We start from the raw sequence: 55,360 nt of genomic DNA, 5'->3' as shown, positions 1-55,360 counted from the left end.
AGGCGCCCGCACCGGCAAGCTGCTGCCCAGCGGCCACGCCCGGGAAACCATCGATGGCGTGCCGGTCAGCCTGGTGGACTGCGCCATGCCGATGATGCTGGTGCATGCCGAGGACCTGGGCGTGCGCGGTGATGCATCGCCCGCCGAACTGAACGCGGATGCCGCGCTCATGCGCCGGCTGGAAGCGCTGCGCATCGAGGCGGGCGCCCGCATGGGCATCGCCGACGCCGGCAACAAGGTCATTCCCAAGCCGGTGCTGCTGTCGGCGCCGCAACACGGCGGCGATCTGCAGGTGCGTTACTTCATGCCGCACCAATGCCACACCGCACTGGCCATTACCGGCGCGGTCGGCCTGGCTACCGCCGCCGTCACGCCGGGCACGCTGGCCCACACTTTGGTCGGGTGCCTGTCCGTTCCCGGCAGCATTACCCTCGAACATCCGAGCGGGGACCTGCAGGTGGGCCTCAGTCGCAGCTCGGATGACGCACCGGTGATTGCCAGCGTGGTCCGCACCGCACGCCGATTGTTCGAAGGTCGCGTGTTTGCGACAACGCCAGTGCCTGCCATGGCCAGTTCCACCCAAGCCCGCCAATGGACGTCAGCGGCATGATCTGAACCCGGCAGGGCCGGCGCAGACGCGCATGCCAGCCATTACAACGTAGATGCTTCACTCCTGGGAGGGATGATGTACAAGCAGTTCTTCATGGCCGCGCTGTGCGCGGCCGGTCTGGCCGCGGCCGGTTGCAGCAACAGCGGGCGCCCCGATGGCGCATCCACCGGCACCGGTGACGATGCACCCGTGCGCATCAGCGTCGGCTCCTACAACCTCAACAACCTTCCGTTCTTCATTGCCGATGCCAAGGGCTACTTCAAGGACGTCGGCCTGGACGTAAGAACCGAGAACTTCGCCCAGGGTGGCTCGAAGGTGCTGCAGGCCCTGGTGGCGAATTCCACCGACGTGGCGGTCGGTTTCTACGACCACACCATCCAGATGCAGGCCAAGGGCAAGGACGTGGTGGCCTTCGTGCTGCTCTCGCGCAATTCCGGCCTGGTGATGGCGGGGCGCGAAGACGCCACGTTTGATCCTGCGCGACCGGAGTCCATCAAGGGCCAGAAGGTCGGCATCACCGCACCGGGCTCCTCGTCCGACTTCTTCGTCCGCCACTTTCTGGCGCAGCACGATATTCCGGCCGACAGCATTTCGCTGATCGGCGTCGGCTCCGGCGCTGCTGCAGTCGCCGCGCTCGAGCAGGGCAAGATCGACCTGCTGGTCAACTACGATCCGGCTGCAACCCTGATCACCGAGCGCAAGGTCGGGAAGATCATCCTTGACGCGCGCAGCGACGAAGGCGCCCGCCAGGTCTATGGCGGGTTGTACCCGACCTCGGTGATGTATGCCAACCAGAGCTTCCTGGACAAGCGCCCCGAAGCGGCCGAGAAGATCGCCCGTGCCGAGCAGATGGCGTTGAAGTTCATCGCCGACAACAGTGCCGAGGAGATCGTTGCCGCGCTGCCGGACAGCTACGTCTCCGGCGACCGCGCCACCTATGCCCGCGCGGTGGAGAACGCGCGCGCGATATTCACCCGCGATGGACGCTTCACGCCGGCCGACCTGGAGACGCCGTTGAAGGTGCTGCGTGAGTTCAATACGGATGTGGCCAAGGCCAACATCGATCTGTCCAAGACCTACACCAATGCCTTCGTCGAGCGTGCCAACGCTGCGGCGCCGGCTGCCCAACCGTAAGCGGAGGTAACCCCATGGCCCTTAATGCCACCGTGCGCCAACTCAACGGCGCACCGCAGCTGGAGCCTGCACAGACCATGGTCGCCATCAACAAGGTGACCATGTCCTTCGGCGAGTTCACCGCCGTTCGCGATGTCGACATCCAGGTAGGTGACGGCGAGTTCCTCGCCATCGTTGGGCCCACCGGCTGCGGCAAGAGCACCATCCTCAATTCCGTAGCTGGCCTGCTGAGGCCATCCTCGGGCGACGTGGCCATCGATGGCCGCACGGTCAGCGGCGTGCAGGAGTCGGTCGGCTACCTGTTCCAGCAGGACGCCCTGCTGCCGTGGAAGACAGCTTTCCAGAACGTCGAGCTGGGCCTGCGCTTCCGCGGCGTGCCCGAAGCCGAACGCAAGGCCAAGGCCAACGCGTGGCTGGCCAAGGTCGGCCTGGCCGGTTTCGAGCATCGCTATCCGCACCAGTTGTCCGGTGGCCAGCGCAAGCGTGTGCAGATGGCGCAGGCGCTGATCGTCGAGCCGAAGGTGATCCTGATGGACGAGCCGTTCTCGGCGCTGGACATCCACACCCGCCACCTGATGCAGAACGAGCTGCTGCGCCTGTGGCAGGAGGATCGCCGCTCGGTGATCCTGATTACCCATGACCTGGAAGAAGCAATCGCGCTGGGTGACCGCGTGGTGGTGCTGTCCTCCGGCCCGGCGAGCCGCGTGGTGCGCAGTTTCGACGTGGATCTGGAACGGCCGCGCAACGTGGCCGAGATCAAGCTGGATGACCGTTTCACCGACCTGTACCGCGACATCTGGGCCTGCCTGCGCGGCGAAGTGGAGAAGAGCTATGCACGCCAAGACTGACAAGTTCATCCAGCTCGCGCTGGTGGTCGCCGTGTTCGGTGGCTGGGAAGGTGGCATCGCGCTGGGAGTGATCGATCCGTTCTTCTTCCCCTCGCCAACGGTCATCGTGCAGCAGGCCTGGACCTGGCTGTCCGATACCTCCTTCTACCAACATGTGTACATCACGCTGACCGAAACCGCACTGGGCTACATCATCGGCACCGGCCTGGGCGTGGCCGGCGGTGTCTGGCTGGGCCTGAGCCGGCGCTCGGCGCGCATCCTGGATCCCTTCATCAAAGGCTTCAACGCGATTCCGCGTGTAGTGCTGGCGCCGATTTTCGTGTTGTGGCTGGGGCTGGGCCTGTGGTCGAAGGTGGCGCTGGCGGTCACGCTGGTGTTCTTCACTACGTTCTTCAATGCCATGCAGGGCGTGCGCGAGGTGAACCCGGTGGTGCTGGCCAACGCCCGCATCCTGGGGGCGAGCCGCAGTGACCTGCTGCGCCATGTCTACTTCCCCGCAGCGGCGAGCTGGATCCTGTCTTCGCTGCGTACTTCGGTCGGCTTTGCAGTGGTCGGTGCGATCATTGGTGAGTACCTCGGCGCTTCGGCGGGCCTGGGCTACCTGATCGCGCAGGCCGAGGGCAACTTCAATGCCGTGGGTGTGTTCGCCGGCATCATCATCCTGGCCGCCTTCGTGCTGGTCATCGACGCCCTGCTGGACGTGGTCGAGAACAAGCTGATCACCTGGCGTCCCAACGCCCAGGCACAGGCCACCAGCTGACCGGGCCGGGTTGAGCCCGCCTGCCGCGCCGCCGGTCCGATCCGGCGGCGCGAGCTTCCTCCCCCGATCTTCCCCCGCACCACCGCAACAGGCCAGCGCCGGGCCAGGGGGCCGGCTGGCCGGAGAGAGAGTCCATGAACCCTTCCACCGTGCTGCCGCTGGCAGCGCTGCCGGTCGCGCTCGGCCTGCTGTTGGCCAGTGGCCACGCCGACGCCCAGTCCACTCCTTCGCCGCCCGCGCCGTTGAGCCAGGCCGAGCTGTCACGCCTGGTGCAGCAGCAGGCGCTGCAGATCCAGCAATTGGAAGCGCGCCTCCGCGCCGTCGAGGGCGGGCAGGGCACTGCGGCCGCACTATCCGCGCCGCCCGCGCCCGCGCTGGAAACGCGGGTGGCCGCACTGGAATCCGGCCAGTCCAGGCAGCCCAATGTCTCTTGGGCCAAGGGCGCACCCGAGTTCAGCAGCGCCGACGGCACTACGGTGTTCCGTCCCCGCGGCCGCCTGTTCGTCGATGCCTCCAGTACGGACGGTTCGGCGGTCGGTGATCGCAACGTTTCGGGCACCGAGGTCCGTTCGGTGCGCCTGGGGGCCGAGGGACGCTACGGCACACTGGGCTGGGTGGTGGAGGGTGACTTCGCCGACAACGCGGTGGCCTGGAAGTCGGTCTACGCCACGCTGGACCACACCCTGTTCGGCCTGCCGGCCGATCTCACGATGGGCAACCGCTTGAACGATCGCGGTATCGATGGCTCCAGCAGCACCTCCAACACGCCGTTCCAGGAACGCAACGTGGTCGGCACGCTGATGCTGCCGCAGCGCGGCCTGTTCGGTGTCGGGCTGACCGAGCGCGTGTATGGAAAGGGCTGGCACGCCAGCCTGTCGGTGGCCGGCAACGATCTCAACAACGCCGGAACCGACAACGACAGCCAGACCTGGACCACGCGCGTGCACTGGAATCCGCTGGACACCGCTGCTGCCACGTTGCATCTGGGCGCATGGGCGTTCCACGAGAAGATTCCCGCCGGGGCCAGCGGCGTGGTGCGCAGTTCGGCCATCGCGGGACATTTCAACGATCTGGTCAGGATCACACCGGGCACGCTGCTGGGCGCCGAGCGCAGCACCGCCTACGGTGCCGAACTGGCCGGCTTCTTCGGCCCGGCGTGGGCAACGGGCGAGTGGGGTACGCGAACCCTGCGCGGGGCCGATGCCGGCGGTCGCTACGATCGCGACCACGCGGCGTGGGCGATTTCTGCCGGCTGGTTCCTGGCGGGCGCGCTGCCGTCGTACTCGGGCAAGGCCGGTACCTGGGGGAAGGTGAAGGTCGCCGATCCGGTGACGCGCGGCGGCGGCGGTGCCTGGGAGCTGAAGGGCCGCTATGAAGACGTGGACTATGCCGAGCTGCCCAGTGGCGGTACCGGTAACGCGTGGACCCTGGGCGCGAACTGGTACCTCAACGATTTCAGTCGCGTGATGTTCGAAGCCGTCCGTTGGCAGACCCGTCACCGCAGCGGCAGTGCAATGGGCAGGGATGAAGGCACCACCTTCAATACCCGCCTGCAGCTGGTCTTCTAGGGCAGGGGCGCCGCCTGCACTCTGGTCACAGCAGCAACAACGCTGCGATGAGTGCAGGTGGCATCACCAGCGCGCCGACGCGCAGGAAGTCGAGCGCGCTGACATGCTCGCCTTCGCGACGCAACGCCATCAGCCACAGCATCGTGGCCAACGAGCCGGTCACCGACAGGTTCGGGCCCAGATCCACGCCGACCAGCAATGCGGCACGGGTCTGCGCCGGCAGGTCCGCCATCTGCCCCAACGAACCAGCCGCCAGGCCGACCGGCAGATTGTTGGCCACGTTGCTCAGCAGTGCAGCGGCGCCGCCGGCCAGCCAGCTGGCCTGGTGCGGCGACGTATTCGCCAGCGCCTGCAGCGCGCTGGCCGAACTCTGGATGACACCGGTCTGCGCTACCGCTTCCACCAGCACGAACAGCCCCGCCACCAGCGGCAGCACCCCCCAGGATACGTGGCGCAGCAGCGGCAGCGGGCTGCGTCGCTGGCGGATCGCCACTGCCACCACGCTCAGCGTGCCCGCGCAGAACGTGGTCAGGCCCAACGGCCCGTTCAAGGCGGACGTAACCAGCAGCACCGTGCCGGTGAACAGCACGCCCAGTTCGCTCAGTCGGCCGCCGTCGGTCAACGGGCGATGCGCCGGCGCGGCCACCAGCGGCTGTGCGATTTCGCGACGGTGCACCCAGCGCAGCACAAGATAGGTCGCACCGATCGCCGCCAGCGAGGGCAGTGCGAACTGCGCCAGCCACTGCAGCAGCGGCGGCATGTGCTGGCCGTACACCACGAGATTGGCCGGGTTGGAGATGGGCAACACGAAGCTGGCCGCGTTGGCGATGAAGGCACAGACGAACAGGTACGGCAGGGGATTGGCCCGGGCCGCCTTGCAGGCCGCGTAGACCGCCGGCGTCAGCACCACGGCTGTCGCATCATTGGAAAGAAACACCGTTACCAGCGTGCCGACCAGGAACACCAGGTCGAACAGGCGTCGCCCGGATCCGCCCGCGTGCCGCACCGCGTACAACGCCAGCCAGTCGAACAGCCCTTCGCGGCGTGCGAGCTCGGCCAGCACCATCATGCCGACCAGGAACAGGTAGACATCGCGGCCTTCGGCGACTGCGTGCCAGGTAGTACCGAACGACACAATGCCGCTGAGCGGAAGCAGCGCGGCCGCACCGAGCGCCCACACGTACTCCGGGATGCGGAACGGACGGAACAGCAGGCCGACAGTGGCAACGGCCACCGCCATCCAGATGATGAGGGAAGAATGGGAAGCAAGCATGGAGTAGGGGCGTGCGCGGCGCCGCCCATCGACCGCGTCGCCGGTTCTCCGGCGCATGTGATCGGCGTGCAGGCGCCCGCTGCGATCAGTGCAAGTGCCGGGGTGGCAGCATCATACCGTGCCGGCTGCCCAGCGAATGCCCTGGCGCGGCACGTTACGTGACGGCCGCACCAGGGCATTCAACACCGCGCCTACTGCGTCGCACACTCCACCTTGCGATCGAACTCGGTGCCCAGTACGACCGAGGTGATCGCAAGCGTTGTGCCCTTTCCGGCGCGCAGCGCAAACGGCACGTTCAAGCGGCTCATGTCCGCCCCGGCCTTGGCCAGGCACTTGAGGGGAACGCCCAGCCTGACCCACTCATTGCGCGGCGCCACCGACAGCGCAGGGCCCAGCGCAACCTCGGCAGCACAGGCCGCCCCGCAGGCGGTACCGAGTGTCACTGCGGCTTCTGCCGGGAGCTGTTCGACACGCACGGTTGCTACCACGGACAGCTCGCCGTTGGTCTCGCGCGACCAGTCCAGCGGAGTATTGGCCTGCAACGCCACCGTGGCCGGCGCCCGGAAACTGAACCGGCGTGCGCCCTCCTGCACATCGGTGTTGATTGCGACCATCGCCAGTGACTGGTCGGCAGTCGTTGCATTGGGGTGCACGACATCGGTCGATTCGCCATTGGCGGCAGTCAGGCGAAGCATCAGCCCAGTGCCGGCCACACCACGATCGAACAGGGTACCGCTACCGGCGGCGTCCGGATCAATGCCCGGGTCCTCGGAAAGCGCAGGCAGATTTCCCTTGTCGGCATAGGTAAGGCCGTATCCGAAGGCGAACTGCGGGTCGTAGTCCTTCTGCCCCACGTTGTTCTGGTACTGGTTGGCGCGGCGTGGCCAGGAGTAGCTCAGCTTTCCGCGGAAGTCGTGTTGCACGCGCCCATCGGCCCCACGCAGCAGCACATCGGCCACGCCCCCACCTTCCGATCCCGGCAGCCACGCGGCCACGAAGGCATCGGCGGCGTTGATTTCGCGGTTCAGCCACAACGGGCGCCCGCTCAGGAACACCCCCACGACCGGAATGCCGTCTGCCTTCAGGCGTCGCATCAGCTCCAGGTCTCCGGACTTGCCGTTCTTGAACATCAGGTTGGGCAGGTCGCCCTGGAATTCGGCATACGGATCTTCGCCGAACACCACGATGGCCACATCCGGCCGGTTGCGGTAGCGGCCATCGACCGCCAGTTCGGCCTGGCCGCCGCCCGACCTGACCTGTGCCTCCAGACCTTCCCAGATCGTTTCAGCATTCGGGAAGTCCTCCCGACGCGTGCCATCGCCCTGCCAGCTGAGCGTCCAGCCGCCCGCCTGACGGCTCATGTCGTTCGCGGCATCGCCCGCAACCAGCACCCGTTGTTTCGGCGGGAGTGGCAGCAGCTGGTTCTGGTTCTTGAGCAGCACCAGCGATTCACGCACGGCCTGCCGCGCCACCTGGCGATGCGCCGGCGACCCGAGCAGCTCGAATCTGCCGCCCAATGCGCGCTCGGACGGCTTGGGTTTGTCGAACAGGCCCATGCGCATCTTCGCCCGCAGAATGCGGCGAACGGCATCGTCCAGCCGCGCCTCCGGCAGGCTGCCGTCCTTCACGTGGGCCAGCGTGCTTTCGTACATGCCTTTCCAGCTGTCCGGCGCCATCGCCATGTCCAGGCCGGCAACATAGGTCTTCGCGCAATCGGTGTTGCTGCAGCCCTTGATCTGGCCATGGCCGTTCCAGTCACCGACCACGAAGCCGCCGAAGCCCATCCGACCCTTCAGCACATCGGTCAACAACGGCTTGTGCCCATGCATCTTCTCGCCATGGAAGCTGTTGAAGGACGCCATCACCGACTGCGCGCCCGCATTGATCGCCGGCAGGTATCCGGCGGCATGGATGTCGCGCAGTTCTGCCTCGCTGACCGTGGTGTTGCCCTGGTCCTTGCCATTGCCCGTGCCGCCATCGCCGAGAAAATGCTTGACCGTGGTCATCACGTGGTGGTCGTCGAGGAAGTCGGCCGCGCCGGCCTTGCCCTGCAGGCCTTCGACGAATGCGCCTGCATAGCTGGCCACCAATGCCGGATCTTCCGAGTAGCCTTCGTACGTGCGCCCCCAGCGGTCGTCCTGCGGAACGGCCACGGTCGGCGCGAAGGTCCATTCCATGCCGGTCACACGGGTTTCGGCAGCGGTGATCCTTGCGATCTCGCGCAGCAGTTCCGGGTTGCGCGCTGCGCCCAGGCCGATGTTGTGCGGGAACAGAGTGGCACCCACCACATTGCTCTGGCCATGCATCGCATCAATGCCCCAGACGATGGGAATGGCCTTGCCACCGTTGCGCGTGTCCATCGAGGCTTCCCAGAACGCGTCGGCCAGCGCAAGCCATTCGGCGGGTTTTGCGTTGTAGCGGCCACCTGGGTCGGATGCGCCGCCCGCCAGTATTGAACCCAATCGATATCTGCGCACGTCGTCGGGCGTGATGCTGGCGATATCGCCCTGTACGATCTGGCCGACCTTTTCTTCCAGCGTCATTGATGCGATCAGCGCGTCGATGCGTCGTTCCATGGCCGGATCGTTGGCCAGCGGCCAGGTTGCCTTGGGCCAGTGCGCGGGAGTGATGGTACCTGAGTCGTTCACCGGGGCAGGGGCCGCACCGGTCGCAGGCACCAGCGCCATGGCAAGCGATGCAGCCAGCATCAGGCGGTGTGGACGTAGAACGGGGTTGCGCTTCGCACGATCGGAATGACGGACGTTCATCGGAACAATCATCTCGGAAGGGTGGCTTGGGTGGGCTCGGCGACCAGAAAGCAACCTGACAGCGTTGTCAGTCGGAAACCGAGCATACCCAGCCGGTGGAACGAATGCTTGCTGCACAGCGGCATGGGTTTTGAGGATAAAGTTGCATCTGCATCCACATCCCGTGGTGCAGGATTTCGGTAGAGATGGTGAGGCTATGACGGGCAGAGGGCGGGGGATGCCGGGACCTGAGCAGGTGCTCGCAGGCAGGCCGGGACGCGTGCGGATCGAGGATGTCGCGGCAACGGCCGGGGTCTCGATGAAGACCGTCTCGCGGGTGCTCAACAACGAGCCGAACGTCTCCAAGAGCACCCGGGCCCGGGTGGACGCGGCAGTGGAAAAGCTGCGCTACCGCCCCTTGCCCTCGGCACGGGTCCTCGCCGGCCGGCGTTCCTACCTCATCGCGATGCTCTTCGATAATCCGTCCTCGAACTATCTGATGGAGATCGAGATGGGGGTGCTGGACGCATGCATGGAACAGCACTACAACCTGATGCTCGCTCCGCTGATCTACGACGCGGCCGATATCGTGGAAAAGGTCGAGTCATTGATCATGCAGTCGCAGCTCGACGGCGTGGTGCTGACGCCGCCCCTGACCGACGACACGGCCCTGCTGGAGCGCCTGGTCGATCTGGGCATTCCGTACTCCAGCATTTCGGCGAAGGAACAGAACCGGAACGTGGGCGTCGTCGTGGATGAAATCGGCGCGGTGGTGGCGCTGATCGCACACCTGGCCTCGCTGGGCCATACCCGCATCGCCCATATCAAGGGACACGCCGCGCATGGCGCAAGCATGTGGCGCCTGGCAGGCTATCGCGAAGGCCTGCGCAGGGCAGGCCTGCGCTACGACCCCAGCCTGGTGCTGGAAGGTGAGTTCTCGTACGAATCCGGCTACATCGGCGCCAACGCACTGCTTGATCGGCCTGATCGGCCGACCGCCATCTTCGCTGCCAACGACGATATGGCGGCCGGGGTCATCTGCGCGGTGTTCGAGCACGGCCTTTCGGTGCCGGGCGACATCTCGGTCTGTGGTTTCGATGACACGCCGATCGCCCGCCAGATCTATCCGGCGTTGACCACGGTCTGCCAGCCCACCCGTGAGATGGGCCGGCGCGCGGCCATGGAGCTGATCAAGGAAGTGCGCGAGCTCGGCAGCGGTGGCGTGGTCGATATTGACTACGCCCTGCAGGTCCGGCGATCCACGGGACCGGTCCGTCACGATTGAACGCGCTTCAGCGGCCTGCCGGCGCGATCGGCAGGCCGCGCTGGCAGGGCAGGGGCGCGGCTCAGTGGCCCGCTTCGGTCGCCAATCGCTCCAGATCAACACCCTGGCGACGAAGTGTACGGCCAGCCGCCCAGGCGTAGAACGCCAGATAGCAGAAACACAGCACGCCAATGATGAAGCTGTAGTGCACGCCGACCTTGTCGGCAAGCGCACCCTGCGCCCAACTGACGATGCCGCCGCCCATGATCATCATGATCAGCAGGCTGCTTGCCTGGTTGGTATGGCGGCCCAGGCCGCTGATGGCCAGGGTAAAGATGCAGGGCCACATCGTGCTGCAGAACAGCCCGACACTGATGAAGGCGATCACACTGGTCATGCCGGTGGTGAACATGCCGACCAGATGCGCCGCAATGCCACACACGGCAAAGTACAGCAGCATGCGCGATGGACTGCCCTTGCTGGCCAGGGTGGCGATGATCATCAGGACGATCACCGGCGCGTAGTGCAGGAACTGTGCGGGTTCGTGGCCAGAGATCGCGTTGACGGCAAGGTAGATGGCGAACGCGACGAACGGCAACGCCAGCATCAACAGCTTCCGGGTGCCTGCGCGCACATCGAACGCGCCTGCGGCACCACCCCAGCGGCCGATCATCAGGCTGGCCCAGTACAACGACACGAACGGGGCGATCACCGAGGTTTCCAGCCCCAGTCCACCCTTGCTCAAGGGCTGCTCAAGGTAGGCTGGAAGATTGTCGATGGTCGATACCTCCACGCCGACGTAAAGGAAGATCGCGATCATGCCCATGACCAGCTGCGGGTAAGCGAGCGCAGATCTGCGGTCTGTCTGGTGATCTGCCCCGGTTGCACCTGCGGGGACCGTCGCGGACAGCTCTACATGATTGGGCACGCTCGAGAACCGCAGCAGCACGGCTACCAGTACGAAGGCGGCGCCCAGCACCAGGTATGGGATCTTTACGCTCTCGATGCTCGCCTCTGTGTTGCCCGCTGACACGCTGCCAAAGATGGCAATGCTCACCAGCAGTGGACCTACCGTCGAGCCCAGGTTGTTGACACCGCCGGCCATGGTCAATCGCTGCGATCCGGTGGCCGGGCCACCCATGATCACCGCCAGCGTATTGGCCGCGATCTGCTGGAGCGAGAAGCCCAGGCCCACGATGAACAGGCCGGACAGCATCAGTGCAAACGAGCCGGTGTTGGCTGCTGGATAGAAGAGCAGGGCGCCCAGTGCCGAGACCAGCAGGCCGATGCAGATGCCGTTGCGATAGCCCACCCGATGCAGCAGGTCGGTGCCGATGGCGCGGGACACGGCGATGTAGATCAGCGAACCGGCGGTGTAGGCAACGTAGAAAGCCATCGCCACGTACATGCTCTGCGCCTGGCTGAGATGGAACGCCTTCTTGAACACCGGAATGAGGATGCCGTTGCTTGCGGCAACGAAGCCCCAGAAGAAGAAGACGGTGATGAGTACACCGAACTGCGACCAGCGGGTTGTGTGTTTCATGATTCTCGTGTCATCGCGGGCAGGGCGACGCCCCGTGCGTTGTCGCACAGGGCGGGACGTGGTGATTGCGCACGGAGGGCCGGCGAAACCGGCCCTCCTTCAAGGCTGCGTTGCTCAGAACTGGTAACGCAGGCGCAGGCCGTAGCTGCGCGGATCGTTCAGGAAGCGGACGTTGATGCCGGAACCCACCAGGGCCTTCTGCGAGACGTCGTTGCCCAGCAGATTGTTGCCCCAGGCTTCCACCCGCCAGTTGCCGCTCAGTGAGGTGAAGCCAATGCCCGCGTTCAAGGTGGTCTCGCCCTTCTGGCGGTCAGGGAAGCCGGCCTCAGCGGCACTTTCGGTACGGTCATGGACCAGCTCACCAGTGGCCGGATCCTGTCGGATGAACTCTACGTCCCGGTTGTTGTACTGGGTGAGATAGAAGGCCGAGCGGTACGAGGCCAGCAACTGCCAGTCGAAGGTGCCAAAGCGCAGCTCGGTCGTATGCTGCAGGCGCACGTTGAAGGTGAGCTTCGAGGCCAGCGGCAGTTCATTGCCGGACAGGTCGATCAACGAAGTGGCGCCACCGGCGTCGTAGTTCTGGCTGCGGACATCGGCGACGGTGCCGCGCTTGATCTCACTGTCCATCCAGAGTGCATTGATGTTGACCATGAAGTTGTGCGGGAGTCGCAAGGTGCTTTCCGCCTCCAGGCCGTACACAGCGGACTTGCCGACGTTGCGGTTGACCAGCGCATAGCCGGTGGCTTCACCGGTGGTCGGGTTGGTGGCGATCACCGCCAGGTCCTGGAACACCTGGTCGCTGTAGTCGTAATAGAACCCGCTGACGTTGAAGGTCGAGGTGCGACCCAGCATCTGGAAGGAGTTCTTGCTGCCGATTTCGTAGGCAATGATCGATTCGGGCTTGAAGGTCTCGGGAATCTCCTTCGGATCAAACGTGTCGTTGAAGCCGCCCGCCTTGTGGCCGGTCGACACCAGGCCGTACAGCAGGCTGTCGTCGCTCACGTCGTACTCGAAACCCGCGCGCCAGTCGGTAAAGCTGAACTTGCTCTTGCCGAACTGCTGGGCCGGAATCGCGCTGACCTGGGCCCAGCTCTGGTACGGGCAATCGACGGTATCGCCACCGATGTCGGGACGGTCCACGCAGCCGAATGGGCCGCCATCGGGCACCGCGCCGATCTGCTGCAGCAAGGTGTCGTTGCGACCGTGTCGCAGCACGCCCTGCAGCAGGAAGCGGGCCATCTCCGCCTGCGAGGTGATGTTGCTGACATCAAAGTTCGGACGGCTCATGAACGCGGGCTCGAAGCCGGGCGTGCCGAGGCGCGTGGCAAAGTCCCCGCCCTGGCCAGGCAGGCCCAGCGACCAGTTGCCGCCGATGCCGTAACGCGACTTCTTCTCCTCGGAGTAGCGCAGGCCGCCCTTCAGGCGCAGGCGATCGTTGACGTCGAACGTGCCATCGGCGAAAACGGCGGAAGACTTGCCATTGACCTTCGGCATGGTGAATTCAGTGCCCGAATACCAGCGCCCTTTGTCCACCAGCGAAAGGTAGCCCACCCGCTGGTCCTCGTTGAAGTGGAACAAGCCGGTGGTCCAGCGCAGCCGCTCGTCCTGGTCGGACGTGAACCGCAGCTCATGTACCTGCGACTCCGACTCGGTCAACCAGTACTGGGTGGAGTAGTTGTCGTAATCGATGCCACCGGGGTTGCTGGGCGATACCGGATCGATGTTGCGGCCCGGCCAGAGGATGCCTTCGCTCTGCGCATTGGTCTGGCGGTAGTCCACGTTGCGGTAGCTGCCGTTGTACTCCACCGCCACCTTGCCGAAGTCGTAGGAAATGCTGGTCTGCGCCCCCCAGTTGGTGCTGTCGAGCTTGCCCTGCGCGCCACGGTAGATGATCTTCCGCAGGTCGACATCGTCCGGCAGGTAGCCGGCCCTGGCGGCGGTGTAGACGTTGGCGCCGGGATAGCCCGTGCCGCCTTCCTTGCCGATGTCGGCCATGGCGAAGATCGACAGCTTGTCATCCGGCTGGTAGAGGAACGACAGTCGAGCGCCCCGGTCGTCCTGCACGCCAGCCGGTTCCAGGTCCTGCGCGCGCCCCGCATTCTTGAACGGAGAGTCCTTCTCCACCTTGTAGCCAGCCACGCGGAAGGCCGCGCCACCACCGATCGGGAGATTCAGGGCGAACTCGCCACCGCGATGGTCACGATTGCCGGCCTCGGCCTGAACATACCCGCCGAACGCTTCCAGGTCGGGGCGCTTGGTGATGATGTTCAGCGTGCCGGCCAGCGCATTGCGGCCGCGCAGCGTGCCCTGCGGGCCCTTGTTGATTTCCACCCGCTCGACATCGTAGAACATGCCGCCCAGACCGCGCGGTCGTGCAATGTAGGCCCCGTTGATGTGAGGCGCGGCGCCCGGATCACCCAGTTCGGTGTTGTTCGAAGAGCCCACGCCGCGGATGAAGATCTCCAGGTTGCCTTCCTGGTTGGCCATGCTCATGCCCGGCACCAGGGCCTGGATGTTGCGCAGCTCATTGTTGATGCCCAGCGCACGCGTATCGTCCGCGGAAATTGCCTGGGCGGTACCTGCATATTTCTGCAGGTCCTGTTCCCGGCGTTCGACAGTGACGATGACGGCGTCCAGCGTTGAGGCCTCCCGTGCCTCGCTGGTGGCGGTCGAGCTGCTTTCCTTGACTGATTGCGCTGCGACCGGCAGCGCTGCAGTGGCGGTGACGATGGTGGCAAGTACTGCCTGTGCGAGTGTGCTCTTCCTGAAATGGCCGGTCATAGGGTCCCTCTCTCCCCATAAGTGATGTCTGGACGTTCCCGCGCCACGCGCCGGACGTGGGCTCTTGTAAGCGCGACCTGACAACGCTGTCAATCAGAATGAACGATGGATGACCAGAAGCTCGGGAAATCAGACAGTTGAGCGATCAGCAGTGCTGCCTGGCACGCCGCATTTGCTGCAATGCGAAACGAAATCGAGCGGCGTTGCGCCCTGCCTGCGACTGCAACGGCTGGATTGGAACCATCAGAAAGCGGGGCGGCAGCAAGGGCCATCGGCTTCGCGTATCTGCTGGCGGACTACGGGGCCATGCAGGGGGCGTGGTGCTGATGCTGTCATGTGGCCGGGCATGACTTCAGGCACTCGGTCGCGACTACAGCTGTAGGCAATGTGGACAGGCATTCACCGGAAGAGATGCCCATGAAAACTGCACGATGGTTGTCCAGCTTCGCGGCCTTGATGCTGGCCCTCCCTGCACTGGCCAGCACGACCACCACGGCCGACGCCGTCGCGACGATCGAACGCAACGCCCGTGCCGCGCATTCCGACGCGGTGCTTGTCTGGAAGGATGGAAAAACACTGCTGGAGCCACAGCCAGAGACCGGCGAGGAGCCGGTTCACCTCATGTCGGCCACCAAGTCGGTGGTGGCGCTGGCCATCATGCTGCTGCTGGACGACGGAAAACTGGCCTCGGTCGACGAGCCGGTAAGCAACATCTTCGCGGAGTGGAAGCAGGGGCGGAAAAGGGACATCACGGTACGCATGCTGCTGGACCATACCTCTGGCCTGCAGAACGTGGCCAACGCGGGGGAAGAGCTGGAAGCTGCGCCGGACCTGGTCAAGCTCGCACTGGCTGCAGAGCTGAGCAGCGATCCAGGTACCACGTTCTCGTACAACAACAAGGCTACCAATCTGCTGCCCGGCATTGTCGAGCGTCTGGCAGGGGAACCGATGGATGCCTACCTTGAGAAGCGCCTGTTCAGACCGCTGGGCATTGCCCGATATACCTGGTTGAAGGACGGTGCGGGCACCCCCTTGGGCATGGCCGGATTGTCGCTGAGTGCCCGCGATCTGGCGAAGATCGGGCAGCTGCTGCTTGATGGCGGCGTGACCCCGGCGGGTACGCGTATGCTGAGCGAGCGATCGGTGGCACTGCTGACTGGAGCAAGTGCCCGCTCCCCGGATGTTGGTCTTCTGTGGTGGCGCATTCCAGCATGGGAGCGTTATGAGCTGAAAGGCCAGATGGCCGGCTTCCTGGCGCAGCATGGGGTCAGCGCTCCGGTCCAGCAGGCATTGCTGGCCACCGGGGGCAGGGTATTCGACAGCAAGAGTGCATTGATTGCGTACGTGGGCGAGCGACTTGGGGCGGACTGGCCGCAGCACTATGGCAGCGAGATCACCGGTCGTGGACTCAAGCTGTCCGACATGTTCGACATCCAACGCGGCCCCACCGTTGCCTACGCCGCCAACGGTTACCTGGGCCAGCACCTGGTCATCGTTCCGCAGCAGCGCGTGGTTGCCGTGCGCCTCATCCACCGACGCGACAGCCATCGCGCGCCACTGGATGACTACGCGACATTCCCGGCGGATGTACTCAAGCTGGCCCAGGCGCTTCAGTGAACGGAGGAGCCGGGCCTGCGCCCGGATCCTCGTCCACTGCTTCATGCTGCTGGCCGGAGTGGCAGGGTCTGGCAGGGCGCGCCACTACTTCGGCATCAGCACGGTATCGACAACGTGGATGACGCCGTTGGATTGGTTGACGTCGGCGATGCTGATGCCTGCTTTGCCACCCTTGGCGTCGATCACCCACAGCTTGCCGTCGTGGAGCGCCACGGTAAGCGGCTCGCCTTGCACTGTCTTCAGCGTGGCTTTTCCACCGTGCTTCCTGGCATCGGCCAGGAGCTGGGCGGAACTGAACCGTCCTGGGACCACGTGGTAGGTGAGGATCCGGGTGAGCTGCGCCTTGTTTTCAGGCTTCACCAGTGTATCGACCGTGCCTGCTGGAAGCTTGTTGAAGGCCGCATTGGTGGGCGCAAAGACGGTAAAGGGACCGGCGCCATTGAGGGTCTCGACCAGGCCTGCGGCCTTGACCGCTGCCACCAGCGTGGTGTGATCCCTGGAGTTCACGGCGTTTTCAACGATGGTCCTGGTCGCGTACATCTCGGCCCCGCCAACCATTACCGGATCTGCGGCGAAGCTGGCGGAAGCGGCTGAGACGAGTACGGCGAAGCTGACTGCGGCGGCGATGCGCTGAAGAGCGTTCACGGTGCGTTCCTCGATAGGATGCCCGCACAGCGCGGGCATCCTACATACGGCTGGCGGGAGCGCCTGGATGCACCGGATGCAGGCCGGGTCAGTCAGGGGGAGGGCCGTGATGCGTGTCGAAATTCTCCCTGCAGCGGCGGAATTCCTCGGCGTGTCCCACTACCCAGGTCCACATCGGGATCATAAGAACCAGCAGCTCCCTGCCCAGCGGAGTGATGGTGTACTCCACGCGCGGCGGAACCTCACGGAAATCCTGCCTATGGATCAGTCCGTCCCTTTCAAGCTGACGCAGGGTACGCGTCAGCATACGCTGCGTGACTCCTTTCATCCGCCGCGCCACATCGGCGTGACGCAGTGTTCCGTAGACCCCCAGGGCGTGAATGATGCCCAGCGACCAGCGGCTGCCGGCATGCGCGAGCACCTCGCGGCGCAGACCGTCGTCGTCCGCGCTCATGCCGTCGCATATCGATTGTGAATGTCGCAGAAGCTCATCGGTGCTCATGAACGGTGCGGTCGGTATCATCGGTGTGCCTTCTTACGTGGCAACTAGGGAGGGGCGCAGAATCGCCGCCATCGTACACACAGATGGTGGTTTCAATGTCTCCCCCGATTGTTTCCCGCTCAATCCTGGTCCTGGGTGCCGGCGAACTCGGAATGCCCGTCATCCGCAACCTGGCCCAGCTCGCGGTTGTGCATGACGCAACCATCAGCGTGATGCTGAGGCCTGCGTCGATTGAATCCACACTACCGGACAAGCGTACGGTCATTGACCAGATCCGCTCGCTGGGAGTGGCCCTCGTTCCTGGCGACCTGGTCACTGCCACGGTCGATGAGCTGGCTGATCTATTTTCCGGTTATGACACGGTCATCGGCTGCACCGGCTACGCCGCTGGCCGCGACACTCCCATGAAGGTAGCGCGCGCCGCCGTGAAGTCGGGCATTACCAGGTACTTCCCTTGGCAATTCGGGGTCGACTTTGACGCCATCGGACGCGGCGGGCCACAGGATCTTTTCGACGCCCAGCTGGATGTACGCGACTATCTCCGCTCACAGGCCGAAATGGACTGGGTGGTCATTTCCACCGGCATGTTCACCAGCTACCTCTTCGAGCCGGAGTTTGGCGTCATCGATCTTCCCGGCAGAAAGGTCAATGCACTTGGCACAGCCTCCAATGCGGTTACGCTGACCACACCAGAGGACATCGGTGCAATGACTGCACAGATCGTCTTCCACTCGCCCCCCCTTCGAAACGAGATCGTCTATCTTGCGGGAGACACGGTCCGTTATGAGCAGCTGCCCGCCATCCTTGAGGAAAAGTTCGGTGCTCCCTTCAAGCTGATCGTGTGGAGCGTTCCCCAGCTGATGGAGGAGCTTGCCAGTGACCCATCAAACATGATCAGGAAGTACCGTGCTGCCTTCGCCCAGGGCAGGGGCGTCTCCTGGAGCCTGGACGGGACGTTCAATGCCAGCATTGGCGTGAAACTGGAGGGTGTCGACGACTGGCTGAAAGCCCACTTCGAGACTTGATGAGCCGTTGAGCGGCAATCGCGTGGACGAAAACGGATTCTCCTACAGACTCCAATCGACCCGCAGGCCGGCGATCAACGCATTCGGCAGGTCCCGCTGGCGTGCGGGTTCGTTGAACTGGTCCGGATGCACGATGTAGTGCAGGTTCGGCGCGACCCGAAGCTGGGGGGTGACCTGGATGCCATAGCTCAGCTCCATCATCACCTGGCTCCCGTGCGGGGTGCCGCTGCCGCCCGCTGCGGCACGGGCAAGGCGCAGGTTTTCCAGCGCGATGCTGCTGTACTTCTGCTGCGTCACGACGAAGGCGATGCTGTCCTGCGGTCGGCTGGCGAACGTACCTTTCTGCACCAGCCCGGCCTGAAGGAAGTGATCCTCGATCACCTGGCCGGAGGTGCCCTTGAGCGCGGCGCCGAAAAGGGTCAGGCCACGGCCGCTGCCATCGCTGCTGAGCTGCTGCTCGAAGCGGGCGAACGCACCGGAGCGACCATGACGTGTCGCGTACTCCTGGCCACTGAGCAGCGCCGGCATGCCATTGGCATCGCGCAGCGGGTCGCGGTAGGTCGAGTTGTCCTGCCAGCCACCCAGTTCGTAGCGGGCCTTCAAGCGCGCCGACGCGGGGCTGCGCCAGCCGATCGTGTAGGGCACGATCCAGCCAGTGGCCTGGTTCGTGCTCCATTTCAGGCCGTGCTGGCCATCTTCGGCCTGGCTCGGGTCGACCTGGTACGCGCCCACGCGTACGTAGACATCCGGCGTCACCCATGCCGTGGCATCAGCCATCCAGCTCGATACCGGCCACCAGGTGAAGTTGCTGGTACGGAATACGTAGGTCGGGTTGCCGCAGGCCGAGTTGCCCTGGAAGTACTGGCACAACTCCGAACCTAGATGATGGATGTTGGCGACGCTGCGTCCCGCCTCAAGCACCAGCCGGTCGTCCAGCAGTTTCTGCTCCAGCGTCAGGTTGGCCAGGCGCGTGCCCTGGCCACCGAAGATTTCCTGCACCGAGGTGCTGTTGCCCGTGCTGCTGTTGGCGAGGTTGGTGCCATGACGATTGATGCCGTAGGCCTTGATCGTCGCGCCTCGCCAGCCAAACGCAGCGTCCAGGTCCACGTCGGCACCGAACATCAGCTGGCCGGCATACGCCGTACCGCTGCGCTTGCCGCCGTCGAGCGTGGCGGCGGCTTCGCCGGTGTAGGCAAGCTTGGGGATGAGGACATCGCTCGCGTCGGCGGCTGCGGCCAGCGACGGCAGGACCAGCAGGATCGCTGTCGGCAGCAGGCGGCGGGAAGGGGAGGTCATGGGCGGGGCTCCGTGTGCAGGGCGTAGGTCGCTGAGCCCCTGCGCGCGCAGGGGCCGCGAAAGGACCGTGAGGGCAGGGGGGATCAGGTCGCCGCCGTCACCGGCTTCTTGAGGATGCGCAGCGCGACTGCGGTGACGGCCACGCCAGCCAGCAATGCCAGCAGGTAGATGCCGAGATGAGTGACCGCATTCGGGATCGGCAGCACGAACACACCACCGTGCGGCACCTTCAGCTCGACGCCGGCAGCCATCGAGATCGCACCCGCCACCGCAGAACCCAGAATCAGCGCCGGAATGGTGCGCAGCGGGTCACGCGCGGCGTAGGGGATCGCGCCTTCGGTCACGAAACTGAGGCCAAGCACACTGGCGGCGCCGGCCGTGCCTCGCTCTTCCGCGGTGAAGCGATTGCTGAACAGCCATGTCGCCAGTGCGATACCCAGCGGCGGCGTCATGCCGCCGATCATCGTCGCCGCCATCGGCGTGTAGACCTGGCTGGAAATCAATGCGGTAGAGAATGCGTAGGACGCTTTGTTGACCGGCCCGCCCATGTCCACCGCCATCATTCCGCCCAGCAGCAGGCCAAGCAGGATCGCGCTGCTGCCCTGCATGCTGCGCAGCCAGTCGGTCAGCCACGCCAGCAGCCCGGCGACCGGCGTGCCGATCACGTACATCATCAACAGGCCGACCAGCAGCGTGCCCAGCACTGGCAGGATCAGCACCGGCTTGAGCCCTTCCAGGCTGCGCGGCAGGCGCAGCGCACGGTTGATCCAGTGCACGCCATAACCGGCAATGAAGCCAGCGAGGATGCCGCCGATGAAGCCAGCATCCATGTTCACTGCTACCAGTCCGCCGATCATGCCGGGCGCAATGCCGGGCCGGTCGGCGATGGAGTAGGCGATGTAACCGGCCAGCGCCGGCACCATCAACATGAAGCCGGACTTGGCGCCGATCTGGAACAGCGACCACGCCAGCGTGCCCTTGTGCGCGTCATCGAAGGCATAGATGCCGCCGAGTGCGAACGCCAGTGCGATCAGCAGGCCACCGGCAGTGACGAACGGCAGCATGAACGACACGCCGGTCATCAGATGCTTGTAGGGGCCGGTGGCCCTGGTTTTTTCGGCCGTGCGGCCCGGAGTCGCGGTACCGGCCTGCACGCCGGCCTCGGCCAGCGCCTTGCGGATCAGGTTCTGGCCATCGTTGATCGCCGGCTTGGTGCCACTCTTGAACAGGCGCTTGCCGGCGAAGCGCGACAGATCGACTTCGCGGTCTGCGGCGATCAGGACGAGGTCTGAGGCGGCGATTTCCTCGTCGCTCAACGCGTCCTGCGCGCCGACCGAGCCCTGGGTTTCGACCCGGATTGCATGACCCAGCGCCTTGGCGGCCTGTTGCAGGCCCTCCGCCGCCATGAAGGTGTGGGCGATGCCGGTGGGGCAGGAGGTGACGGCGACGATGCGCTTGCCCGCATGCGTGCCGGCGTTGCCCGACACCGCGGCCGCGAGCGGTGCGAGCGCCGCAGCCGGGTCGTCCAGTACCTCGCCCAGGCTGGCATGCACGATCCCGGCATTGGCGAAGCGCGCGATGTCCGCCTCACCCTCACCCACCAGCAGCAACTGCGTCGCGGCGGCGGCGTCCGAGGCAGACAGTGCGCCGGTCACGCCCTGGTCGCTGCGGATCTCGATCATCAGCTCGAGCCCGCGCTGGCGGGCGGCGCGGCGCAGCGCTTCGGCGGCGAGAACCGCCTCGATGCTGCGTTCGCCGGCGGCGATGACTACGGTGAAAGCGTGCATGGAAACTCCTGGAATTCTTCGGGCTCGTGCTTGCCGAAAGCGCTGCGGTCAGCCTGAAGCCGCCGCCGTGCTCCCGGCAGGGGGGTCAATCCAACCGCTCGATCAGTACATCGCCGGTCCAACCGCGTACCTGCGCCGGGTCCAGCCGTCGTGCGTCACCGCTTTGCAGCCGGCTCATCGAGAACGCGGTCGCCAGCCGCGCGCAGCCGTCCAGATCGATGGAAGGCTCCAGCAAGGCGGCAGCGATGCCGGCCACCATCGCGTCGCCCGCACCGACCGTGCTGCCCTGGGCCAGTCGCGGTGGTCGAGCGACCAGGGCGCCGCTGCGATCAATGAACAGCGCGCCGTCGGTGCCCATCGAGATCGCTACGAGCGCAACGCCACGTTCGACCAAGGCCTGGCCAGTGACGCGCAGGGCGCTGCGGTCCGGCAGCGGGGTGCCGGTCCAGGCCTCCAGTTCGTGGCGGTTGGGCTTGACCGCGTAGGGCAGTGCACCAGCGGTGTCACTCAATGCAGCCACAAGTGCGTCGCCGCTGGTGTCCAGCAGCACGCGCGCACCGGCGGCGGCGGCCTGCGCCTGCAGTCGCGCCCATGCATCGGACGGCAGTCCAGACGGCAGGCTGCCGGACAGCACCACCGGAAGGCCCGGCAGCAGCAAGGCACCAAGCCTGCGCGACACTGCGTCCAGAGCGGCATCGTCGAGGGCCAGGCCGGGCAGGTTGATGTCGGTGGTTTCGCCGTTGTCCTCGTCAACCAGCTTGATGTTGGTGCGGGTGCTGCCGGGGATACGCAGGCAACCATCCACCATGCAGCGCGTGGAGAAGAGCGCGCCGAACACACCGTCGTTGCCGCCACCGAGCACGCCCAGCGCGGTGGTCGGCACGCCCCAGTCGGCCAGGCAGGCGGCCACGTTGATGCCCTTGCCACCTGCATCGTCGCGGCTGCTGCGGGCGCGGTGCACATGGCCCGGCCGCAGGCTGGCCAGCCGCACGGTCTGGTCGATCGCCGGGTTCAAGGTAACGGTGACGGCGCGGGCGTTCATGCGCGGGCTCCGTCGAGGGCGCGCACCTGCTCGGCGGTTTCGCAGTCCAGCGCCGTCGCAGCCAGCGTTTGCAGATCGGCCAGCGCGCTGCCACGCAGGCGTGCCTTCACGGACGGGATGTCGTTCGGGGTCATCGACAGTTCGTCCACGCCCAGCCCTGCCAGCAGCATCGCGCCGAACGGATCGCCGGCCAGGCCGCCGCAGACACCCACCCAGCGCCCCTGCGTGCGTGCGCCGTCCACCGTGGTGCGGATCGCGCGCAGCACGGCCGGGTGCAGGCTGTCGGCCTCTGCGGCCAGCTCCGGGTTCTGGCGATCGATCGCCAGCACGTACTGGGTCAGGTCGTTGGTGCCGATCGAGAAGAAGTCGGCGTGGCGCGCCAGCACATCGCTCTGGGCGGCCGCGGCCGGTACTTCGATCATGATGCCGATCGGCACGTCGGGGGCCTCGAGTTCGGCGCGCAGGCGCTCGCAGATGGCACGCAGTGCGACCAGTTCAGGCACCGAGGTGATCATCGGGAACATGATGGACAGGCGTGCCCCTTCCTTCGCTGCGCGGTACAGCGCACGCAGCTGCGGCTCAAGCAGATCCGGGCGGCGCAGCAGCAGGCGCGCGCCGCGCACGCCGAGGAACGGGTTCTCCTCGTGCGGCAGCTCCAGGTGGGCGACCTGCTTGTCGCCACCGATATCGAGCGCACGCACGATCAACGCACGGCCTTCCAGCGCTTTGGCCATCGCCATGTAGGTTGCGTACTGCTCCTCCTCGCTGGGCGTGCTGCCGCGTTCGAGGAACAGGAATTCGGTGCGCATCAGGCCGACACCTTCCGCGCCCTGTTCCAGCGCCAATGGCACCTGCTCAGGCAGGTTCACGTTGGCGCCGATGTCGATGCGATGGCCGTCGGTGGTCTGCGCCGGCTGCGCGCGTTGTGCGGCTTCGCGCGCGCGGATCTGCTGCTGCTCGGCGATCCAGGCGCGTGCCGAAGCAAGATCGGCCTCGGAAGGGGACAGGTAGAGCCGCCCGCTGCTGCCGTCGATGATCGCTTCGCGGCCGGCCTTGATCGCCAGCAGGTCGGCGCCACCGGCAACCAGCGCCGGCAGGCCGAGCGTGCGCGAGAGGATCGCAGTGTGCGACGTGGGGCCGCCCTGTGCGGTGGCGAGGCCGAGCACGCGGGTGGTGTCAAGGTTGGCGGTATCCGAAGGTGACAGGTCGGCGGCAAGCAGGATGCACGGTTGCGCCGGTAGATCTGCCAGGCCGCCACCGGCCGCAGAGGCGTCAAGCTGCGCCAGTACGCGCCGACCCACATCGCGCAGGTCGGCAGCGCGCCCGGCCAGCACCGGATTGCCCAGCGCCGCCAGCCCGGAGGCGATCTGCTCGATGGCCTGGTGCCAGGACCACGCGACGCCATGACCTTCAACCATCAGCTGGCAGGTGCGGGTAATCAGGTCGGTGTCGTCAAGCAGCGCAGCCTGTGCCCTGAAGATCGCCGCATCCGAGGCGCCAAGGCGGCGCTGGGTGTCGTCCTGCAGCGCGGCCAGCTGCTGGCGGGTACGGCTGAGTGCATCCTGCAGGCGCGCGCCGCCCTCGCCAAGCGGGGCAGGGCGATCGGCAACATCGGCCTGCGCGCTGGCCAGTACATGCACCGGACCGATGGCCAGCCCGGGGCTGGCGCCGATGCCGACGATCGCTGCCTGCGCTTCGGGCGGATTCCAGCCGGCGACCGGCGCCGTCTTTCGCTGCGCTGCACGCTCCGCATCGGCCTTTTCCTGCGCGACCAGCCCGTCCATGGTCTTGCGTAGTGCAGCCAGCAGTGCGGGGGCATCGGCGCCTTCGGCAGAAACACGCACGGCATCGCCCTCGCGAAGCCCGAGCTGCAGCAGCGCCACCAGACTCTTGGCATCGGCCGCCTGATCGCCCGCGCGCACCTGGGCCCGGGCCATGAAACCCCGCGCCGTCTCGGCCCAGCGCGTGGCCGGGCGCGCGTGCAGTCCGCTGGGGTAAGCAATGGTCCAGTCGAAACGCTCGGCCAGGTCCGTCACCGGTACGTGGGCGACGCTGACAGTCGCATCACTGGCCAGCGCATTGACGATTTCACTTGCATCGGGAGTAGTGAACAACCGCTGCAGCGCGGCCTCGTCCTGGATCAGGCGGGTCAGCCTGCGCAGCAGGGTGATGTGGGTATCGGACTGGGCGGCAATGCCAACCACCAGGCGGGTGACCTGGCCGGGGTTCCATTCCACGCCTTCCGGCAACTGCAGCACCGCAATGCCGTCGCGGCGCACCAGGTGGCGGTCCTCGCCGAGCCCGTGCGGGATCGCCACGCCATGGCCGAGGAAGGTGTTCGCCAGCGCTTCGCGGCGTCCGATGCTGGCCTCGTAGCCCGGCGCCACGCAGCCGGCAGCGACCAGCATCTGGGCCACCTGGGCGATGGCATTGGTCTTGTCCTGTGCCCGCGCATCCAGGCGGATCAGTTCCCGGCTGACGGGGGAAGGGGAGGTCAGGGGCGACAAAGCGGGCTCCGGGGGAATGGCTGAGGCGTATTGGGAACGTTCCCACTGCACATTTCAATGTGCACTGCACAAAAAGCCAATAGTCCTTTGGCGTTAGCATTGTCCTGAACAGCCATCCGGCCATGAACAGCCCACGTTTCCGGGAACGTTTCCAATGAGCATCAGCATCAACGACGTCGCACGCGTGGCGGGGGTGTCCAAATCCACGGTGTCACGGGTGCTCGGGGGCGGTCCGGTCAGCGAGGACGTGCGCGGCAGGGTCGAGCTGGCGATCCGCCAGACCGGCTATCGACCCAACCTGCAGGCAAGACGGCTGCGCTCCCGGCACACCGGCATCATCGGCTTGATCGTGGCGGATATCCGCAACCCGTTCTTCACGGCGCTGATCCGCGCCGTGGAAGAGGTGGCCTATCGCGAAGGTCTTCGGGTCACCCTCTGCAACACCGACGAGGACCCCGAGCGGGAGGCACTGTATCTGCAATTGATGCACGAAGAGCGCATCAGCGGCCTGATCTTCGCGCCGACCCGGACCACGGTGGGCCGGCTCGAGCGGCTCACGCTGGACTATCCGACGGTGCTGGTGGACCGTGCCGCGCCCGGCGGTCCGATCGACAGCGTGGTACTCGACAATCCGGCAGCGATGGCAGGCCTGGTCGAGCATCTGGTGGAGCGCGGCTATCGGCGTATCGGCGGACTGTTCGGCAGCACCAGTACCACCGCGGCCGAACGACGTGACGGTTATCTCGCTGCGATGCGCACGCATGGGTTGCAGCCGGACTACCGTGAGGTTGAACCCACGGCCGAAGCCGCCATCGCGACGGTCGATCAGTGGCTCGCCACGCCATCCCGCCCCGAAGCACTGGTCACCAGCAACAGCCTGCTGTTGATGGGAGCATTGAAAGCCGCCCGCGGCGCCGGGCTGGCGATTCCAGAGGCGTTGGCACTGGCCGGCTTCGACAACGAACGCTGGACCGAGCTGGTCGAGCCGGGCATCACCGTGATCGAGCAACCGGTTGAGGAGATGGGGCGGGCCGCGATGTCGCTGCTGCTTGAGCGCCTGCGCACGCCGGAGCTGCCGGTACGCCGACTCGTAATGACGGGCCGGTGCGTGGTCAGAGGGTCGACGGCAGCGCGATAGCTCGGCGCCCGATCGCGGCGAAGCCTGGGAATGCCGCCCGGGTGTTGGCGGGCCAGCCGCTGTCTGTTACAAGCCATCTGTCCACAACCAGCTAGCTCGACTTTGACCCACGCTGTGTGCATCCCACAGGAACGCGCCAAGGACTCCGACATGAACGGACATCACGAACCCCAGGCGCGCCGCCTCTTGCGTCGGCTCCTCGCACTCGGCCTCTGCGCCCTGGCAGGATCCGCCCTCGCCGGAACAACGCAAGCGGCACGCACCTGGCTTGTCAGTGGAGCCGAACTCATCACCCTGCTGCAGGGCGAAGGCGCTGATGGGTTCTGCGACGGCGAGCAGTGCCGGAACCTGTCCAGCGCTCGCGCCAGCGCCTATATCCAGGGCGTTGCCGATGCCAGCCACGGCCAGTGGTGTGGTCAAGGCAGGATTCTCCCGCATGAGCTGGTCGACCGTGTGTCTTCCCATCTCCGGCAGTTGCCCGGCGAGCGATTGCAGCAGGATGCGTCTTCACTGGTTGCCGAAGCGCTGCGGACCGCATTTCCCTGTGGTGGTGGCGCGTCACGGGGTGGCAGTGCCGAGCCCGGCAAAGACGAATAGGACGGGCCGCGCCCGACGCGTGACCACGCGAACGTCCTACACCCTCGCGACACGGTGCATTCACGGCCACCGACACCCGCGCTGTCCACACTGCATGTTCCTTCCACAGCACGAGGTGCCCCATGGCCACCTGTGATGTCTGCGGCAACAACTACGACAAGAGCTTCACCCTCCAGCAGGGCGGGCGCAGCGGCACGTTCGATTCGTTCGAATGCGCGATCCACGCATTCGCACCGCGCTGCGCACACTGCGATTGCGCCGTTATCGGGCATGGTGTTGAAGGAAACGGCCAGATCTTCTGCTGCGCACACTGCGCCGGTCATTCAGGTGTAAAGGGTTTAGCCGACCGGGCCTGAGTCGCCGTCAGCGCCATCCCGCTCCTGCCCAGAGACAAGCGAAGAAACCCGCGCGACCCGCGCTGCGCCCGAACCAGCAAGCAGCGCCCGTGCCCGCCGCTTCTGCGCTGGCATTCCCGCCACGGCCTCCGACGCCAACACCACGTGGAATTCCCTGGCGTTGGCGTCCAACGCTGTAGCCAGGACACACGAATCGGCCGTCATGCCACACAGCCAAAGGCGGCGCACTCCCAGTTTGGCCAGCAGAATCGGCAAAGGGCTGGCCAGAAAGGCGGAGTGCTTGGGCTTGAGCACGAAGTAGTGACCAGGCAGAGGCGAGAGAAGGCTGGCGATTCGCCCCGCCGGGCCACCGTCGCGCCGGCACTGTTCCACCTGCTGGCGGAAATCGCGCTTCCATTCCGAGAAATTGTCGTTGGCGTAGATGACCGGCCAACCGCGTTCGTCGAAGTGATCCCTCAGGCGCCGGACCTGCCGGGCCGCCCGCTCTGCCGCCGGCGCCAGGGTTTGAGCGCCAGGGAAGTCGAATCGACTGAACATGTCGATGATCAGCAGGGCCGTCGATGGATCATCTCGCATGGCTCAATCACCTGTCTGCGCGTGTGGGGCCTCAACCGGCTTGGATTGCGGCGAGTCTTTCTGGCGCAGGAAAATCGTCAGCACCACCAGGGACAGCACGGCCAGAAATTCGCTCTGCCAGTTCTGCATGGATTCGAACCAGAATGTGCTGCTGGCGAGGTGCTCCACAAAGCCTGGCGGCGGCAATCCCTTCAACTGCTGTTCGGCTTCCTCGGCGCGCCAGCTTCCCACTGCATGCAGCGTAAAGCTGAACAGGAACAACAGCCCGAATGCGATCGCAAGCGAATGACCGTAGAGCGTCTTCCATGGACCACCGCGCCTTACCGGCCACGGCGTGGGCCCCGGCTCGACGCGATTCTGTTCCTGCGCAGGGTCCAGCGGCCGCGATTCGGCCGAGCCGCGCTGGCGCAGGCTGACCGTCAGGAGCACATACATCCCCATCTGCAGGAACTCGCTCTCCCAGTTCTCGAACGTGGCGCTGACGAAGTGCCCCGTCGCGAGGTAGTGCCAGAGATCGATCGGCGCGCGTCCGTGCTCGACCAGTTCCAGGTTGTGCACGTGATGCCCGGCAACCGCCTGCCCAACGATGAACACAAGCGTGAGCACAAGCAGCACCAGCGAGAGACCGTTGCGTTTCCACATGCAACACCTCGTTCAGTCTGTTCCAGAGGCCGTGCGCGAAGCTTGCGCGGGTAGCAGACCATGACCCGTGAATCCGGCGCATCCAGAATGTGAGGCGGACTCAACGCTTTCCGGTCGGGTCAGGATCAGGACGTTCGTAGTCTTCCGGTACGGCCTTGGGGCCATCGCCGTCGTCGGGCATGTCGTGCTCCTTCCACTTGGCTCGATCGTTGCGCCGCTTGTCCGGCGTGTGCGCCTTCGACTGATCGTCCACGTCTGTCGTCGGATTGAAGGGCAGCTTGTCGTTCATGGGCAGCTCCTGCGGCTAAAGACCGAAGACTGCACCGCGCCGGGTTAACACCATGACCCCGTAGAATGAACGCCGTGCACACCGGGATGTCACCAAAGCGGGATGGCGGCCTTGCGATGCTGGCGTCCCGAGCTCCTGGAGAAGCACGATGCAGGCATTGACCTATCACGGCCGCAAGGATGTGCGAGTCGAGACCATACCGGACCCGGTACTGGCGGCCGAGGATGATCTGATCCTGAGGGTAACCGCCACCGCCATCTGTGGATCGGACCTGCACCTGTATCGCGGCAAGATTCCGGATCTGCACGATGGCGATGTGCTCGGCCACGAGTTCATGGGCGTGGTGGAAGAGGTCGGCAGCGGCGTGACCCAGGTGCAGCCGGGCGATCGTGTGGTGATCCCTTTCGTGATCGCCTGTGGAGAGTGCTTCCATTGCCGCCTGGCCGAGTATGCCGCTTGCGAAACCACCAATACCGGCAAGGGCGCCGCACTGAATCAGAAGGGCATGCTGCCTCCGGCCGCATTGTTCGGCTACAGCCATCTGTATGGCGGCGTGGCCGGCGGCCAGGCCGAATTCGTGCGTGTACCGAAGGCGAATGTAGGCCCGCTGCGCATTCCGGAAGGCATTGCGGATGAGCAGGTGCTGTTCCTGTCTGACATTCTCCCCACCGGCTACCAGGCTGCGCTGAACGCAGGGGTGAAGGCGGGCTCGACGGTGGCCATCTTCGGTGCGGGCCCGGTGGGGCTGATGAGCGCGGCCTGCTGCCGCCTGCTGGGCGCAGAGACCATCTTCATGGTCGACCATCTTCGTTACCGTCTGGATTACGCGCGCCGTACCTACGGTGTGACGCCCATCGACTTCAAGCAGATCGAAGACCCGGCGGACTACATCCTTGCCCAGACCAGTGGGCGGGGCGTGGACGCCTGCATCGAGGCGGTGGGCTTCGAGGCCGAGGGCAGTGCGCTGGAGTCAGCATTGACTGCCGTGAAGCTGGAGGGCAGCAGCGGCGTGGCAATCCGGCAGTGCATCGCGGCAGCACGCCGCGGCGGCGTGGTCAGCATCCCGGGTGTCTACGCTGGCTTCATCCATGGTTTTCTGCTGGGTGATGCGTTCGACAAGGGGCTGACGTTCAAGATGGGGCAGACGCACGTGCAGGGACTGATGCCGGAACTGCTCGACGCAATCATGGAAGGAAAGCTGCACCCGGGTGACATCATCTCGCACCGGATGCGCCTGGCCGATGCAGCTCAAGGCTATGCAATGTTTGATGCCAAGGACGATGACTGCCGCAAGATCGTATTGACACCCTGAGCGTGCCGCCATGAGCGCGATTGTCATCGCCTGTGTCTACGCCCTGTGGCTGGCTGCCGGATCGCTGGATTTCCATTTTCACCGGCGCACCGATCTTCCGCACACTTCCGCGATGCGCGAAAGCCTGCTGCATGGGGTGCAGCTGCTGCTGATCGGCAGCGGCGTGCTTGCCTGGCTCCTGCTGGAGAACACATTGTCGCTGGTCGCGCTTCTGGCAGGCCTGGTCATCGCACACGCGGTCGCCGGCTATCTCGATACCGTCAGCGCGGACGGCCGTCGACGCATCAGCCCGGCGGAACAGCATGTGCACAGCGTGCTGGATGCCGCGCCATGGGTGCTGCTGGGTTGGGTGGGCTGGCAGGTCCACCCGCGGTGGTCGCTCGAAGTGAAGCCTGCAGCACCGGACGTCTGGTGGCTCACCCTGCTGCCGGCGCTGGGCCTGGTGGTGCTGCCATGGCTCTGGGAACTGCGGCAGTGCGTGCGTGCAAGAGAGCAACGCCCGCAGACGGGTCCGTGAGGATCACGGTGCCGGGCATTCATGTGCCCGCCACGCCATCAAGACAGGCATGTGACCGCCTGCCGCCTACGTTCATGGCGTATCTCCATTGCAGGTCTGCCACCCATGCAGGATGTGACGTCATCCTCTTCGCTGTTCAATCGCGCACGCCAGGTGCTGGTGCAGCAACCGGCATTGCCTTTGCCCGGTGGCGGCCAGACGCTGCAGCGTTGGCAGGCGCTGGCAGCCTGGGGGGCAGAGGATCTTTGCCTGGCCAAGGTACTGGAGGCCCACTATGACGCCCAGGCGATTGCTGCCGAGTTGAGGGCGCCCATCCCTGCTGAAGACACGTTGCTGGCGGTGTGGGCTGCAGAGGGTCCGGCCAACACCGTTCGCATCGATGCCGGCGGTGGGTTGTACGGTGACAAACCCTGGTGTTCCGGCAGCGCATGGGTGGATGCGGCACTGGTAACGGTTCGCAACCCGCAGGGCGTGTGGCTATGCCAGGTAGCGGCGGAACACTGGCACACACTTGCGGGCGAGCCATGGCCTGCCGTGGGCATGGCCGCAATCCCTTCCACCACGGTGCGCTTTGACGGCGCACCGATGGTGATCCTGGGGACGCGCGATGACTACCTGCAGCGCCCGGGCTTCTGGCACGGCGGGGCAGGCATCGCGGCGGTCTGGTTTGGTGCAGCGGCCGCTTTGGCCGAGCGCATGCGACCGGCCTGCACCGAGGGAAATCGCGCGCGGCTGCTGGGTGAAGTGGACCTCGCCCTGGGCCCGGCAGCCGCGCTGCTTCGCGAACTGGCGGCGCACATCGACGCCGCGCCCGAACTGGCCCATCGCGAAGATGTAGTGCGCGTGCGCTGTGTCGTTGAGCGCGCGGCAACGCGTGTGCTGGACCTGGCGGGTCGCGCGCTGGGCCCGGGCCCGATGTGCCTGGAGGACGCCCATGCCCGGCGCTGCGCGGACCTGACCGTGTTTCTTCGCCAGAGCCACGCCGACCGCGATTGGGAATGGCTGGGCGAGCAGCGTGCAGCACAGGAGGCAACATGGGCGCTGTAGCCAGGCCCCCCCTGCAGGGGCAAGGAACCCAGGAGCAGGCCTGGCTGCACTGCGATTGGCTCTGGCAGCAACCGACCACATCGGCAACCGCACTCTGCAGCGGGCATGACCGCATGGTGGTGGTCGCGCCGCATCCGGACGACGAAATCCTCGGCTGTGGCGGGCTGCTGCATCACGCTGTGGGGCAGGGTATCGACGTCAGTGTCGTTGCCGTGACCGACGGCGAAGCATGCTACCCGGGCGAGCCGTGGTGGACGCCCGAACGCCTGCGATCAGCGCGCCGAGCGGAGCTTGCCGCGGCATTGGGCGAACTCGGTATTCCGGTCGGCTCCATCTTCCACCTGGGTATCGCCGACGGCGCGGTCAGCGCGCATGAGCAGGGGCTGGAAGGTTGGCTGCAGCAGTATCTGCAACCGCGCGACCTGGTCCTGGCGCCATGGCGGTTTGATGGTCACCCCGATCACGAAGCGGCAGGACGCGCTGCCTGCCGCGCCGCGCGGGCGGTTGGTTGCCACCGGCTGGAGTACCCGGTGTGGGGCTGGCACTGGCTTGACCCTGCCTGCGCACATATGGCGTGGGAGGTTCCGAAGCTGGTCGACATTTCAGCAGTGGCGTCCGCAAAGCGAAACGCAATCGCGCATTTCCGTACGCAGACCGGCGACGTGGCGGGCCTGAACAGCCCGCCGGTGCTGCCCGCACATGTACTCGCCCGATTCTTCCGAAACTACGAGGTATTCCTTGCATGAGCGCGCAACCGTACTTCGATGACCTGCATGAGCAGGAGGACCCGTTCGGCTACCGCAGCCGGTGGTATGAAGAGCGCAAGCGTGCGCTGCTGCTGGCAAGCCTCAGCCAGCGCCAATTCGCTCGCGGCTGGGAACTGGGGTGTTCCAACGGCGTACTGACCGAGGCGCTGGCCGCACGTTGCGAACGCCTGCTGGCAACCGACATCAGCCCACGTGCGGCGTTCCAGGCGCGCCGCAACCTGGCCCATCTGCCGCACGTGCAGGTTCATTGCGCCAGCCATCCCGAGCAATGGCCGCCAGGACGCTTCGACCTGATCGTCTGCGGCGAAATGGGCTACTACCTGGGGGCAGGCGCACTGCGCGAGCTGCGCGGTGGCATCGATGAAGCACTTCGCGATGACGGCCTGCTGGTCGCCTGCCATTGGTTGCCCTCGTTTGCCGGACGCGCGAGCCGGACCGAGGTGGTGCATCGATGCCTGGGGGAAGGCCTGCAGGAGGCCTTCCACTACCGCGATGCGGACTTCGTGCTTCAGGGATGGACACGGGGCCCCTTGTCATTGGCCCGGAACGAGGGCCTGCGGTGATAGGCGTCCTGATACCCGCCCACAACGAGGCGGACAGTATCGCGCGGTGCCTGCAATCCATCCGGGTGGCGACCCTTCACCCAGGCCTCGGCGGCGAAGCAGTGGAGGTGATGGTCGCGCTGGATGCGTGTACGGATGCAACGGGCACCATCTGCCGCCAACACCTGGTCGGCAGCGTGCAGCTGGATGCACGCTGCGTCGGTGTCGCCCGGGCCGCAGCCGCTGCTGAACTGCTGGGGCGGGGCGCCAGGTGGCTGGCAAGCACGGACGCTGACAGCGAGGTGCCTCCCGAGTGGCTGGCCGCACAGGTTCAGGGCGGTTGTGACGCTTTTTGCGGACTGGTGGACATAGCGACGTCCTGCCAGGGTGAACGGCGCCTGCGCAGGGCATTCCAGGCAAGACAGCAGTGGGGCGACCATCATGGGCGCATCCACGGTGCCAACCTCGGCGTCTCTGCCAGTTCCTATCGGGCCGTTGGCGGCTTTGCTCCCCTGCACTGTAGTGAAGACGTGGCGCTTGTCAGAGCGCTGCAACGCTGCGGTGCGGTGGTGCGATGGGCCGGCGCTCCCGTGGTGATGACAAGTGCGCGTCTGCAGGGGCGCGCTACAGACGGATTCTCCGCTTATCTGGCGGCGCTGGGTGGCGAGCGCTCTGGCGCGGAAGCGTCGGCCCTGGTCACCTGAGGGTCAGCCACACCGTCACGCAAGCGCCCGTGTTATCGGAGCGTGCGGTTGAGGAGAGCGTTGGGACAGCGCAGGCCACGAAGGCCCTCATCACTGCCTACCTCCGCGAAGCGATGATGGACGAGCAGGAAATCTCCTGCGTCAGAAGGAACGAATGTGCCCCTCCGTGCAGTCGCCTACGCAAGTGAGGCGACATCGGGGCTTTCCATGGACCATGTGGATGACCTCGCCAGGGCCGCCGCCCGCTTCAACTTCGAAGCCGGCGTTACGGGTGTGCTTCTTTACGACGGGCTCCGTTTCCTCCAGTACATCGAGGGACCGGAAGACAGCATCAACGTGGTGTACAGCCGCATCCTCAGTGCCCGCAGCCATTGCGAGCTGATCGAGCTGGGCCGGGGCAGGGTTTCCGGCCGGTTCTTTCCCTACTGGTCAATGCCGCTGCTGTGGGTCGATGCCTCCGAGATCCGCAGCGTGGCGCGCAGCAACTGGGATGGGCTCTCCCGTGGCGGCGCGCTGTGCCAGCTGAGCCTGGTGGTGGCCCCGCACCTGGGGTGACCACCCATGGCAATCAATGCGCCGGCGGTTGCACGCAGCCATCCCCCATGACGCGCCGAACCGTCGCCTGCAACTCGCCGACGTGGAACGTTTTGGCCACGAACGCGGCGCGACGGTGACGCTGCGGCACCAACTGGTCATAGACTGCGGATACGAACAGGAACGGAATGCCGAGTTCCGTCAGGCGATCAGCCACCGGGAAGACCACGCCGTCGCGAAGCTCGACATCGAGCACGGCGCCGTCGAATCGCTGGTTGTCCAGCAGCCCCAGCGCATCGAACACGCTGTAGGCATGTGTCACCTGATCGCCTGCGTCCTCCAGCGCCTCTTCCATCAGCGCAGCCAGGTCGAGCTGGTCTTCCACCAGCAGCAGGTTGCATCTGCGCTGGCTCATTCCGGATTGCATGCGTGCACGCCTGTGTTGTCCTGGGAACTGCAGTCTGTGCTGTGCTGCATCAACGCCATGCGTGTGCATTGTCAGCCCGGCGCGAAGCCCCCGCCCCCCCGAGCGCGCCGCCAACCGGGTGGAGGAGGTGTGGAAGGTGCCCTGGATTTCGTTGACGGCGTCTTGGCACGCGCTGTGGATACTGCCGCCGTCCCCCGCATCGGAGATTCTGTCATGCCGCTATCCGGAACCGATTCTGTCGCTCCAGGCGTACTGCGTGTCGAGTGCATGCCACTCGACTGCGGCGGTGCCGCCATCGTCGTGGAGCTGGACCGGGCGCCTGAACGGGCCTGGATGAAGTCGCTGAAGCGAGCACTGCTGGCCGACGACGCCATGGAAGGCGCACAGGCCAAGTTCGATGGGCGCTTCGTCTACGTCGTGGGCGTGGATGGTGGCGGGCATCGTGCTCAACATCGGGTAATGCAGGCCGTGATGGCGGCGGGCGGCGCGTGCGCCTCGAACGCCAGGCGCGAGCGACCTGCAGTCGGCGTGGGCGTATCCAGCGCAATGGCGACCTGAGAGCACCTCCTGGGTGAAACGCAGGGCTGCGGATGTTATCGCCGCATCACTACTGCGTGCAGCGCCCACCTTCGGCGGCTCACACCGGCCGACAGGGCGGTGATTGCCGGCGCTCCACCATGGTCTCCGGAGGCATGTCGCCCCGCACCGGAGATCGAAATGGCAGACCAGAACAACGCCCGAAGCGAGCGCCTGTTGAAGTGGCTGCAGGACGCCTACGCCATGGAACAGGAGGCGGAGACCATGATGAAGGCCATGGCTTCGCGGATCCAGAACTATCCCCACCTCGCTGCACGGATCGCCCAGCACGTCCAGGAGACGCAGGGGCAGGCCGCCTCGCTGCGCCAGTGCATTGAAGCGCTTGGAGGAAGCGTGCCGACCGCCAAGGGACTGTTCGCCAGCATGACTGCGGCTCTCCACGCGGCCGGCACAAGCCTGATGGAAGACGAGGTGGTCAAGAGCGTAGGGCTCTAGTTCGGCTTCGAAAACACCGAGATCGCCACCTACCGGGCGCTGGTGATTGCTGCCGAGCGTGCCGCAGCGCCGGACATCGCCGCGGTCTGTGGCCAGATCCTGCAGGAAGAGATCGCCATGGCGCGCTGGCTGGAAGACCACCAGGACGGCCTGGTCGGTGCGTTCCTCAATCGCGACGAAACGCCGGGCGCGCAAGCCAAGCGCTGACCCCGAAGCCAGCACAGCCAGCCATTGGAGAAACCCCATGTTCTTTCATCACAAGAAGCTGATGTACACCGTGCGCGTGCGCGAATCCAACCCGCAGCTCGCCAGCCTCATGCTTGAACAGTTCGGCGGCCCGCAGGGCGAGCTTGCTGCCGCCATGCGCTACTTCACCCAGGGACTCGGCGAATGCGATCCAGGCCGCAAGGACCTGCTGATGGATATCGCCACCGAAGAGATCAGCCATCTGGAGATCATCGGCACCATCATCGCCATGCTCAACCGCGGGCCGAAGGCCATTCAGTCCGAAGGGCTTGCCGAGGCCGAGGATATGCGGCTGCTGGGGCAGAACAGCACCAGCCATACCGAGCAGATCCTGTACGGTGGCGGGCCGGCACTGGTCAATTCCAGCGGGGTGCCGTGGACAGCGGCCTACATCGACTCGATCGGGGAACCTACCGCCGATCTGCGCTCCAACATCGCTGCGGAAGCGCGCGCCAAGCTGGTGTATGAGCGCCTGATCAACGTCACCGACGACCCCGGCATCAAGGACGCGCTGCGTTTCCTGATGACGCGCGAGATCGCGCACATGAAGTCATTCGAGAAGGCGCTGCACAGCATCCAGCCCAACTTCCCGCCGGGCAAGCTGCCGGGGGACCCTGCGTTCACCGATCTGTACATGGACATGTCGCAGGGCGGCGGCGCCGACGACCTGCAGGGCAGCTGGAACAGCGGCGAGCTATGGGAGCGGGTCAGCGACCGCGAGGCACAGACCGCTGTGGATGGTGGCGACGGCGGCGGCACGGTGGACCTGGACGCGCGCGAACAAGCGGCGGTGCAGGCCATGGCCCTGCGTACACTCTCCGACCCGGAAGCGCGGCCGACCACCGGGGCCGAGCTGGGGGCCGGCCCGGGCGCGGGAGCACTGGACCTGCCACCACGCGAGCCGTGAAAGAGCTGGGGCGCGCATCTGCGGCGCCCCAGTGGCGAAGCCCCTGATCAGCGTCAAGGCGTACGAAAGTGGGCGGACATCACGTCCGCCCACGAAGCGGTGCATCTGGCTTCAGCCGCGATCAGCGCTGCTGGCCACCGCGGTTGTTACCGCCGCCGCGTTCCTGCTGTTGCTGCCCGCCGCCCTGGTTACCGCCCTGGTTTCCACCCCCACGGCTGTTCTGGCCGCCTTCGCGGCCGATGTCCGCCATGTGCTGGCGATCCTGGCTCACCGCTTCGCCGCCCTTGCGGCCGGCTTCGCGTGCTTCTTCCGAGCTGAATTCATGGGCGTTGCCTGACTCGTGCGCGGCACGTCCACCCTTGGCGGCGATCTCGCGCTGCTTGTCCTCGTCCATCGAAGCGAAACCGCGGTTGCTGTTGCCCTGGTTCTGGTTCTGGTTGGCCATGGAAAGTCTCCCTGGGTTGAGCCGCCCGACTGGCGGCAGGGACCATCTTCCAGATCCGGCGCTAGACGGCGGTGGCATGACCGCCAACGTGGCGTCATCCGGAAGCCCACGATTCCTCATCCGGTCTCCACGAAACGTCGTGCACGCGCGTGTGCGCCCGCAGGCGCGCCCGCCGCGCTCGAGCACGTGTCAAGGCGATGCGGCGGGCCCGCGCCTCAACTCGACGCAGCCTCTACGCCGGCCTCACTGCACATACGACCCGCGACGCTAAGGTAGAGCTGTCTGCAACAACCGGTGGTGCCATGCCTTTTCGTGCGATTGCCTATGTGAGTGAAGCGTCCCCGAGCCTGACCGAAGAGCGGCTGCAACGGCTTGTGGCCGAAGCGGTGAAGTTCAACGAATCCGTCGATGCCACCGGCACGTTGCTGTTCGACGGCTCGCGCTTCCTGCAGTATCTGGAGGGCCCGGAGGCGGGGATCAATGCCGCGTACACGCGCATTCTCGCGGCCGGCAGCCACAGTGGGATCGTCGAGCTGAACCGGGGCAGGGTGGGGCGGCGGCAGTTTCCGCACTGGCGGATGCGCAGCGTGCGGGTGGATGAGCTAGCGCTGGGAAAGATCGCCATCTCTGACTGGACCGGCTTCGTGCGCAGCGCGTCGGCGCTGGAGTCGGGCGCCAGCGCACTGGATCGTCTGCTGTCGGTCTCGCAGTTGCAGACGGATGCAGGTGCGGGAGAGACCCTGGAACCGTACGGGCAGCTGGTACGATGACGGCGGCGGCCGCCCCCCGTGCAACCGCCCCACTGCGTGTCGGCTGTGCGGGCTGGTCGCTGCCGCGCGCGGATCAGGAAGCGTTCGGCGCGGGCGACACCGCGCTGCAGCGCTACGCCACACGCCTGCCGATGGTGGAGATCAACTCATCCTTCTATCGACCGCACCAGGCCAGGACCTATGCGCGATGGGCGGCGAGCGTGCCGGAGGGCTTCCGGTTCGCGGTGAAACTGCCGCGAGAGATCAGCCATGAGCGTCGGCTGCGCGACGCAATGCAACCACTCGAGCGGTTCCTTGAAGGCGTGCTGGAGCTGGGTGAAAAGCTCGGGCCGTTACTGCTGCAGTTGCCGCCGAGCCTGGTGTACGACACGGCCACGGCCAGAGCATTCCTGCGGGGCCTGCGCGCGCGCACCCGGGCCGATGTGGCGTGCGAGCCGCGCCACCCGAGTTGGTTCACGCCGGAAGTGGATGCGCTTCTGAGCGCGCATGGCGTGGCACGGGTTGCCGCGGATCCGGCACGTGTGCCGGCGGCAGCGACGCCCGGCGGTGACCGCGCGTGGAGCTACTGGCGCTGGCACGGCCAGCCACAGATCTATCGCAGCGCCTACGACGAACCCACCCTTGCCCACCTTGCGCGGCAGCTGCTGGCCGAGGCCGACGCGAAACGACCCGCCTGGTTCGTACTGGACAACACCGCACTGGGTCACGCCACCGGCAACGCCCTGCACCTGCAGGCGCTGCTGCAGGAGAAGGAACATGCCTGAAGGCCCTTCGATCGTCCTGCTGCGCGAAGCAGCGAGCCACTTCAAGGGGCACGTGGTCCGCGCCGTCTCCGGGAACAGCCGGGTCGACCTGTCGCCGCTGCAGGGCCGAAGGGTCAAGGCGGTCCGCAGTTGGGGCAAGCACTTCCTGCTGGAATTCAGCCGCCACACACTGCGCATCCATCTGATGATGTTCGGCAGCTGGCGCATCGACGAACGGAAGCCAACCCCGCCGCGTGTATCCCTGCGGTTCGACAATGGCGAGCTGAACTTCTATGCGTGTTCAGTGCGGCTGATCGAAGAGCCGTTGGACGAGGTCTACGATTGGCGCGCGGACGTGATGAACGATGCCTGGGATCCGAAGCTGGCCCGGCGCAAGCTGAAGGCAATGCCGGACGTCATGGTCTGTGATGCGCTTCTGGACCAGACGGTCTTTGCCGGCGTGGGCAACATCATCAAGAACGAGGTGCTGTTCCGTATAGGCGTGCACCCCGCCACGCGGCTGGGCGACCTGCCACCGCGCAGGCTCACCGCGCTGATCACGCAGGCCCGCGCCTACAGCTTTGATTTCCTGCAGTGGAAGCGCCGTTTCGAGTTGAAGAAGCACTGGCAGGTACACACGCGCAGGATCTGCCCGGCATGCGGCGGCCCGATCAGCAAGCTTTACATGGGCACCACCCGGCGGCGCACGTTCTTCTGCCCGAACGACCAGGTGCTGTACCAACCCTGAGGCCGCCGTCCATGGCGGCCGGCTTCGGCGCGCGTCGATCAGGCGGCCTGTGCCGCCTTGGCATTGCCGCCGCCCTTGGCCAGCAGGGTGAGCTTCTCGTCGGTGGCCTTCTCTTCCTCAAGCGTCTCCAGCAGCAGCGGAAGGGCGTCCTTGTAGCCCAGCTGCTTGGCCAGCGCGGCGATGGTGCCGTAGGACGCGATCTCGTAATGCTCGACCTTCTGCGCGCCGCCGATCAGGGCGGCATCGCGCACAGGGCCCTTGTCGATGCTGTCGATCACTTCCTTGCCTTCCTCCACCAGACCTTCCATCGCCGCGCACTTGATGCGCTTCAGCCGGATGCCGAGAACCTCCACCACCTGGTCGATGCGCTCGATCTGGCCCTGGGTTTCTTCCAGGTGCGTTTCAAACGCTGTGGCCAGGTCAGGGTTCTCGGCCGCACGGGCCAGGCGCGGGAGGGCCTTGGTCAGCTGCTTTTCGGCGCTGTAGATATCCGAGAGTTCGTGGATGAACAGGTCTTCCGCTGTCTTGATAGCCATGCTGGGCTCCGCTGTGAGTGGAGCGCTCAGCGTAGGTCCCGCCCGGTTGCGATCAGGCGGGGGCCAGGTGAAGGCGGCATGTGAACGCCAACGCGAGCCCTGCGCGTTGTCTTCACGAGGTGGCGTCCGTCGCCCGCCTGCCGCAGTTCCGATGCCGGCAGGCCTTCGCCATCGCTTCACGGTGGCATCGCCTGGTGCCCATGGGCCGGCCGGTACGGTCACTTCACGCCCGATCACGCGTGGAGACTCCCATGAGCGATGACAAGAAGAACACCGGCAGCCCGGACCGGGATCGCATCAACGTCAACGAAGACTATGAACTGCAGTACTGGACCACGACGCTGGGTGTGTCAGCCGAGGAGCTTCGGGCCGCGGTCGCCGAGGTCGGGCCCACCGCCGCTGCTGTACGCAAGCACCTGGGAAAGTAGCGCGGAGCTGCCCATGTCACTGGTCGAGTACCGCCGCAAGCGTCGTTTTGACCAGACCAGGGAGCCCGAACCGGGCAAGGCGCTGCCAAAAGGCCAACGCGCCATTTTCGTGGTGCAGTTGCATCATGCCAGCCGCAGGCACTACGACTTCCGCCTGCAGGTGGGTGACGCGCTGAAGAGCTGGGCCGTTCCCAAGGGCCCCAGCTACGACCCGAAGGTCAAGCGCATGGCGGTGGAGGTGGAGGATCATCCCGTCGACTACGCAGCATTTGAAGGCGAGATTCCCAAAGGCCAGTATGGCGGCGGACATGTCGCCCAGTTCGACCACGGTGTGTGGGCCACGCAGGGCGACCCGGAAGCCCAGCTCGCCAAGGGCCATCTACGCTTCGAGCTGTTCGGCGCCAAGCTCAAGGGTGGATGGCATCTGGTCCGTTCCGGCAAGCCTGCGCGCCAGCCGCAATGGCTGCTGTTCAAGGATGACGATGAATTTGCCAGCGATATCGAGGCAGACGATCTGCTGGCGGATGTTGCTGTGGCGCCCCCGGAAGACCTGAAGCGTGCCGGGGCCGGAAAGATCGCGAAGAAGAAACTTACGGTCGTACCGCCCACACGCACCCGACGAAAGAACTGGGCGAAGAAGGCCCTGGCGCTCAGCAAGGCGAAAAAGGCGGCAGCGCCGTCCGGACCGTTTGAGCCGCAGTTGGCCAAGCTGGGCGACGCGCCGCCCCAGGGCGGGCAGTGGGTGCATGAGATCAAATGGGATGGGTACCGCATCCTTGCTACGGTGGCTGAGGGCAACGTGCAGCTGTGGTCGCGGAACGCACTGGAATGGACCGGCAAGCTGCCTGAAATACGTGACGCGATCGCGGCACTGGGCCTTACTTCGGCGGCACTGGACGGTGAGCTCATCGCCGGCGCCGGCACCAAGGAAGACTTCAACCTGCTGCAGGCCACGCTCTCCGGCGAGCGGCAGAGCATCCTGACCTACGCATTGTTCGATCTGCTGCATCTTGATGGCGTGGACATCGCCGATGCGCCCTTGCTGGAACGCAAAGCCCTGCTGCACTCCGTGCTGGAGGGGCAGGGCAGGCCATTGGCGTTCAGTTCGCATGTGCAGGGGGATGGCGACGAGGCCTATCGCCTGGCCGGTGAGCAGCACTTCGAAGGCATCATTTCCAAGCGCGCCGATCGCAGCTACCACAGCGGCCGCAGTGAGGATTGGCGCAAGACCAAACAGCTGGCCAGCGACGAGTTCGCGGTGGTCGGATACACCGCGCCGAAGGGCAGCCGCACCGGGTTCGGCTCGCTGCTGCTGGCGCGGCGAGACCGGAAACATGGCTGGCTCTACGTCGGCCGCGTCGGGTCCGGGTTCTCGGACGAACTGATCGGCGAAGTCAGCAGGCGCATCGAAGGCGGCGGCGGCCGCAAGCCGACGGCGCACGTGCCCACCCAGGACACCGACCTTCGCGCCGCGACCTGGTTCGCACCGCGTTTCGTGGTGGAGGTCTTCTATCGCGGGATTGGCGGGCAGAAGCTGTTGCGCCAGGCATCGCTGAAGGCGGTACGGGCGGACAAGGACATCGCCGATCTCGAAGATTCCGATCGCTCCGGGCCGGCCATGCCCTCTGGTGGACAGCCCGCATCCAGGCGTCCTGCGCGCGATACGAAAAAGTCACCCGCTACCGGCCGCACACCGCCCGCGCTTTCGTCCCCCGGCAAGATCCTGTTTCCTGGCGATGGCTACACCAAGCAGGAGGTATGGGACTACTACTCAGCAGTGATGGAGCACCTCCTGCCCGAGGTGGTTGATCGTCCGCTGTCGATCATCCGATGCCCCAGTGGCACCGCAAAGCCCTGCTTCTTCCAGAAACACCACACAGCCGGGCTGGAACTGGTCGATCCGGTAAGGCTGAAGGAGGAAAGCGGCATCAACGCCCATTACCTGGTGGTGCGTGACGCGGCCAGCCTGCTTGAACTGGTGCAGTTCAACGCGTTGGAGTTCCACCCTTGGGGCAGCCACGCCGAAGCGCCCGACAAGGCCGACCGGGTGGTGTTCGATCTGGATCCAGGACCGGACGTACCCTTTGCAGAGGTCAAGAAGGCGGCAACCGACATCCGCAAACTGCTCGCGCAGCTGCAGTTGGAATCGTTCCTGCGTGTCTCCGGCGGCAAGGGCCTGCACGTGGTGGTGCCGCTCAACCCGGGATGCGACTGGGACCTGACCAAGCGCTTTGCGAAGGGCTTCGCCGATGCGCTGGCGCAATCCGAGCCCCAGCGATTCCTGGCAACGGCCACCAAAAGCCTCCGCAACAAGCGGATCTTCGTCGACTACCTGCGCAACGGGCGCGGTGCCACGGCAGTCGCGTCCTACTCGCTGCGGGCGCGGCCGGGCGCACCGGTCGCGTTGCCGATCGCCTGGGGCGATCTGGCGAAACTCAAGCGCGCAGACGCGTTCACGATCAAGGACGTGCCAGCAAAGCTCAAGCGGCGGCGCAAAGACCCCTGGGCCGGCATTGGGAAAGTGAAGCAGAATCTGGCGCGCTGGGCGCAGGCAGACCCGTAGCCCGCGCCTACGCGTCGGATCCCTGCGCGCTGCCGGGCAGGACATGATCGCATTCGACCAGCCGCGCGTTGCTGACCGTCTGGCGCGAAGGACAAGCGCCGCACACCAGCGTCGTTCCACCGGGCACCGCCCCCAACGCGTCCCCCGACAACTGTGTAATCCCGCCGCAGGTGTTGCAGCGCACGCGAATGGACCTGACGCGCTCAATACCCTGCACGCCGGAAACAGCGTCCAGCTCCAGAACATGGAAAAGGCCGGTATTGGGCATGGGGCGCTCCCGAGTCATCTGGCCCAAGCGTAAACGATCCATGGCATGGGCGGTGTAGGCGTCCTGCATGCCGTTTGTCAGCTGGAACCCAACTGATTCACAAAATGCACATGATGGGAACAACTGCGGGGCGCAGGTGGCCTATCCTACGGCCACGGAATCTGGGGGGATTCGCTACAGGAGCAGTTAATGCCGATCAGGGCAGTCGCATACGTCAGCGAAGCGGGCCCAGCCGTTGCTGGTGATCCGTTCGGCCTGGGCAGCGGAAAGCTCGACGATCTGGTCGATGATGCCGCCCGCTTCAACCGCAGTGCCGGCGTCACCGGCGTTCTGCTGTTCGACGGCAGCCGCTTCCTGCAGTACATGGAGGGGCCCGAAGACGGCTTGAGGGTGGCGTACTCGCGGGTGGTGGGCGCCTCCAGCCATACCGGGCTCATCGAGTTGCAGCGCGGCAGGGTGGGCAACCGGCGGCTCCCGTTCTGGCCGATGCGCTGGCTGCCCACCCAACCCGAGCAGTTGAAGCTTCTTGCCCGCGCGGACTGGTCAGGGTTCGCCCAGCACAGCGGTGACGATGCGCCAACCGAGACGGCGATGGATATCCTGGCCAGGTTGGTGGAACCCTACGCGGTCGCGGCGTGATCCACCGGCCTAGCGGCCTCCATAGCGCGCCGCGCATGGAATCTCTCCGCTGCACGCGTTGAGGTGCCCGGTGCGCATCACGCAATACAGCCGGGCCTCCGGGTCTGCACTGGCAGCAATGTAGTCCAGTGCCTCGGCAAGCATGCGGACGAACTGCTGCTCGGGGTAGAACGCTGCCCAGGTCGGCAGCAGTTCGTCCAGTTGCGCGATCATCAGATCGATTTCCAGGTGCGTGCTCACTGCCTGATCCTCCTTCCAGGCAGGTTAGCTACCACGCTGCAAGCAGAGAGTTGCGGTTCGCAGAGGCGACACAGGCGTGTTGCCCACGCAGCGCTCATCTGGCCTTGACCATGGCGTTGATCGTCGCAGCGCGTGAGCATCATCTGCACGGCCGCGCCACCCTCGTTTCACCCGGCAAGGCGTATCAGAGAGGCCTCCCAGCTGAAGCTGCAAGGATCCCTTTCATGTCCGAACCGTTCCCGCGCGCCAGCTTATGGTCAGCTGACACCGAGTCGCATTGCTTCCGCCCCCTTGCCGGCACGACGCGCGCGGACGTGCTGGTGGTGGGCGCCGGAATGACCGGCCTGCTGACAGCGGCCCGCCTGGCGGATAGTGGCCTGGATGTGCTGGTGGTCGATGCAGGGCCCATCGGCGGGCGAAATACGGTGATGTCCACGGGCAATCTTTACGCGCCCGTCTCCCGGCTGGCAGAACTGGTCTCGCGCTGGGGCAGCGACACGGCCAGTCGTATCGTGCAGTGGCGGCAGCAGGCGCTGCGCGCCATCGAAACGCTGGTTCATCGCTACGATCTGCGTTGCGGCTTCGAACGCGTGGCCATGCAGTACGGCATGCAGGAGCGCACGCGCGAGGTGACGACGCGATTCGAGCGTGAACTTCAGGCCTATCAGCGCGTAGGCCTGCAGTGCGAACACCAGCAGTCAGGTCTGCCGTTCGCATTGGGCCACGCGTTCCGTGTTCCCGATCAGGCGCAGTTGGATCCGGCGGCCTTCTGCAGGGAGCTGGCGCGACACCTGGTGGGCCGGGTGCGCATCTACGACTGGACCCAGATCAACAGCATCGAGGCATCAGCAGGCGTTGCCACCGCCCTTGGCGGCCGCATCCATGCCAGGCACTTCGTGCTCGCCACCCACTCGCCAGCAGGGTTCAACCTGGTGCAGGCCGAGATGGAGGTGTACCGCGAGTACGGCGTGGCGGTGCCGGTTGCCAATCCGCCAGCGGCAGGTATTCATTGGATCGCCGATCGGCACCGCTCGCTGCGCGGGGTGCGCGGTACTGATGGCCGCGACTGGCTGGTGCTGGTCGGCGAGACACATCGCACCGGCGAAACCCCGGTGATGGATCCGGCACAGCATCTGGTCGCCGACGCGCGTCGCAACTTCACCGTGCAGGGCGAGCCGCTGTGCTGGTCGGCGCAGCAGTTCCGTGCAGCCGACCAGCTGCCCTACATAGGCAGCAGCGCGCACGACAATGTGTGGGTCGCCACCGGCTATGGTCCCGATGGCTTGACCTGGGCGGGCGTGGCCGCTCGTGCGATCACCGAGGGAATCATGGGCACGACCAGCGAGATCGAGAAGCTGCTAAGCCCCATGCGCTTCACGCCAGTGCGCTCGGCGGCCGGCTGGGCCCGTACCAATGGCACAGTCGCACGGCACATGGTGGGAGATCGACTTGGCGCTGCGCCGTCGCACTCACCCAGCGAGTTAAGCCGTGGCTGTGGTGCACTGCTGGACGTGAATGGAAAGCGGACCGCCGTCTACCGCGATGAGCACGGCCAGCTGCACGCGATGTCGGCGCTGTGCCCGCACCTCAAGTGCGTTGTCCAATGGAATGGCCATGAACGCACATGGGATTGCCCATGCCATGGCAGCCGCTTTTCCGCCACCGGGGCGCTGCTGGAAGGCCCCGCCCGGCAGGGCCTCGCGTCAGAATCGCTGCAGGCGGAGCAGCCGCTGCAGCGGTGACCCTCAGGCTTCGGCGGCCGCATCCGCCTCGCAGGGCATGCAGCGTTCCTTCTTGGACTTGATGTCTGCAGCGGTCTTCGCCAGCGCCTCGTAACGCTGGCGAATCTCTTCAAGGTGCGCCGGTTCCATCGACTCCAGGTTCAACAACTCCTGGTTGGCGTCCTTGCTGACCCGGATCAGTTCATCCAGCTTGATGTGCAGCGCGGCCGTATCGGCATTCTGCGTATGCTGGATCAGGAACACCATCAGGAAGGTCACGATGGTCGTTCCCGTGTTCACCACCAGTTGCCACGTATCATTGAAGTGGAAAGCCGGCCCGCTGGCGGCCCAGGTGATGATCACCCCCAGCGCCGCGACGAATGCGCCCAAGCTGCCGGACAATCGTGCCGTCGCGGCCGCGACCCGGGCGAAGCCGCGCCGGATCACTCGTCACCTCCCGCGGCCTCCTCATCCGTTCGACGATCTGGCAGCCTGACCCGCTCACCCAGGCGCTTGGCCTGCTCTTCCGGCGCTGGCGCGGCGACGAAGGGGGAGATCGGATCACTGGCAGGGAAGGTTTCCTGCAGCGCTTCGTCATGATTGCGGTGGTTGTGCAGCTTTGCCTGCAGCGGGCTGACAGGATCGGGGCGCTGCGCTTCCGCGTCCGGGTGGGGGAGGTCTTTCTGATCGCGTTGCATGGTGAATCTCCAGGTTGATCACCACCCCTCAGGTGGCGGGCCCAGCATAGGAGTGCGCTGTGAGCGGCCCCATCAAGGGCGGGGCAACGTGGCGTCAAACCTTCAGGCAACACGCGTTAACAATCAGCAGGGTGGGGCAGCGTAGCGCTCAACGCGACGCCGCCCGGCCATCGCTCCATCCCCTGCACCGGGCGTCTGTAGCCCGTTCGCCGGTCAGACCCTGCTCATATAGCGCTGTGCCGGCTGGGCACGCGAAAGCCCCGGCGCCATCGCCTTGCGTGCGTGCTCGAAGGCGTCCCACTCAGCGATGTCCGGAAGCGCCGGAATGGTCACGCGTTCGCCCTGCGCCAGCCCGGCCAGGGATGCATCCACCATGTCCTCGGCGCTCATCACGATGCCCTGCGGCAGGTGCTCCACCGGCAGGCCGGAGAGGTGCCAGAAGTCTGTTGCGGTAGCCCCCGGCAGCACAACCTGGACGCGCACGCCCTTGTCGGCCAGCTCATGGTGGAGCGACTGCGAAAACGCCAGAACGAACGCCTTGCTTCCCGCGTAGACGCCGTTGAGCAGCTCGGGCGCCAATGCGACGATGGAGGCGATGTTGATGATCGTGCCCTGGCCATGGGCCACGAACACCGGGGCGGCGGCGTAGGCCAGACGCACCGCGGCGTTCACGTTGAGCGTGATCATGCGCTCCATCTCGCCGATGTCCGACTGCAGCAGGGGAGCCGTGGCGCCGATGCCGGCATTGTTGACCAGCAGTCGGATATCCGCTCGGTCTCGAATGACGCTCTCAACTTCGGCAAGCCCGACGGAGGTAGTCAGGTCCGCCGCGACAATGTCCACTGCGCGGCCGGTGCTGCGGGCGAGTGCTTCGGCCAGTTGGCGCAGGCGGTCGCCGCGTCGCGCAACCAGGATCAGGTCATGGCCGGCGCGGGCCAGGCGATCGGCATAGATCGCGCCGATGCCGGACGATGCGCCGGTGATGAGAGCGGTGCCTTGAGGGGTAGGGTTGTTCACGGTGGTCAGTCCGAAGCGGCGGGCGTCGCCGGGGTCAGGGCCAAATCTAGGCCGGCTTGTGAATGGCGTAAATGTCGTATATACCTCGTTTACGGCCACTCCCGAAAAACCGCCATGCTCAGTGTTGGATTTGTTCTGCCATCCGGGTTCCAGACCATGGCGATCGCGGCGGCGTCCGCCTTCGAACTGGCCAATGCCACCGAAGGCGCGCGCCTTTACGATCTGCACATGCTCTCCGAACAGGGCGGGCTGGTGCCCAGCTCGCTTGGCATGGCCATGCAGACGGCGCCGCTGGCGCAGCAGCCGCTGGATACTCTGATCGTGGCCGGCCTGCTGGAGCCAGCCCCGTCCACCGGCACGCTGATCGAACTGATCTGCCAGGGGGGCACGCGCACGCGACGGACCGCGTCGGTGTGCACAGGCGCCTTCATTCTTGGCGAAACGGGGCTGCTGGACGGGCGGCGCGCCACCACGCACTGGTTCCACGCCCGTGCGCTCAAGCAGCGCTTTCCCGCCGCGCAGGTGGAGGAAGATCGCATCTTCATCACCGATGGCCCGATCTGGACTTCCGCCGGCATGAGCGCGGGGCTGGACCTGGCGCTTGGCATGATCGAGAACGACTTCGGTGCGGAGTTGTCCAGGGCGGTGGCCCGGAAGCTGGTGGTCTACCACCGCCGTGGAGGCGGGCAGTCCCAGCATTCGGTGCTGCTCGAGCTGGATGCCCGGTCCGATCGCATCCAGAATGCGCTGACCTTCGCGCGTGGCAACCTGCGCGCCACCTTGTCGGTTGAAGAACTGGCCCAGGCCGCACATCTCAGCACCCGTCAGTTCAGTCGCGCGTTCCGCGAAGAAACCGGGCAATCCCCTGCGAAGGCGGTGGAGAGCCTGCGCGTGGAGGCCGCTCGCGTGCTGATCGAGCAGAGCCGCTACACGATGGATGAAGTCGCGGCCGAAACGGGCTTCGTTGACACCGAACGCATGCGAAGAGCGTTCCTGCGCGCCTTCGGCCAGCCCCCGCAGTCCCTGCGGCGCAACGCACGGGGCGGGGCGGACTGAGTTCGTCTTTGCGGGGACCTGTGCGGAGCCGAGCCATGCCCGGCTGCCGATGTCCGACACGAAAAGGGCCGCATGGAGGCGGCACCCTGCAGGATGAAACGGGCTCCGGCGCAGTGCCGGAGCCCCCTGTTGCTCACTTTTCCTGCAGGAACGTCAGCAAGTCCTGGTTGACCTTGTCCTTGTGGGTGTCGGTCAGGCCATGCGGCGCACCCGGGTAGACAATCAGCCTGGCGCCCTTGATCAGCTTTGCCGACTGGCGGCCCGAGATATCGATCGGTACGATCTGGTCGTCATCACCGTGGATGACCAGCGTTGGCACATCGAACTTCTTCAGGTCCGCGCGGAAGTCGGTGGCCGAGAACGCAGCGATCGAATCGTAGGTGTTCTTGTGGCCGCCCTGCATGCCCTGCGCCCACCACGCATCGATCAGCCCCTGCGACACCTTCGCGCCCGGGCGGTTGAAGCCATAGAACGGGCCCGACGGAATGTCCTTGTACAACTGGGCGCGGTTGTCCATCTGTGCCTTGCGGATGCCATCGAACACTTCGATCGGCAGGCCGTTGGGGTTGTCGGCGCTCTTCAGCATGAACGGCGGCACCGAGCTGATCAGCACGGCCTTCTTCACTCGCCCGGTGCCATGCCGGCCGATGTAGCGCGCCACCTCGCCGCCACCGGTAGAGAAACCCACTAGGGTCACATCGTGCAGGTCCAACGTATTGATCACCGTGGCCAGGTCATCAGCGTAGTGATCCATATCGTTGCCGTCCCACGGCTGGCTGGAACGACCGTGGCCACGACGGTCATGCGCGATCACGCGGTAGCCATGATTGGCCAGGAAGAGCATCTGCGATTCCCAGCTGTCCGAATTCAACGGCCAGCCGTGGCTGAAGGTCACGACCGGGCCGTCCTTCGGACCCCAGTCCTTGTAGTACAGCTGCACGCCATCGGCGGTGGTGATGTAGCTGGCGGTGCGCGCGATGGCGGTGACTGCCGCCGGCTTGGCCGGTTCGGCGGCCTGTGCGAACAGACCGGCCTGGACCGAGAGGGCGAGGGCGGCAACGGCCAGTGAGCGGGCGAGGGTATTCATGCGGGAACTCTCATGGGTGGGTGGTGAGACGTACTTTGCGCCTGCAATCAGGCGTCCGGGTGATGCACTGTCCGGATTTCTTGATAGATCGTCTTGCACCGATGTGCTCGCACGAATTGCCCGCCACCGCCTGTTGACGAGGGAGAATGATCGTTCTACCTTGTGGCCATGAGCAAGGCCATCACCGACACCCAACAGAAGATCCTGGCCACGGCCGAGGCACTGATCTACCAGAACGGGATCCACGCCACGGGCATGGACCTGCTGGTGAAGACCTCCGGCGTGGCGCGGAAGAGCATCTACCGCCACTTCGAGAACAAGGACGAGGTGGCCGCTGCTGCGCTCAGGGCGCGCGATGTGCGTTGGCTGGCCTGGTTCCGGCAGGAGTGCGACAAGGCGGACACTCCGGAAGCGCGCATCCTCGGCATGTTCACCGTGCTCAAGAGCTGGTTTCAGTCCGAGGGCTATCGCGGTTGTGCGTTCATCAATACCGCAGGCGAGGTCGGCGACCCGGCCGATCCGATCCGGCAGATCGCGCGTGATCACAAGCAGAAGCTGCTCGATTACACATTGGAACTTACCGGACAACTGGATGTGGAGCAGCCGGCGGCATTGGCCCGTCAGCTGCTGGTCCTGATGGAAGGCGCCATCACCCTGTCGCGCGTGATGGGTGATTACGGCGCCGCAGACACCGCGAAGGATGTCGCGAAGCTGTTGTTGGAACAGGCCAAGCGTTAGCGCCTGAGTACGCCAGATCCTTTGAAGCAACCCGTCTGTCCATTTCGATTGGAGGTCTCCCTGTGTCCGCAGAACACCCCCGTCCGCCGCTTCCTCCGTTCACCCTCGAATCGGCCACGCAGAAGGTGCGCCTTGCCGAGGATGGCTGGAATTCCCGCGATGCCGACAAGGTGTCGCTTGCCTATTCACTCGACACCCAGTGGCGAAACCGCGCCGAGTTCACCAACGGCCGGGAAGAAGCCCGGCAGTTCCTGGCGCGCAAATGGAACAAGGAGCTCGAGTACCGCCTGATCAAGGAGCTCTGGGCCTTTACCGAAAACCGTATTGCTGTCCGCTACGCGTACGAATGGCACGACGACTCCGGCAACTGGTTCCGTTCCTATGGAAATGAGAACTGGGAATTCGGCGCCGATGGCCTGATGCAACGCCGCTTCTCGTGCATCAACGACCTGCCGATCAAGGAAAGCGACCGCAAGTTCCATTGGCCGCTGGGGCGTCGCCCGGATGATCATCCGGGGTTGTCTGAGCTGGGTTTGTGATTCCCGCTGAGGCGCCATGCGAAGTGCGCTCGGGTACGATGGGGCGGGCCTGCAACGCTATTTTATAGTCGAGCCCTGCTCGACTACTGCCTGCCGCACCGCGCGCCATCAGGCACCTCGCCAACAAGGGCCCGCCGCACCCGATCCATCAAAACAGGCTCCGGCACACCAGCCAACACTTGCTCCAGATAGTCCATCGGTTCCATCTGCCATTGAAGAAGCGCCCGCAACTGCACAACGTCGGGCGCCCGCTGCCGGGCGTCCAGTGAAACCTGCAGGAGCAGATAGTGCGAGCGCCTCTCCACCCACAGCACCGGGACGCCCCTGCAGTAGATCTGCAAAGTGGCGTCTTGACGTTGTTCAACGAACTCAAAGCCCTGCTGTGGCCGCGCTTCCACAAACTGCCTTGCCTGTCGGCGGAGCAGTGAAAAGCGATCGTCAGGGATGCTCTGGAATGCGAGCTGCTCAGGCCTCGGCGGCACCGGCCACTGAATCTGTACCGCAACCACCGCTGCAAGGCAAAGCACCATGGTCGCCCAGCGGCACCACGCCACTCAACCCTCCGGATGCAGCCGCGTACTGGCGTGTGCGGTAAGGCCGATTCCGGCCATGATCAGGCCCTCCATGACGCGAGGGCCAACGTACTGCTCCAGCTCGCCATTCTCGCGGGCACGCTGTGCGGCCAGCAGGATCTCCAGCACCACCCGAAGACCCGCCAGCGAGCAGTCGGTATCCGCCAGGGCGATGCGTCGGCCGGGCATTTGATGGCGTTCAGGCCACGGCTGGCCATCGGAGGCGACGCCCGAGCCGATGCTGTGCAGCAGGGCGATAAGGGTGTTCGGGTCCAACGCATGACCGTTCGCGGGCGCGTCGTGGATCGGGTGCGGGGCAGGGGAGTGGGACTGGCTCATGGCTGGGCTCCTTGCGTGCAGGCAGAAGCCGCCACCGATAAAGGTGGCGGACGGTGCGTGGTTCGAAACCCGGTGTGCAATCAGACCGGCGGGCGCAAGGCCCCCACGCACCGCCCGCCATAGCCGGCTGACGGATTGCCAGTCGGCACCACGCAGGGTGGTGCCGACTGGCAAGCGCTTTTTACGATTGCACAACCGGGGTTTCGAAGCCCGGCCACCTGTTCGAGATGGCACGGAAAGGAATACGCCCGGCTGTGCGCGATGCCAATGCAGTAAGGCCGATGCCGTCACCACATTCAACATTTTCAGAATCGTTGCATGCGGCGCAATTGGGCGGAAGCCTTGTGTTGCAAGGCTGTCGCCGGTGTCAGTAGTGCAAGCCAGCAGAGTGTCGGCATCCGCCCGGCGAGGCCGTGAACGAGGCGGATACGACAGAATTGCCAGAGGCTGCCCGGCGTCAGTAGCCCTTCAACGCGACCTTGGTCCGATCCAATCATGCGGCATTGTGGCTGCGCGCGTGGTGCGACCAGTGCTGCGCATCGTCGATGATGCTGGCGAACAGGCTGCGGGCTTGCTCACAATCGTCGGGCTGCGGCCTGTGCCATCAACCATTCGGCGTACAGGCAGCGAGCGGCCGCATCGTTTCCGCCCAGCGTCTCCACCGCAGGCGCGACGTGCCCGGACTCGAGGCGGGCACGCGCGAGGCCGGCCAGGATGTGGGAATCGTTGCCCAACGGCGAGCTGGCTGCCTGCTCAAGCAGGGTTCTGGCTTCCTCGGCCTGGCCGGCATCCAGCAGCGTCATGCCCAGGCGAACTCGGTTCTGCACGGTGGGCGTACGCGCCAGTTCGGCACGGACGTTGCGCAGGTCCTGGCCCGGGTCCATGAGCTGCTTGGCGGAGCGGACGACCTGCCGGGCACCGCGCGAATGGCGGACTTCTGGGAACTAACCTATAGAGGCTCTGACCTGAGCGGACGGCGTATCAGCCAACTCCATGAAGACTACAAGGAGAACATCGACTGACTTTCTTACGTGACGTATTCGGGCTATGGACAAGTACACGGAGACTTGCACCAACCAGTTTGGGCTACCGCGACTCAGATGGGAAATGGCCGCGCCACGCGTTCAGTACGCGTGTACGCGGGCTCTCGAACTGCGCGCATCACCCAATAAATGGAGGGCCCTATGACAACGGGATACGAACGACGTCCGGGAACTGATAGCCTTAGCACATCCGCTTGAACAACTGAAGGAACAGTACGTGCCGGACTTGTCTACAGAGGTATGCCAGGACATTGAGCAAAGGCTGGAGCGCCACATCGCCTTACGAGAGGGATATCACTCGATTGCCTATGTAGCTGCCGGAGGCTCTGCGGCGCCATATTCTGTGATTACACCAGAGGGAAAACGGGCCATTAAGGGCTATGACCCAAAGTTCCTAACGGGGAGCATCGCAAATTCAACAAGAAGGCGTCTAGACCTCCAACGCAGCCTTATAGGTCATTCGTGTGAGCAGCTTGTTACAGTTTATGCGGTAGACGAAAGTGAAGGGACTGCCTTTGTAGAGATGGAGTTTGTGGAGTGGCCGAGGCTTAAAGATGTCGTCGCCAACGTCCCGGACAGCTCTGTATCCCTGCTCATACAGCAACTGGTTTCCGCAGTAACCTATCTCGAGAAGCTAGAGATTGTTCACAGGGACATAAAGCCTGAGAACATTCATGTCTCAAGTGATTTCCTCAAGCTCTCTCTGTTGGATTTAGGGGTGGCCAGGAGAATCGGAAATGACGGGGGCGATTCGGGGCAGGGGACCGACCACGGCGACACGCGCCCTTTTATATCGACTGCGCAGTACAGCTCACCGGAATACCTATTCAGGCTGGACGAACCATCGCCAGCTCTATGGAAGGCACTCAACGTGTATCAAGTCGGCGCGGTTCTGCACGACCTCATAAACAAGAGACCCCTGTTTCAAGATGAGGTTGATAAAGGTAACCGTTGGCTACTGGCCCGAGCGGTTTTAGAGAAGACCCCATCGTTTCCTGATTCGGACCCCACTAGGCTTGCGCGGCAAAAAGCACTCGCGGCACGTTGCCTTGCAAAGGACGGCAACGTCCGACTTCAGATTGCAAGCTGGAGCGACTTTAACCTCGACGCGCCCGCCGACGGCGTGTCGGCACTACAGGCTCGCCTGACCAAGGTAAAGAGCTCGGCGGGCGCGACATCCCTCGCAGCCGCAAAGAGGAGGCTCGAGTTCGAGCGTCAAGAATTCATGAAGCGTCTGTGCGACGCAGCGAGACTGGAACTTATTGCGAACGGCAATAGGCAGATTCGCGTAAACATGCATCCACTTAGCGACAGGTGTTCAGATGTGTACATATATGAAATTACATGCACTTCGGGACCCAGTATCGCGTGCAATGTTTCATTTACATGGAATACAGGGATACTAGCATCAAGCTCCACCGTAGCTCTCGAGGCAACGCTGCGGCCCGTCAAAAAGCCGGAAGCGCTCCCAAGAAGAATCCTTTTGACTGAAGCAAAAATTGGGGCTTCAGAGGAAATCACCGTCAACATCATCGCAAACAAAATTGCTGAATTAATAATAAGTGCCATAGATATCTGGGAAGCAAATCATGGCGCTGAAGAAGTTCACGGAATGGACTTACTGTCCTTAGGGCCTAAAGGAGAAATTTAATGATTACAAGCTGGTGGATATCCAAGGACGAGCTAGACCCGACGCAATTAGATTTCATCAATCTCCCGGCTAAAGGCCGCTACCAGCTTGAAGGGCCGGCCGGCTCCGGAAAAACAAATCTCCTTCTTCTCCGCGCACAGTTTGTCGCAGGGCAAGGGGACAAGAATGTACTGGTAGTGACTTACACGAAATCACTAAGTCGCTTCCTGCGAAGCGGCCTGGTGGCGACTGGGCTAATTGAGCCCGATCAGGTGCGCACATTTCATTCATGGGCACGAAAACACGTCAAACTTTACCTCAACAAGGACATTGTTGATGGCGGAGAGTTTAATGAAGCTGCCCGAAAGACAACCATCGAGCTTCTGAGAGAAGCAAACAAGAAGATTCCAACCAACAAGCTAATTAGCTCCGTTTTTATTGATGAGGCGCAAGACCTAACGACCGGGGAGATTGAATGCCTCGCAGAAATTTCTGAAAACATATGCGTTTGCGGCGACATGAAGCAAAGCATCTACCATCAAACCGGCCTGAATGGAGCAGAGGCACTAGACCTCAAAAAGTACTCACTCTCCAGCCACTACAGAATTGGGCATCGAATAGCACGAGTTGCTGACAGACTCATCGTACCACCTTCGCCCGCGGAGTCTCTCGAGGCGACCTCCAACTATGACGAAAGAAAAATGGGAAAGTCATCTGCGGAGCTCCATCGCCTGCCCGATAGAGACGCGCAGTTTGAAACGATGCTGGAAATATTAAATGTGCAGGTATCAGCTTATGCTGGCGACCGAATTGGCATCTTGTGCGGAAAGAGAGACACGGCTGAGGAAGTCTTCGGGCGACTTATGGCCTCTGATTTGAGTGCAACTTCCTGCAGCCATTTGATAGACGGAACGGACTTCTCGACTGACGCACAAATACATGTGATGACCATGCACTC

57 protein-coding genes and 2 pseudogenes (2 of these 59 only partly in view) are annotated in these 55,360 nt (G+C 64.9%); 33 read left to right on the top strand and 26 right to left on the bottom strand.

Going from position 1 to position 55,360, the window contains the following annotated elements:
- The 5 genes from CKW06_RS12750 to CKW06_RS12730 all read left to right on the top strand — a co-directional run.
- A protein-coding gene (locus tag CKW06_RS12750) for a 4-oxalomesaconate tautomerase (protein WP_024956811.1) crosses the window boundary here: on the top strand, positions 1-610 show its 3' portion. It extends 512 nt beyond the left edge of the window; the window shows 610 of its 1,122 coding nt (coding positions 513-1,122); its start codon lies off the left edge, out of view; its stop codon occupies positions 608-610.
- Between the two features lie 75 nt (positions 611-685).
- Positions 686-1,744, top strand: a complete 1,059-nt coding sequence (locus tag CKW06_RS12745) for an ABC transporter substrate-binding protein (RefSeq protein ID WP_024956812.1) — start codon at positions 686-688, stop codon at positions 1,742-1,744.
- 14 nt (positions 1,745-1,758) lie between these two features.
- Positions 1,759-2,592: an ABC transporter ATP-binding protein gene (locus CKW06_RS12740; protein ID WP_024956813.1), complete on the top strand. Its 834-nt coding sequence runs from the start codon at positions 1,759-1,761 to the stop codon at positions 2,590-2,592.
- Entirely contained in the window at positions 2,576-3,352 is a 777-nt protein-coding gene (locus CKW06_RS12735; RefSeq protein WP_024956814.1) for an ABC transporter permease, read from the top strand. The genes CKW06_RS12740 and CKW06_RS12735 overlap by 17 nt, the downstream gene beginning before the upstream one ends.
- A 134-nt stretch (positions 3,353-3,486) precedes the next feature.
- Positions 3,487-4,920 (top strand): OprO/OprP family phosphate-selective porin, encoded by a 1,434-nt coding sequence (locus tag CKW06_RS12730; RefSeq protein ID WP_024956815.1) that lies wholly within the window; start codon positions 3,487-3,489, stop codon positions 4,918-4,920.
- 25 nt (positions 4,921-4,945) lie between these two features.
- Here the strand turns inward: CKW06_RS12730 and CKW06_RS12725 are convergent, their stop codons facing one another.
- Together CKW06_RS12725 and CKW06_RS12720 are read right to left on the bottom strand one after the other, a co-directional pair.
- Positions 4,946-6,193 carry an arsenic transporter gene (locus tag CKW06_RS12725; protein ID WP_024956816.1) on the bottom strand — a complete coding sequence of 416 codons (1,248 nt, stop codon included), beginning with the start codon at positions 6,191-6,193 and terminating at the stop codon, positions 4,946-4,948.
- A 191-nt stretch (positions 6,194-6,384) separates the two neighbouring features.
- Positions 6,385-8,961 carry a glycoside hydrolase family 3 protein gene (locus CKW06_RS12720; RefSeq protein ID WP_024956817.1) on the bottom strand — a complete coding sequence of 859 codons (2,577 nt, stop codon included), beginning with the start codon at positions 8,959-8,961 and terminating at the stop codon, positions 6,385-6,387.
- Between the two features lie 217 nt (positions 8,962-9,178).
- Between CKW06_RS12720 and CKW06_RS12715 the strand changes: the two genes are divergently transcribed.
- On the top strand, positions 9,179-10,225 hold the full coding sequence (locus tag CKW06_RS12715) for a LacI family DNA-binding transcriptional regulator (RefSeq protein ID WP_005409722.1): 1,047 nt from the start codon (positions 9,179-9,181) through the stop codon (positions 10,223-10,225).
- A gap of 61 nt (positions 10,226-10,286) precedes the next feature.
- Here the strand turns inward: CKW06_RS12715 and CKW06_RS12710 are convergent, their stop codons facing one another.
- The 3 genes from CKW06_RS12710 to CKW06_RS23605 form a co-directional block, all read right to left on the bottom strand.
- Positions 10,287-11,747 (bottom strand): MFS transporter, encoded by a 1,461-nt coding sequence (locus CKW06_RS12710; RefSeq protein ID WP_024956818.1) that lies wholly within the window; start codon positions 11,745-11,747, stop codon positions 10,287-10,289.
- 114 nt (positions 11,748-11,861) lie between these two features.
- A complete protein-coding gene (locus tag CKW06_RS12705) occupies positions 11,862-14,528 on the bottom strand; it encodes a TonB-dependent receptor (RefSeq protein WP_024956819.1) in 2,667 nt (888 codons plus the stop codon).
- A gap of 89 nt (positions 14,529-14,617) precedes the next feature.
- Positions 14,618-14,800, bottom strand: coding sequence for a hypothetical protein (locus CKW06_RS23605; RefSeq protein ID WP_143568539.1), 183 nt, complete (start codon positions 14,798-14,800; stop codon positions 14,618-14,620).
- Between the two features lie 145 nt (positions 14,801-14,945).
- Between CKW06_RS23605 and CKW06_RS12700 the strand changes: the two genes are divergently transcribed.
- A complete protein-coding gene (locus tag CKW06_RS12700; RefSeq protein WP_024956820.1) occupies positions 14,946-16,145 on the top strand; it encodes a serine hydrolase domain-containing protein in 1,200 nt (399 codons plus the stop codon).
- Between the two features lie 84 nt (positions 16,146-16,229).
- On the opposite strand, the gene CKW06_RS12695 is transcribed toward CKW06_RS12700, so the two are convergent.
- Together CKW06_RS12695 and CKW06_RS12690 are read right to left on the bottom strand one after the other, a co-directional pair.
- Positions 16,230-16,829 carry a fasciclin domain-containing protein gene (locus CKW06_RS12695; RefSeq protein WP_197697514.1) on the bottom strand — a complete coding sequence of 200 codons (600 nt, stop codon included), beginning with the start codon at positions 16,827-16,829 and terminating at the stop codon, positions 16,230-16,232.
- 49 nt (positions 16,830-16,878) lie between these two features.
- Positions 16,879-17,292 carry a winged helix-turn-helix transcriptional regulator gene (locus CKW06_RS12690; RefSeq protein WP_024956822.1) on the bottom strand — a complete coding sequence of 138 codons (414 nt, stop codon included), beginning with the start codon at positions 17,290-17,292 and terminating at the stop codon, positions 16,879-16,881.
- A 95-nt stretch (positions 17,293-17,387) separates the two neighbouring features.
- On the opposite strand from CKW06_RS12690, the gene CKW06_RS12685 reads away from it, so the two are divergent.
- Positions 17,388-18,317 (top strand): aromatic alcohol reductase, encoded by a 930-nt coding sequence (locus tag CKW06_RS12685; RefSeq protein ID WP_032963456.1) that lies wholly within the window; start codon positions 17,388-17,390, stop codon positions 18,315-18,317.
- A 42-nt stretch (positions 18,318-18,359) separates the two neighbouring features.
- Here CKW06_RS12685 and CKW06_RS12680 read toward each other — a convergent pair whose 3' ends face one another.
- The 4 genes from CKW06_RS12680 to ptsP form a co-directional block, all read right to left on the bottom strand.
- Positions 18,360-19,613 (bottom strand): carbohydrate porin, encoded by a 1,254-nt coding sequence (locus CKW06_RS12680; RefSeq protein ID WP_024956824.1) that lies wholly within the window; start codon positions 19,611-19,613, stop codon positions 18,360-18,362.
- 83 nt (positions 19,614-19,696) lie between these two features.
- Positions 19,697-21,400 (bottom strand): PTS fructose transporter subunit IIC, encoded by a 1,704-nt coding sequence (locus CKW06_RS12675; RefSeq protein ID WP_024956825.1) that lies wholly within the window; start codon positions 21,398-21,400, stop codon positions 19,697-19,699.
- 85 nt (positions 21,401-21,485) lie between these two features.
- On the bottom strand, positions 21,486-22,442 hold the full coding sequence (locus tag CKW06_RS12670; RefSeq protein ID WP_024956826.1) for a 1-phosphofructokinase family hexose kinase: 957 nt from the start codon (positions 22,440-22,442) through the stop codon (positions 21,486-21,488).
- Positions 22,439-24,949: a phosphoenolpyruvate--protein phosphotransferase gene (ptsP, locus tag CKW06_RS12665; RefSeq protein WP_024956827.1), complete on the bottom strand. Its 2,511-nt coding sequence runs from the start codon at positions 24,947-24,949 to the stop codon at positions 22,439-22,441. The genes CKW06_RS12670 and ptsP overlap by 4 nt, the downstream gene beginning before the upstream one ends.
- 154 nt (positions 24,950-25,103) lie before the next feature.
- Between ptsP and CKW06_RS12660 the strand changes: the two genes are divergently transcribed.
- From CKW06_RS12660 to CKW06_RS12650, 3 genes are all read left to right on the top strand, one after another.
- Positions 25,104-26,087: a LacI family DNA-binding transcriptional regulator gene (locus CKW06_RS12660; protein ID WP_005413481.1), complete on the top strand. Its 984-nt coding sequence runs from the start codon at positions 25,104-25,106 to the stop codon at positions 26,085-26,087.
- 150 nt (positions 26,088-26,237) lie between these two features.
- Positions 26,238-26,684 (top strand): Rap1a/Tai family immunity protein, encoded by a 447-nt coding sequence (locus CKW06_RS12655; protein WP_231910753.1) that lies wholly within the window; start codon positions 26,238-26,240, stop codon positions 26,682-26,684.
- A gap of 122 nt (positions 26,685-26,806) precedes the next feature.
- The gene (locus tag CKW06_RS12650) at positions 26,807-27,040 is read left to right on the top strand and encodes a hypothetical protein (protein ID WP_076738418.1); all 234 of its coding nucleotides are present in this window, start codon (positions 26,807-26,809) and stop codon (positions 27,038-27,040) included.
- On the opposite strand, the gene CKW06_RS12645 is transcribed toward CKW06_RS12650, so the two are convergent.
- The 3 genes from CKW06_RS12645 to CKW06_RS12635 all read right to left on the bottom strand — a co-directional run bounded on the left by CKW06_RS12645 (position 27,023) and on the right by CKW06_RS12635 (position 28,547).
- Complete coding sequence (locus CKW06_RS12645; protein WP_024956829.1) at positions 27,023-27,616, bottom strand: cysteine hydrolase family protein; 594 nt, start codon at positions 27,614-27,616, stop codon at positions 27,023-27,025. The genes CKW06_RS12650 and CKW06_RS12645 overlap by 18 nt on opposite strands.
- Before the next feature lie 3 nt (positions 27,617-27,619).
- Complete coding sequence (locus CKW06_RS12640) at positions 27,620-28,258, bottom strand: DUF6766 family protein (RefSeq protein WP_024956830.1); 639 nt, start codon at positions 28,256-28,258, stop codon at positions 27,620-27,622.
- A gap of 100 nt (positions 28,259-28,358) precedes the next feature.
- Complete coding sequence (locus tag CKW06_RS12635; RefSeq protein ID WP_005409707.1) at positions 28,359-28,547, bottom strand: hypothetical protein; 189 nt, start codon at positions 28,545-28,547, stop codon at positions 28,359-28,361.
- A gap of 148 nt (positions 28,548-28,695) precedes the next feature.
- Between CKW06_RS12635 and CKW06_RS12630 the strand changes: the two genes are divergently transcribed.
- The 7 genes from CKW06_RS12630 (at position 28,696) to CKW06_RS12600 (ending at position 33,991) form a co-directional block, all read left to right on the top strand.
- On the top strand, positions 28,696-29,859 hold the full coding sequence (locus tag CKW06_RS12630; protein ID WP_024956831.1) for a zinc-dependent alcohol dehydrogenase: 1,164 nt from the start codon (positions 28,696-28,698) through the stop codon (positions 29,857-29,859).
- A 10-nt stretch (positions 29,860-29,869) separates the two neighbouring features.
- Positions 29,870-30,376: a hypothetical protein gene (locus CKW06_RS12625; protein WP_024956832.1), complete on the top strand. Its 507-nt coding sequence runs from the start codon at positions 29,870-29,872 to the stop codon at positions 30,374-30,376.
- 105 nt (positions 30,377-30,481) lie between these two features.
- A complete protein-coding gene (locus CKW06_RS12620) occupies positions 30,482-31,423 on the top strand; it encodes a hypothetical protein (protein ID WP_005413479.1) in 942 nt (313 codons plus the stop codon).
- The gene (locus CKW06_RS12615; protein ID WP_024956833.1) at positions 31,411-32,169 is read left to right on the top strand and encodes a PIG-L deacetylase family protein; all 759 of its coding nucleotides are present in this window, start codon (positions 31,411-31,413) and stop codon (positions 32,167-32,169) included. Before CKW06_RS12620 ends, CKW06_RS12615 begins: the two co-directional genes overlap by 13 nt.
- Positions 32,166-32,753 (top strand): class I SAM-dependent DNA methyltransferase, encoded by a 588-nt coding sequence (locus CKW06_RS12610; protein ID WP_005413477.1) that lies wholly within the window; start codon positions 32,166-32,168, stop codon positions 32,751-32,753. The genes CKW06_RS12615 and CKW06_RS12610 overlap by 4 nt, the downstream gene beginning before the upstream one ends.
- Complete coding sequence (locus CKW06_RS12605) at positions 32,750-33,436, top strand: glycosyltransferase family 2 protein (RefSeq protein WP_024956834.1); 687 nt, start codon at positions 32,750-32,752, stop codon at positions 33,434-33,436. Before CKW06_RS12610 ends, CKW06_RS12605 begins: the two co-directional genes overlap by 4 nt.
- Positions 33,437-33,643: 207 nt before the next feature.
- Positions 33,644-33,991, top strand: a complete 348-nt coding sequence (locus CKW06_RS12600) for a BLUF domain-containing protein (RefSeq protein WP_050426942.1) — start codon at positions 33,644-33,646, stop codon at positions 33,989-33,991.
- Positions 33,992-34,004: 13 nt separating this feature from the next.
- On the opposite strand, the gene CKW06_RS12595 is transcribed toward CKW06_RS12600, so the two are convergent.
- A complete protein-coding gene (locus CKW06_RS12595; protein ID WP_024956836.1) occupies positions 34,005-34,397 on the bottom strand; it encodes a response regulator in 393 nt (130 codons plus the stop codon).
- A 129-nt stretch (positions 34,398-34,526) separates the two neighbouring features.
- Between CKW06_RS12595 and CKW06_RS12590 the strand changes: the two genes are divergently transcribed.
- The 3 genes and pseudogenes from CKW06_RS12590 to CKW06_RS12580 all read left to right on the top strand — a co-directional run bounded on the left by CKW06_RS12590 (position 34,527) and on the right by CKW06_RS12580 (position 36,582).
- Complete coding sequence (locus CKW06_RS12590) at positions 34,527-34,955, top strand: hypothetical protein (RefSeq protein ID WP_231347454.1); 429 nt, start codon at positions 34,527-34,529, stop codon at positions 34,953-34,955.
- 159 nt (positions 34,956-35,114) lie between these two features.
- A pseudogene (locus tag CKW06_RS12585) lies at positions 35,115-35,636 on the top strand (ferritin-like domain-containing protein).
- Between the two features lie 37 nt (positions 35,637-35,673).
- Positions 35,674-36,582: a manganese catalase family protein gene (locus tag CKW06_RS12580; RefSeq protein WP_024956837.1), complete on the top strand. Its 909-nt coding sequence runs from the start codon at positions 35,674-35,676 to the stop codon at positions 36,580-36,582.
- 121 nt (positions 36,583-36,703) lie between these two features.
- Here the strand turns inward: CKW06_RS12580 and CKW06_RS12575 are convergent, their stop codons facing one another.
- A complete protein-coding gene (locus tag CKW06_RS12575) occupies positions 36,704-37,027 on the bottom strand; it encodes a KGG domain-containing protein (RefSeq protein ID WP_005409695.1) in 324 nt (107 codons plus the stop codon).
- Positions 37,028-37,329: 302 nt separating this feature from the next.
- Between CKW06_RS12575 and CKW06_RS12570 the strand changes: the two genes are divergently transcribed.
- From CKW06_RS12570 to CKW06_RS12560, 3 genes are read left to right on the top strand one after another with little or no spacing between them, the layout of a single operon-like run.
- Positions 37,330-37,797 (top strand): BLUF domain-containing protein, encoded by a 468-nt coding sequence (locus CKW06_RS12570; RefSeq protein WP_024956838.1) that lies wholly within the window; start codon positions 37,330-37,332, stop codon positions 37,795-37,797.
- Positions 37,794-38,561, top strand: coding sequence for a DUF72 domain-containing protein (locus CKW06_RS12565; protein WP_024956839.1), 768 nt, complete (start codon positions 37,794-37,796; stop codon positions 38,559-38,561). Before CKW06_RS12570 ends, CKW06_RS12565 begins: the two co-directional genes overlap by 4 nt.
- Positions 38,554-39,288, top strand: a complete 735-nt coding sequence (locus CKW06_RS12560; RefSeq protein ID WP_024956840.1) for a DNA-formamidopyrimidine glycosylase family protein — start codon at positions 38,554-38,556, stop codon at positions 39,286-39,288. Before CKW06_RS12565 ends, CKW06_RS12560 begins: the two co-directional genes overlap by 8 nt.
- Positions 39,289-39,326: 38 nt before the next feature.
- On the opposite strand, the gene CKW06_RS12555 is transcribed toward CKW06_RS12560, so the two are convergent.
- Positions 39,327-39,824, bottom strand: a complete 498-nt coding sequence (locus tag CKW06_RS12555; RefSeq protein WP_005409691.1) for a YciE/YciF ferroxidase family protein — start codon at positions 39,822-39,824, stop codon at positions 39,327-39,329.
- Between the two features lie 251 nt (positions 39,825-40,075).
- Here CKW06_RS12555 and CKW06_RS12550 point away from each other — a divergent pair, with 251 nt between their 5' ends.
- Both CKW06_RS12550 and ligD read left to right on the top strand, forming a co-directional pair.
- Positions 40,076-40,252, top strand: a complete 177-nt coding sequence (locus CKW06_RS12550) for a DUF3606 domain-containing protein (protein ID WP_005409690.1) — start codon at positions 40,076-40,078, stop codon at positions 40,250-40,252.
- A gap of 13 nt (positions 40,253-40,265) precedes the next feature.
- Complete coding sequence (gene ligD, locus CKW06_RS12545) at positions 40,266-42,815, top strand: DNA ligase D (RefSeq protein WP_024956841.1); 2,550 nt, start codon at positions 40,266-40,268, stop codon at positions 42,813-42,815.
- Between the two features lie 7 nt (positions 42,816-42,822).
- Here the strand turns inward: ligD and CKW06_RS12540 are convergent, their stop codons facing one another.
- Positions 42,823-43,083 carry a hypothetical protein gene (locus CKW06_RS12540; RefSeq protein WP_224482002.1) on the bottom strand — a complete coding sequence of 87 codons (261 nt, stop codon included), beginning with the start codon at positions 43,081-43,083 and terminating at the stop codon, positions 42,823-42,825.
- Between the two features lie 189 nt (positions 43,084-43,272).
- On the opposite strand from CKW06_RS12540, the gene CKW06_RS12535 reads away from it, so the two are divergent.
- Positions 43,273-43,722 (top strand): BLUF domain-containing protein, encoded by a 450-nt coding sequence (locus tag CKW06_RS12535; RefSeq protein ID WP_005409687.1) that lies wholly within the window; start codon positions 43,273-43,275, stop codon positions 43,720-43,722.
- Positions 43,723-43,731: 9 nt separating this feature from the next.
- Here the strand turns inward: CKW06_RS12535 and CKW06_RS12530 are convergent, their stop codons facing one another.
- Complete coding sequence (locus tag CKW06_RS12530; protein ID WP_024956843.1) at positions 43,732-43,962, bottom strand: hypothetical protein; 231 nt, start codon at positions 43,960-43,962, stop codon at positions 43,732-43,734.
- A gap of 224 nt (positions 43,963-44,186) precedes the next feature.
- On the opposite strand from CKW06_RS12530, the gene CKW06_RS12525 reads away from it, so the two are divergent.
- Positions 44,187-45,704 (top strand): FAD-dependent oxidoreductase, encoded by a 1,518-nt coding sequence (locus CKW06_RS12525; protein WP_024956844.1) that lies wholly within the window; start codon positions 44,187-44,189, stop codon positions 45,702-45,704.
- Positions 45,705-45,707: 3 nt separating this feature from the next.
- Here the strand turns inward: CKW06_RS12525 and CKW06_RS12520 are convergent, their stop codons facing one another.
- The 3 genes from CKW06_RS12520 to CKW06_RS12510 all read right to left on the bottom strand — a co-directional run bounded on the left by CKW06_RS12520 (position 45,708) and on the right by CKW06_RS12510 (position 47,626).
- Complete coding sequence (locus CKW06_RS12520) at positions 45,708-46,130, bottom strand: low affinity iron permease family protein (protein ID WP_005409684.1); 423 nt, start codon at positions 46,128-46,130, stop codon at positions 45,708-45,710.
- Positions 46,127-46,381, bottom strand: a complete 255-nt coding sequence (locus CKW06_RS12515; protein WP_024956845.1) for a hypothetical protein — start codon at positions 46,379-46,381, stop codon at positions 46,127-46,129. Before CKW06_RS12515 ends, CKW06_RS12520 begins: the two co-directional genes overlap by 4 nt.
- Before the next feature lie 213 nt (positions 46,382-46,594).
- Positions 46,595-47,626: an SDR family NAD(P)-dependent oxidoreductase gene (locus tag CKW06_RS12510; protein WP_231910752.1), complete on the bottom strand. Its 1,032-nt coding sequence runs from the start codon at positions 47,624-47,626 to the stop codon at positions 46,595-46,597.
- On the opposite strand from CKW06_RS12510, the gene CKW06_RS12505 reads away from it, so the two are divergent.
- Positions 47,627-48,454, top strand: coding sequence for a GlxA family transcriptional regulator (locus CKW06_RS12505; RefSeq protein WP_231910751.1), 828 nt, complete (start codon positions 47,627-47,629; stop codon positions 48,452-48,454). It begins immediately after the preceding gene.
- Between the two features lie 133 nt (positions 48,455-48,587).
- On the opposite strand, the gene CKW06_RS12500 is transcribed toward CKW06_RS12505, so the two are convergent.
- Positions 48,588-49,541 carry an alpha/beta fold hydrolase gene (locus CKW06_RS12500; RefSeq protein WP_024956848.1) on the bottom strand — a complete coding sequence of 318 codons (954 nt, stop codon included), beginning with the start codon at positions 49,539-49,541 and terminating at the stop codon, positions 48,588-48,590.
- A 168-nt stretch (positions 49,542-49,709) separates the two neighbouring features.
- Here CKW06_RS12500 and CKW06_RS12495 point away from each other — a divergent pair, with 168 nt between their 5' ends.
- Together CKW06_RS12495 and CKW06_RS12490 are read left to right on the top strand one after the other, a co-directional pair.
- Entirely contained in the window at positions 49,710-50,279 is a 570-nt protein-coding gene (locus CKW06_RS12495) for a TetR/AcrR family transcriptional regulator (protein WP_024956849.1), read from the top strand.
- Between the two features lie 62 nt (positions 50,280-50,341).
- Entirely contained in the window at positions 50,342-50,818 is a 477-nt protein-coding gene (locus CKW06_RS12490; RefSeq protein ID WP_024956850.1) for a nuclear transport factor 2 family protein, read from the top strand.
- A gap of 83 nt (positions 50,819-50,901) precedes the next feature.
- Here the strand turns inward: CKW06_RS12490 and CKW06_RS12485 are convergent, their stop codons facing one another.
- From CKW06_RS12485 to CKW06_RS12475, 3 genes and pseudogenes are all read right to left on the bottom strand, one after another.
- Entirely contained in the window at positions 50,902-51,372 is a 471-nt protein-coding gene (locus CKW06_RS12485; RefSeq protein WP_024956851.1) for a hypothetical protein, read from the bottom strand.
- A complete protein-coding gene (locus CKW06_RS12480; RefSeq protein ID WP_024956852.1) occupies positions 51,373-51,729 on the bottom strand; it encodes a hypothetical protein in 357 nt (118 codons plus the stop codon).
- A 493-nt stretch (positions 51,730-52,222) separates the two neighbouring features.
- Positions 52,223-52,673 (bottom strand): annotated as a pseudogene (locus CKW06_RS12475) (tetratricopeptide repeat protein); the annotation flags it as partial.
- A gap of 316 nt (positions 52,674-52,989) precedes the next feature.
- On the opposite strand from CKW06_RS12475, the gene CKW06_RS12470 reads away from it, so the two are divergent.
- Entirely contained in the window at positions 52,990-54,423 is a 1,434-nt protein-coding gene (locus tag CKW06_RS12470; protein ID WP_076738381.1) for a protein kinase domain-containing protein, read from the top strand.
- Positions 54,423-55,360 carry the 5' portion of a UvrD-helicase domain-containing protein gene (locus tag CKW06_RS12465; protein ID WP_024956853.1) on the top strand. The gene runs 217 nt beyond the window's last position, so only the first 938 of its 1,155 coding nucleotides appear in the window; the start codon lies at positions 54,423-54,425; its stop codon lies off the right edge, out of view. The genes CKW06_RS12470 and CKW06_RS12465 overlap by 1 nt, the downstream gene beginning before the upstream one ends.

It is taken from the genome of Stenotrophomonas maltophilia, assembly GCF_900186865.1.
Lineage (GTDB): Bacteria > Pseudomonadota > Gammaproteobacteria > Xanthomonadales > Xanthomonadaceae > Stenotrophomonas > Stenotrophomonas maltophilia.
The sequence above is the reverse complement of the archived record's forward strand: the minus strand, read 5'-3'. Positions and strand labels throughout refer to the sequence as shown.

Coding starts and splice junctions, on each gene's coding strand:
- CKW06_RS12685 (WP_032963456.1), top strand. CDS start 17,388: ATGTCTCCCCCGATTGTTTCCCGCTCAATCCTGGTCCTGGGTGCCGGC.
- CKW06_RS12660 (WP_005413481.1), top strand. CDS start 25,104: ATGAGCATCAGCATCAACGACGTCGCACGCGTGGCGGGGGTGTCCAAA.
- CKW06_RS12645 (WP_024956829.1), bottom strand. CDS start 27,616: ATGCGAGATGATCCATCGACGGCCCTGCTGATCATCGACATGTTCAGT.
- CKW06_RS12525 (WP_024956844.1), top strand. CDS start 44,187: ATGTCCGAACCGTTCCCGCGCGCCAGCTTATGGTCAGCTGACACCGAG.
- CKW06_RS12575 (WP_005409695.1), bottom strand. CDS start 37,027: ATGGCCAACCAGAACCAGAACCAGGGCAACAGCAACCGCGGTTTCGCT.
- CKW06_RS12560 (WP_024956840.1), top strand. CDS start 38,554: ATGCCTGAAGGCCCTTCGATCGTCCTGCTGCGCGAAGCAGCGAGCCAC.
- ligD (WP_024956841.1), top strand. CDS start 40,266: ATGTCACTGGTCGAGTACCGCCGCAAGCGTCGTTTTGACCAGACCAGG.
- CKW06_RS12615 (WP_024956833.1), top strand. CDS start 31,411: ATGGGCGCTGTAGCCAGGCCCCCCCTGCAGGGGCAAGGAACCCAGGAG.
- CKW06_RS12695 (WP_197697514.1), bottom strand. CDS start 16,829: ATGCCCGCGCTGTGCGGGCATCCTATCGAGGAACGCACCGTGAACGCT.
- CKW06_RS12655 (WP_231910753.1), top strand. CDS start 26,238: ATGAACGGACATCACGAACCCCAGGCGCGCCGCCTCTTGCGTCGGCTC.
- CKW06_RS12625 (WP_024956832.1), top strand. CDS start 29,870: ATGAGCGCGATTGTCATCGCCTGTGTCTACGCCCTGTGGCTGGCTGCC.
- CKW06_RS12620 (WP_005413479.1), top strand. CDS start 30,482: ATGCAGGATGTGACGTCATCCTCTTCGCTGTTCAATCGCGCACGCCAG.
- CKW06_RS12480 (WP_024956852.1), bottom strand. CDS start 51,729: ATGAGCCAGTCCCACTCCCCTGCCCCGCACCCGATCCACGACGCGCCC.
- CKW06_RS12540 (WP_224482002.1), bottom strand. CDS start 43,083: ATGCCCAATACCGGCCTTTTCCATGTTCTGGAGCTGGACGCTGTTTCC.
- CKW06_RS12735 (WP_024956814.1), top strand. CDS start 2,576: ATGCACGCCAAGACTGACAAGTTCATCCAGCTCGCGCTGGTGGTCGCC.
- CKW06_RS12700 (WP_024956820.1), top strand. CDS start 14,946: ATGAAAACTGCACGATGGTTGTCCAGCTTCGCGGCCTTGATGCTGGCC.
- CKW06_RS12600 (WP_050426942.1), top strand. CDS start 33,644: ATGGACCATGTGGATGACCTCGCCAGGGCCGCCGCCCGCTTCAACTTC.
- CKW06_RS12630 (WP_024956831.1), top strand. CDS start 28,696: ATGCAGGCATTGACCTATCACGGCCGCAAGGATGTGCGAGTCGAGACC.
- CKW06_RS12675 (WP_024956825.1), bottom strand. CDS start 21,400: ATGCACGCTTTCACCGTAGTCATCGCCGCCGGCGAACGCAGCATCGAG.
- CKW06_RS23605 (WP_143568539.1), bottom strand. CDS start 14,800: ATGGCCCTTGCTGCCGCCCCGCTTTCTGATGGTTCCAATCCAGCCGTT.
- CKW06_RS12535 (WP_005409687.1), top strand. CDS start 43,273: ATGCCGATCAGGGCAGTCGCATACGTCAGCGAAGCGGGCCCAGCCGTT.
- CKW06_RS12550 (WP_005409690.1), top strand. CDS start 40,076: ATGAGCGATGACAAGAAGAACACCGGCAGCCCGGACCGGGATCGCATC.
- CKW06_RS12565 (WP_024956839.1), top strand. CDS start 37,794: ATGACGGCGGCGGCCGCCCCCCGTGCAACCGCCCCACTGCGTGTCGGC.
- CKW06_RS12500 (WP_024956848.1), bottom strand. CDS start 49,541: ATGAATACCCTCGCCCGCTCACTGGCCGTTGCCGCCCTCGCCCTCTCG.
- CKW06_RS12650 (WP_076738418.1), top strand. CDS start 26,807: ATGGCCACCTGTGATGTCTGCGGCAACAACTACGACAAGAGCTTCACC.
- CKW06_RS12740 (WP_024956813.1), top strand. CDS start 1,759: ATGGCCCTTAATGCCACCGTGCGCCAACTCAACGGCGCACCGCAGCTG.
- CKW06_RS12555 (WP_005409691.1), bottom strand. CDS start 39,824: ATGGCTATCAAGACAGCGGAAGACCTGTTCATCCACGAACTCTCGGAT.
- CKW06_RS12725 (WP_024956816.1), bottom strand. CDS start 6,193: ATGCTTGCTTCCCATTCTTCCCTCATCATCTGGATGGCGGTGGCCGTT.
- CKW06_RS12495 (WP_024956849.1), top strand. CDS start 49,710: ATGAGCAAGGCCATCACCGACACCCAACAGAAGATCCTGGCCACGGCC.
- CKW06_RS12610 (WP_005413477.1), top strand. CDS start 32,166: ATGAGCGCGCAACCGTACTTCGATGACCTGCATGAGCAGGAGGACCCG.
- CKW06_RS12715 (WP_005409722.1), top strand. CDS start 9,179: ATGCCGGGACCTGAGCAGGTGCTCGCAGGCAGGCCGGGACGCGTGCGG.
- CKW06_RS12710 (WP_024956818.1), bottom strand. CDS start 11,747: ATGAAACACACAACCCGCTGGTCGCAGTTCGGTGTACTCATCACCGTC.
- CKW06_RS12690 (WP_024956822.1), bottom strand. CDS start 17,292: ATGAGCACCGATGAGCTTCTGCGACATTCACAATCGATATGCGACGGC.
- CKW06_RS12515 (WP_024956845.1), bottom strand. CDS start 46,381: ATGCAACGCGATCAGAAAGACCTCCCCCACCCGGACGCGGAAGCGCAG.
- CKW06_RS12670 (WP_024956826.1), bottom strand. CDS start 22,442: ATGAACGCCCGCGCCGTCACCGTTACCTTGAACCCGGCGATCGACCAG.
- CKW06_RS12730 (WP_024956815.1), top strand. CDS start 3,487: ATGAACCCTTCCACCGTGCTGCCGCTGGCAGCGCTGCCGGTCGCGCTC.
- CKW06_RS12680 (WP_024956824.1), bottom strand. CDS start 19,613: ATGACCTCCCCTTCCCGCCGCCTGCTGCCGACAGCGATCCTGCTGGTC.
- CKW06_RS12720 (WP_024956817.1), bottom strand. CDS start 8,961: ATGAACGTCCGTCATTCCGATCGTGCGAAGCGCAACCCCGTTCTACGT.
- CKW06_RS12595 (WP_024956836.1), bottom strand. CDS start 34,397: ATGCAATCCGGAATGAGCCAGCGCAGATGCAACCTGCTGCTGGTGGAA.
- CKW06_RS12705 (WP_024956819.1), bottom strand. CDS start 14,528: ATGACCGGCCATTTCAGGAAGAGCACACTCGCACAGGCAGTACTTGCC.
- CKW06_RS12640 (WP_024956830.1), bottom strand. CDS start 28,258: ATGTGGAAACGCAACGGTCTCTCGCTGGTGCTGCTTGTGCTCACGCTT.
- CKW06_RS12580 (WP_024956837.1), top strand. CDS start 35,674: ATGTTCTTTCATCACAAGAAGCTGATGTACACCGTGCGCGTGCGCGAA.
- CKW06_RS12505 (WP_231910751.1), top strand. CDS start 47,627: ATGCTCTCCGAACAGGGCGGGCTGGTGCCCAGCTCGCTTGGCATGGCC.
- CKW06_RS12570 (WP_024956838.1), top strand. CDS start 37,330: ATGCCTTTTCGTGCGATTGCCTATGTGAGTGAAGCGTCCCCGAGCCTG.
- CKW06_RS12745 (WP_024956812.1), top strand. CDS start 686: ATGTACAAGCAGTTCTTCATGGCCGCGCTGTGCGCGGCCGGTCTGGCC.
- CKW06_RS12635 (WP_005409707.1), bottom strand. CDS start 28,547: ATGAACGACAAGCTGCCCTTCAATCCGACGACAGACGTGGACGATCAG.